General features: G+C 72.4%; 39 protein-coding genes and 1 tRNA gene. 6 read left to right on the top strand and 34 right to left on the bottom strand.

Going from position 1 to position 44,403, the window contains the following annotated elements:
- Window positions 1-101: 101 nt before the first annotated feature.
- The 11 genes from atpD to ABZ806_RS33035 form a co-directional block, all read right to left on the bottom strand.
- Window positions 102-1,532 (bottom strand): F0F1 ATP synthase subunit beta, encoded by a 1,431-nt coding sequence (gene atpD / locus ABZ806_RS32985; protein WP_500221364.1) that lies wholly within the window; start codon window positions 1,530-1,532, stop codon window positions 102-104.
- Window positions 1,533-1,534: 2 nt separating this feature from the next.
- Window positions 1,535-2,440: a F0F1 ATP synthase subunit gamma gene (locus ABZ806_RS32990; protein ID WP_500221365.1), complete on the bottom strand. Its 906-nt coding sequence runs from the start codon at window positions 2,438-2,440 to the stop codon at window positions 1,535-1,537.
- Window positions 2,441-2,445: 5 nt separating this feature from the next.
- A complete protein-coding gene (atpA, locus tag ABZ806_RS32995; RefSeq protein ID WP_500221366.1) occupies window positions 2,446-4,080 on the bottom strand; it encodes a F0F1 ATP synthase subunit alpha in 1,635 nt (544 codons plus the stop codon).
- A 68-nt stretch (window positions 4,081-4,148) separates the two neighbouring features.
- Window positions 4,149-4,970, bottom strand: coding sequence for a F0F1 ATP synthase subunit delta (locus ABZ806_RS33000; RefSeq protein ID WP_500221367.1), 822 nt, complete (start codon window positions 4,968-4,970; stop codon window positions 4,149-4,151).
- Window positions 4,967-5,524 (bottom strand): F0F1 ATP synthase subunit B, encoded by a 558-nt coding sequence (locus ABZ806_RS33005; RefSeq protein WP_171068786.1) that lies wholly within the window; start codon window positions 5,522-5,524, stop codon window positions 4,967-4,969. Before ABZ806_RS33005 ends, ABZ806_RS33000 begins: the two co-directional genes overlap by 4 nt.
- Before the next feature lie 31 nt (window positions 5,525-5,555).
- A complete protein-coding gene (gene atpE, locus ABZ806_RS33010; protein ID WP_089330861.1) occupies window positions 5,556-5,792 on the bottom strand; it encodes an ATP synthase F0 subunit C in 237 nt (78 codons plus the stop codon).
- Window positions 5,793-5,893: 101 nt separating this feature from the next.
- Entirely contained in the window at window positions 5,894-6,688 is a 795-nt protein-coding gene (gene atpB / locus ABZ806_RS33015) for a F0F1 ATP synthase subunit A (RefSeq protein WP_500221368.1), read from the bottom strand.
- Window positions 6,689-6,761: 73 nt separating this feature from the next.
- A complete protein-coding gene (locus ABZ806_RS33020) occupies window positions 6,762-6,986 on the bottom strand; it encodes an AtpZ/AtpI family protein (RefSeq protein WP_500221369.1) in 225 nt (74 codons plus the stop codon).
- A gap of 84 nt (window positions 6,987-7,070) precedes the next feature.
- Window positions 7,071-7,487 carry a Cg1360 family ATP-synthase-associated protein gene (locus tag ABZ806_RS33025; RefSeq protein ID WP_500221370.1) on the bottom strand — a complete coding sequence of 139 codons (417 nt, stop codon included), beginning with the start codon at window positions 7,485-7,487 and terminating at the stop codon, window positions 7,071-7,073.
- A 224-nt stretch (window positions 7,488-7,711) separates the two neighbouring features.
- Complete coding sequence (locus tag ABZ806_RS33030) at window positions 7,712-8,866, bottom strand: MraY family glycosyltransferase (protein ID WP_500221371.1); 1,155 nt, start codon at window positions 8,864-8,866, stop codon at window positions 7,712-7,714.
- Window positions 8,867-9,028: 162 nt separating this feature from the next.
- Entirely contained in the window at window positions 9,029-10,051 is a 1,023-nt protein-coding gene (locus ABZ806_RS33035) for a DUF2207 domain-containing protein (protein WP_500221372.1), read from the bottom strand.
- Between the two features lie 227 nt (window positions 10,052-10,278).
- Here ABZ806_RS33035 and ABZ806_RS33040 point away from each other — a divergent pair, with 227 nt between their 5' ends.
- Entirely contained in the window at window positions 10,279-10,710 is a 432-nt protein-coding gene (locus ABZ806_RS33040) for a hypothetical protein (protein WP_500221373.1), read from the top strand.
- A 153-nt stretch (window positions 10,711-10,863) separates the two neighbouring features.
- Here the strand turns inward: ABZ806_RS33040 and ABZ806_RS33045 are convergent, their stop codons facing one another.
- The 13 genes from ABZ806_RS33045 to ABZ806_RS33105 all read right to left on the bottom strand — a co-directional run bounded on the left by ABZ806_RS33045 (window position 10,864) and on the right by ABZ806_RS33105 (window position 25,125).
- Window positions 10,864-11,739, bottom strand: a complete 876-nt coding sequence (locus tag ABZ806_RS33045) for an L-threonylcarbamoyladenylate synthase (RefSeq protein WP_500221374.1) — start codon at window positions 11,737-11,739, stop codon at window positions 10,864-10,866.
- Between the two features lie 61 nt (window positions 11,740-11,800).
- Window positions 11,801-12,661, bottom strand: coding sequence for a peptide chain release factor N(5)-glutamine methyltransferase (prmC, locus tag ABZ806_RS33050; protein WP_500221375.1), 861 nt, complete (start codon window positions 12,659-12,661; stop codon window positions 11,801-11,803).
- 115 nt (window positions 12,662-12,776) lie between these two features.
- Window positions 12,777-13,841, bottom strand: a complete 1,065-nt coding sequence (gene prfA / locus ABZ806_RS33055; protein ID WP_500221376.1) for a peptide chain release factor 1 — start codon at window positions 13,839-13,841, stop codon at window positions 12,777-12,779.
- Window positions 13,842-13,967: 126 nt separating this feature from the next.
- Window positions 13,968-14,186, bottom strand: coding sequence for a 50S ribosomal protein L31 (gene rpmE, locus ABZ806_RS33060; protein WP_163054148.1), 219 nt, complete (start codon window positions 14,184-14,186; stop codon window positions 13,968-13,970).
- A 176-nt stretch (window positions 14,187-14,362) separates the two neighbouring features.
- The gene (locus ABZ806_RS33065; RefSeq protein ID WP_500221377.1) at window positions 14,363-15,016 is read right to left on the bottom strand and encodes a response regulator transcription factor; all 654 of its coding nucleotides are present in this window, start codon (window positions 15,014-15,016) and stop codon (window positions 14,363-14,365) included.
- 32 nt (window positions 15,017-15,048) lie between these two features.
- Window positions 15,049-16,428 (bottom strand): sensor histidine kinase, encoded by a 1,380-nt coding sequence (locus ABZ806_RS33070; RefSeq protein WP_500221378.1) that lies wholly within the window; start codon window positions 16,426-16,428, stop codon window positions 15,049-15,051.
- Between the two features lie 176 nt (window positions 16,429-16,604).
- Window positions 16,605-18,734 (bottom strand): transcription termination factor Rho, encoded by a 2,130-nt coding sequence (gene rho, locus ABZ806_RS33075; RefSeq protein ID WP_500221379.1) that lies wholly within the window; start codon window positions 18,732-18,734, stop codon window positions 16,605-16,607.
- A gap of 456 nt (window positions 18,735-19,190) precedes the next feature.
- Complete coding sequence (gene thrB, locus ABZ806_RS33080) at window positions 19,191-20,207, bottom strand: homoserine kinase (protein ID WP_500221398.1); 1,017 nt, start codon at window positions 20,205-20,207, stop codon at window positions 19,191-19,193.
- Window positions 20,204-21,271, bottom strand: a complete 1,068-nt coding sequence (thrC, locus tag ABZ806_RS33085) for a threonine synthase (protein WP_500221380.1) — start codon at window positions 21,269-21,271, stop codon at window positions 20,204-20,206. The genes thrB and thrC overlap by 4 nt, the downstream gene beginning before the upstream one ends.
- Before the next feature lie 103 nt (window positions 21,272-21,374).
- A complete protein-coding gene (locus ABZ806_RS33090; protein ID WP_500221381.1) occupies window positions 21,375-22,679 on the bottom strand; it encodes a homoserine dehydrogenase in 1,305 nt (434 codons plus the stop codon).
- Complete coding sequence (gene lysA / locus ABZ806_RS33095) at window positions 22,676-24,067, bottom strand: diaminopimelate decarboxylase (protein ID WP_500221382.1); 1,392 nt, start codon at window positions 24,065-24,067, stop codon at window positions 22,676-22,678. Before lysA ends, ABZ806_RS33090 begins: the two co-directional genes overlap by 4 nt.
- A complete protein-coding gene (locus tag ABZ806_RS33100) occupies window positions 24,064-24,741 on the bottom strand; it encodes a DALR anticodon-binding domain-containing protein (RefSeq protein WP_500221383.1) in 678 nt (225 codons plus the stop codon). The genes lysA and ABZ806_RS33100 overlap by 4 nt, the downstream gene beginning before the upstream one ends.
- Before the next feature lie 21 nt (window positions 24,742-24,762).
- Window positions 24,763-25,125: a response regulator transcription factor gene (locus ABZ806_RS33105; protein ID WP_500221399.1), complete on the bottom strand. Its 363-nt coding sequence runs from the start codon at window positions 25,123-25,125 to the stop codon at window positions 24,763-24,765.
- A 128-nt stretch (window positions 25,126-25,253) separates the two neighbouring features.
- On the opposite strand from ABZ806_RS33105, the gene ABZ806_RS33110 reads away from it, so the two are divergent.
- Window positions 25,254-25,325, top strand: a tRNA-Arg gene (locus ABZ806_RS33110).
- A gap of 633 nt (window positions 25,326-25,958) precedes the next feature.
- Here the strand turns inward: ABZ806_RS33110 and ABZ806_RS33115 are convergent.
- Both ABZ806_RS33115 and ABZ806_RS33120 read right to left on the bottom strand, forming a co-directional pair.
- Window positions 25,959-26,522 (bottom strand): dihydrofolate reductase family protein, encoded by a 564-nt coding sequence (locus tag ABZ806_RS33115; RefSeq protein ID WP_500221384.1) that lies wholly within the window; start codon window positions 26,520-26,522, stop codon window positions 25,959-25,961.
- Between the two features lie 76 nt (window positions 26,523-26,598).
- On the bottom strand, window positions 26,599-27,111 hold the full coding sequence (locus ABZ806_RS33120; protein WP_500221385.1) for a signal peptidase II: 513 nt from the start codon (window positions 27,109-27,111) through the stop codon (window positions 26,599-26,601).
- 96 nt (window positions 27,112-27,207) lie between these two features.
- Between ABZ806_RS33120 and ABZ806_RS33125 the strand changes: the two genes are divergently transcribed.
- Window positions 27,208-28,068, top strand: coding sequence for an HTD2 family dehydratase (locus ABZ806_RS33125; RefSeq protein ID WP_500221386.1), 861 nt, complete (start codon window positions 27,208-27,210; stop codon window positions 28,066-28,068).
- 4 nt (window positions 28,069-28,072) lie between these two features.
- Here the strand turns inward: ABZ806_RS33125 and ABZ806_RS33130 are convergent, their stop codons facing one another.
- The 5 genes from ABZ806_RS33130 to ABZ806_RS33150 form a co-directional block, all read right to left on the bottom strand.
- Complete coding sequence (locus ABZ806_RS33130) at window positions 28,073-29,029, bottom strand: asparaginase domain-containing protein (protein ID WP_500221387.1); 957 nt, start codon at window positions 29,027-29,029, stop codon at window positions 28,073-28,075.
- Window positions 29,026-29,976: a TauD/TfdA family dioxygenase gene (locus ABZ806_RS33135; protein ID WP_500221388.1), complete on the bottom strand. Its 951-nt coding sequence runs from the start codon at window positions 29,974-29,976 to the stop codon at window positions 29,026-29,028. The genes ABZ806_RS33130 and ABZ806_RS33135 overlap by 4 nt, the downstream gene beginning before the upstream one ends.
- A gap of 52 nt (window positions 29,977-30,028) precedes the next feature.
- A complete protein-coding gene (locus tag ABZ806_RS33140) occupies window positions 30,029-30,970 on the bottom strand; it encodes a TauD/TfdA family dioxygenase (protein WP_500221389.1) in 942 nt (313 codons plus the stop codon).
- Window positions 30,971-31,098: 128 nt separating this feature from the next.
- Window positions 31,099-33,573, bottom strand: a complete 2,475-nt coding sequence (locus ABZ806_RS33145; protein ID WP_500221390.1) for an FtsX-like permease family protein — start codon at window positions 33,571-33,573, stop codon at window positions 31,099-31,101.
- Window positions 33,567-34,340 (bottom strand): ABC transporter ATP-binding protein, encoded by a 774-nt coding sequence (locus ABZ806_RS33150; protein ID WP_500221391.1) that lies wholly within the window; start codon window positions 34,338-34,340, stop codon window positions 33,567-33,569. Before ABZ806_RS33150 ends, ABZ806_RS33145 begins: the two co-directional genes overlap by 7 nt.
- A gap of 146 nt (window positions 34,341-34,486) precedes the next feature.
- Between ABZ806_RS33150 and ABZ806_RS33155 the strand changes: the two genes are divergently transcribed.
- From ABZ806_RS33155 to ABZ806_RS33165, 3 genes are all read left to right on the top strand, one after another.
- On the top strand, window positions 34,487-35,764 hold the full coding sequence (locus ABZ806_RS33155) for a sensor histidine kinase (RefSeq protein WP_500221392.1): 1,278 nt from the start codon (window positions 34,487-34,489) through the stop codon (window positions 35,762-35,764).
- Window positions 35,737-36,396, top strand: coding sequence for a LuxR C-terminal-related transcriptional regulator (locus ABZ806_RS33160; RefSeq protein WP_500221393.1), 660 nt, complete (start codon window positions 35,737-35,739; stop codon window positions 36,394-36,396). Before ABZ806_RS33155 ends, ABZ806_RS33160 begins: the two co-directional genes overlap by 28 nt.
- 322 nt (window positions 36,397-36,718) lie before the next feature.
- Window positions 36,719-38,557 carry an AfsR/SARP family transcriptional regulator gene (locus ABZ806_RS33165; protein ID WP_500221394.1) on the top strand — a complete coding sequence of 613 codons (1,839 nt, stop codon included), beginning with the start codon at window positions 36,719-36,721 and terminating at the stop codon, window positions 38,555-38,557.
- Between the two features lie 94 nt (window positions 38,558-38,651).
- On the opposite strand, the gene ABZ806_RS33170 is transcribed toward ABZ806_RS33165, so the two are convergent.
- From ABZ806_RS33170 to ABZ806_RS33180, 3 genes are all read right to left on the bottom strand, one after another.
- Window positions 38,652-39,965, bottom strand: a complete 1,314-nt coding sequence (locus tag ABZ806_RS33170) for an MFS transporter (protein ID WP_500221395.1) — start codon at window positions 39,963-39,965, stop codon at window positions 38,652-38,654.
- Between the two features lie 22 nt (window positions 39,966-39,987).
- On the bottom strand, window positions 39,988-40,947 hold the full coding sequence (locus ABZ806_RS33175; protein ID WP_500221396.1) for an ornithine carbamoyltransferase: 960 nt from the start codon (window positions 40,945-40,947) through the stop codon (window positions 39,988-39,990).
- A gap of 46 nt (window positions 40,948-40,993) precedes the next feature.
- The coding region (locus ABZ806_RS33180) for a serine hydrolase domain-containing protein (protein WP_500221397.1) at window positions 40,994-44,403 on the bottom strand (3,410 nt) is incomplete at its 5' end.

Genomic DNA, 44,403 nt, shown 5'->3' on the forward strand with positions numbered 1-44,403 from the left:
CCCGCGGGGGGCCCCACCGCCCCCCCCCCCCCCCCCCGGCGCGCGCGCGGGGCGGCCCCCCCCCGGCGGCGCCCGCCGCGCCCCCCCCCCGCCGGTGCGGACTACTTCTCCAGCTCCCTGGCCTTCTTCTCGACGTCCTCGATGCCGCCGCACATGAAGAACGCCTGCTCGGGCAGGTGGTCGTACTTGCCCTCGGCGATCGCCTTGAAGGAGGCGACCGTCTCGTCCTTCGGCACGGTGACGCCGGGCTGGCCGGTGAACTGCTCGGCCACGTACATCGGGTGCGACAGGAAGCGCTCGATGCGCCGCGCCCGCTGGACGGTGACCTTGTCCTCCTCCGACAGCTCGTCGATACCGAGGATCGCGATGATGTCCTGCAGCTCCTTGTACTTCTGCAGGATCCGCACGACCTCCTGGGCGACCTCGTAGTGCTCGTTCCCCAGGATCTGCGGGTCCATGATCCGCGAGGTGGAGTCGAGCGGGTCGACCGCCGGGAAGATGCCCTTCTCGGAGATGCTCCGGGAGAGCGTCGTGGTGGCGTCCAGGTGCGCGAACGTGGTGTGCGGCGCCGGGTCGGTGATGTCGTCGGCGGGCACGTAGATCGCCTGCATCGAGGTGATCGAGTGGCCGCGCGTCGAGGTGATCCGCTCCTGCAGCACACCCATCTCGTCGGCCAGCGTCGGCTGGTACCCCACCGCGGACGGCATGCGCCCGAGCAGCGTGGACACCTCCGAGCCGGCCTGGGTGAACCGGAAGATGTTGTCGATGAACAGCAGCACGTCCTGGCCCTGGACGTCGCGGAAGTACTCCGCCATCGTCAGGGCGCCCAGCGCCACCCGCAGCCGGGTGCCCGGCGGCTCGTCCATCTGGCCGAACACGAGGGCGGTGTCCTTGAGGACGTCCGCCTCGTCCATCTCCACCCAGAGGTCGTTGCCCTCACGGGTGCGCTCGCCGACGCCGGCGAACACCGAGGTGCCGCCGAAGTTGCGGGCGACACGGCGGATCATCTCCTGGATGAGGACCGTCTTGCCCACACCGGCGCCGCCGAACAGGCCGATCTTCCCGCCCTTGACGTACGGGGCGAGCAGGTCGATGACCTTGATGCCGGTCTCCAGCATCTCCGTCCGGGACTCCAGCTGGTCGAACGCCGGGGCCTTGCGGTGGATGCCCCACCGCTCGTTGATCTCCAGCGATGCGGTCGGCGCGTCCAGCGCCTCGCCCAGCGCGTTCCACACGTGGCCCTTGGTGATGTCACCGACCGGGACCGCGATGGACTCGCCGCTGTCGAACACCGGCGCGCCGCGGACGAGGCCGTCCGTCGGCTGCATCGAGATGGCCCGGATCATGTTGTCGCCCAGGTGCTGGGCGACCTCGAAGGTCAGGGTCTTCTCCTCGCCGCCCAGGGTGACCTGGACGTTGAGCGCGTTGTAGATGTCCGGGAGGGCGTCGGCGGGGAACTCCACGTCGACGACCGGGCCGATGACGCGTGCGACGCGCCCGGTCGCGGTCGCCGTCTCTACCTGTGCAGTCATTATCACTCCCCGCCAGACTCGGCGAGCGCGTCAGCGCCACCGACGATCTCGCTGATTTCCTGGGTGATCGCGGCCTGCCGCGCCTGGTTCATCTGGCGCGTGTAGACCCCGAGCAGTTCGTTGGCATTGTCGGTCGCCGACTTCATCGCCCGCCGGACCGACGCCTGGAAGGACGCCGCCGACTGCAGCAGCATGTGGAAGATGCGGCTCTCGACGTAGTTGGGCAGCAGGAGGTCGAGCGCGGCCTGCGCGGACGGCTCGAACTCGTAGGCCGGCGGAACCTTGCCGCCCTCGCCGGCCTCGGCCTCCTCGATCTCCAGCGGCATCAGCCGCTTGACCTGGACGGCCTGCGTCAGCATCGAGACGAACTCGGTGTAGACGACGTGGATCTCCCCGACCCCGCCCTCGGCGTCGGTCTTGAGGAAGTCCTCGGTCAGCCGGCGGCCGATCTGCTCCGCGTTCGCGAAGCTCGGGCGGTCGCTGAACCCGTTCCAGGTCTGCGCGACCTCCCGGCCCCGGAAGCGGTACCAGGTGATCCCCTTGTTGCCCACCACGTACGGGACCGGCTCGCGGCCCTCGTCCCGCAGCGCCTTGATCAGCGACTCGGCCTCGCGGATGACGTTGGCGTTGTAGGCGCCGCAGAACCCGCGATCGCTCGTGACGATCAGGACCGCGCTGCGCGTGTCGGTCGGCTGCTCCTGCAGGATCGGATGGTCGATCCCGACATGGTGGCTGACCAGCGCGGACAGCGCCTGCGTGATCTGCGACGCGTACGGCTTGGACGCCGCCACCGCCTGCTGGGCCTTGACGATCCGCGAAGTGGCGATCATCTCCTGGGCACGCGTGATCTTGGCGGTCGACTTGACCGTCTTGATCTGCTGCCGGAGTTGACGTAGCTGTGCGGCCATGGCCGTCAGCCCTTCTTGACGCGGGTGATCGTCTCCTGCTCGACGTCCTCGTCGTCGATCGCCTCGACGGGCTCCTCGTTCAGCAGGTCGCCCTCGCTGGTCTGGAAGCCCTTCTTGAACTCCGTGATGGAGTTCTTGAGGCTGGTGAGGCCGTCGTCGGAGAGCTGGCCGGTCTCGCGGATGGCGGTCAGCAGGCCGCCCTCCTCGCGCTGGATGTAGTCGAGGAACTCGCGCTCGAAGCGGCGGATGTCGGCGACCGGGACGTCGTCCAGCTCGCCGGACGTGCCCGCCCACACCGACACGACCTCCTGCTCGGCCGGGAACGGCGCGCCCTGCGGCTGCTTCAGCAGCTCGACCAGGCGGGCACCGCGCTCCAGCTGGGCGCGGGAGGCCGCGTCCAGGTCGGACGCGAAGGCGGCGAACGCCTCCAGGTCGCGGAACTGCGACAGCGCGAGGCGCAGCGTGCCGGCGACCTTGCGCATCGCCTTGATCTGCGCGGAGCCGCCGACCCGGGACACCGAGATGCCGACGTTGATCGCCGGCCGGACGCCCTGGTTGAACAGGTCCGTCTCCAGGAAGCACTGGCCGTCGGTGATCGAGATGACGTTCGTCGGGATGTAGGCCGACACGTCGTTGCCCTTGGTCTCGATGATCGGCAGACCCGTCATCGAACCGGCGCCGAGGTCGTCCGACAGCTTCGCGCAGCGCTCCAGCAGCCGGGAGTGCAGGTAGAAGACGTCGCCGGGGTAGGCCTCGCGGCCCGGCGGGCGGCGCAGCAGCAGCGACACCGCGCGGTACGCCTCGGCCTGCTTCGACAGGTCGTCGAACACGATCAGGACGTGCTTGCCCTGGTACATCCAGTGCTGCCCGATCGCGGACCCGGTGTAGGGGGCGATGTACTTGTAGCCCGCCGGGTCGGACGCCGGAGCCGCCACGATCGTGGTGTACTCCAGCGCGCCGGCCTCCTCCAGGGAGCGGCGGACGTTCGCGATCGTGGAGCCCTTCTGGCCGACCGCGACGTAGATGCAGCGCACCTGCTTGCTCGGGTCGCCGGACTCCCAGGCGTCCTTCTGGTTGATGATGGTGTCCACGCAGACCGTGGTCTTGCCGGTCTGCCGGTCACCGATGATCAGCTGCCGCTGGCCGCGGCCGATCGGCGTCATCGCGTCGATGGCCTTGATGCCGGTCTGCAGCGGCTCCTTCACCGACTGCCGCTGCACGACCGTCGGGGCCTGCAGTTCCAGCGCGCGGCGCTCGGTCGTCTCGACCGGGCCGAGGCCGTCCAGCGGGTTGCCCAGCGCGTCCACGACGCGACCGAGGAAGGCGTCGCCGACCGGCGCCGACAGGACCTCGCCGGTCCGCCGGACCTTCTGGCCCTCCTCGATCTTGCTGAAGTCACCCAGGACAACAGCGCCGATCTCACGCACGTCCAGGTTCAGAGCCAGGCCACGGGTACCGTCCTCGAACTCAAGGAGTTCGTTCGCCATCGCGGAGGGCAGTCCCTCGACGTGGGCGATACCGTCGCCGGAATCGACGACGGTGCCGACCTCTTCGCGCGCGGCGGCCTCGGGCTCGTACGACTGGACGAAGCGCTCCAGCGCGTTCCGGATCTCGTCCGGACGGATCGTCAGCTCCGCCATGATTCCTCTCTTGCTCCCTTAAGGGTCAGCTCTGCCGGCACTCGGCAACGCAGCCGGATCTACCGGCCTCAGCCGGCGCCGAGCCGCCGGCGGACGTCGTCCAGCCGTCCGGCGATCGTGCCGTCGATGATCTCGTCCCCGATCTCGATCGACAGTCCGCCGATCGTGTCCGGGTCGATCTCGATGTTCAGGTGTACTTCGTGCCCGTAGGCGGCGGCGAGCACCGCGCCCAGGCGCGTCCGCTGCTGCGCCGACAGGTCGGTCGGCGTCCGCACGAGCGCGACGAGCCGCTGCCGGCGCTGGGCGACGAGCTTGCCGTACTCGGCCAGCCCGCCTTCCAGGCTACGTCCTCTCGGCCGCAGCACCAGCTCGGTGACCAGCGTCAGCGTCGCGGGAGTGACCTTGCCCTCCAGCAGCGCGTCGACCAGGCCGAGCTTGCGGTCGTCCGGCAGCCCCGGGCCGGCCAGCGCACTGCGCAGCGCGACCTCGCCCTCGACGACCCGGCCGAACCGGAACAGCTCGTCCTCCAGGTCGTCGATCCGGCCGTCGGCCTCGGCGCGGGCGGCCTCGGCGGTGACCGCGAGGGTCTCCACCGCGTCCGCCAGCTCCGAGGGCTTCGACCAGCGCAGCCGGACGACGTCGGCGACCAGCCCGAGAGCGGCCGGCGACACCTTGCCCTCCAGCAGGATCTGGACGAGCTGCGCCTTGTCGGCACCGTCCCGCGCCGGGTCGGACACCGCCCGGCGCAGCCCGTGCTCGCGGTCGATCAGGTGCAGCACCGCGAACAGGTCGCCGCCGAGCCCCGCCAGGTCGGAGGAGGGCATGACAGCCTCCAGCCGCTCCTTGGCCTCGGCCAGCGACGCCCTGCTCACCGCTCCCGTGATGGTCATGATGTGATCTGCTCCTGCGTGCGAGCGCGGCTCTCCAGCTCCTCGAGGAACCGGTCCACCACCCGGCTCTGCCGCGCGCTGTCCTCAAGGGACTCGCCCACGACACGGCCGGCGAGGTCGACCGACATGGCGCCGATCTCGGCCCGCAGCGACTGCAGCGCCTGCTGCCGCTCCGCCTCGATCTGCTTCTTGGCGTCCTCGACGATCTTGCGAGCCTCCGCCTGGGCCTTCTCCTTGGCCTCGGCGATGATCTGCGCGCCCTGCTCCTCGGCCTTGCGCCGCTCGTTGGACGCCTCGACCGCGGCCGCCTTCTGCTGGGACTTGTACTGATCGAGGACCTGCTGGGCCTCTTTCTGCGCCTGCTCTGCCCGCTCGAGACCGCCCTCGATCGCCTGGGTCCGCTCCTCCAGCGTCTTCTGCAGACGCGGTACGAGGATGCGCCCCAGGACGATCATGACGACGAGGAACGAGAAGATGCCGACGACCAGCTCGTACGGGTGCGGGACGAGAGGGTTGTTCTCCTCCGCCGCTAGGACGGAAGCTGCTGTGATCATGTCTGCAGCCCTTCCTCAGATGGACCCGCGGTCAGATGCCCTGGAAGATGAACGGCGCGACCAGGCCGATGAGGGCCAGCGCCTCGGTGAGGACGAAGCCCAGCAGCATGTTGGTGCGGATCACGCCGGTCAGCTCCGGCTGGCGGGCGATGGCGTTCACGCCCTGACCGAAGATGATGCCGATGCCGATACCCGGGCCGATGGCCGCGAGGCCGTAGCCGATCGAGGTGACGTTGCCTTCGACTGCGGCGAGGACGGCTCCCGTCATGGGTTCATTCCTTTTCTGTCGGCCGGCGGAGGCTCCGCCGGTCTGGCTGACGAATTGTCGGAGCGGGGCCGGCGCAGGGGGCGCCGGGATCCCGGGGGGGCTTAGTGGTCTGCTTCGAGGCCGCTCTGGATGTACATCGCGGCGAGCATCGCGAACAGGAACGCCTGCAGGAACTGGATCAGCAGTTCGAGCGCGGTCAGCAGGATCGTGACGATCACGCCGACGATGCCGACGCCGAAGCCGAGCGCGGTGGGCTTCTCGAAGAGGAACCAGAAGCCGACGAGGCTGAAGAAGGCCAGGATCGTGTGGCCGGCGAACATGTTGGCGAAGAGCCGCACCGCGTGGGTGAAGGGCGCCAGGATGAACGTCGAGAGGTACTCGATCGGCACCAGCAGGAAGTAGACCGGCAGCGGCAGGCCCTTGGGGATCATGTTGGTGAAGTACTTCACCGGGCCCTGGTGCTTGAAGCCCAGGTAGACCTTGACGATGTAGACGAACACCGCCAGCACGATCGGGAACGCGATGTGCGACGCCACCGGGAACTGGATGATCGGGATGACCGCGAAGATGTTCCAGAACCAGATCAGGAAGAACAGCGACATCAGCATCGGCATCCACCGGTCGGTGTTCTTGCCGAGGAACGGGCGGGCGATCTCGTCCCGCACGAACATGTAGCCGATCTCTCCGACGTTCTGCATGCCGCGCGGCACGAGCTTCGGCTTGGCGAACGCCATCCAGAAGACCGCGCAGGTCAGCAGCGAGCCGACGACCGCGAAGAGGACGGGTTTGGTCAGCCACTCCGGGCCGCCGGCGAACAGGGGCGGAAAGTCGAACAGCTCCGGGCCCGGGGCTTTGAACTCATCTCCCCCGGAGGCGAGGACCGTCAGCGCGTTCACGCGGCGTTCCCTTCATCAATGTGGTGATGTTTCACGAAGACTTCCTCGGCGACTTCCTCGGCGGCGGGGCCGCTCAGGAGGAGTTGCGGCCGTACTTCAGGTAGACCAGGTAGACGGCGAGACCCGCACCGATGATCAGGCCGATGGGAATCAGCCAGGTCTGGTGCGTCAGCTCCGACATCAGCCACCCGATGCCGCCCCAGATGAGCATCCCGGAGAGGAGGTAGCTGGGTACGGACCAGGCGACGTCGGCGAATTCCCGTTGGCCGTCCTCCGGCCGGGGCTTCTGCTCGCTCATCGCGCTCCGGACGATAGCAGGCCACCCGTGCGGTGGTCATATTGGAGTAGTCCGTAGGGGCAGGCGCCGTCCACGGGGCCTGCATCACGGACTCCGGTCCAGGACGTTCTCGGGCTCGTCAATGTAGGGCCTCCGCTGCAGGACGACGCGGAACTCGGCGGCGATCCAGATCAGCGCGAGGCCGATGACCGTCCAGCCGAACACCGTCGTGTTCCAGATCGAGACGCGGTCCATCGTGGTGACCAGCACCATCACCGCGAGGATCTTCACCATGTAGCTGGCCAGCGCGGCGAGCATCATCGTCTGCGCGGAGTACTTGGCGGCCCAGGAGACCACCAGCGCGCTGACCGAGAAGAAGGCGATCACCACGATGGAGGCGAGCCCCGCCGCCAGGGCGCCCTTGGCGCCGGCGGTCAGCAGGCCGATCAGGACGGCGGCCACTCCGACGATCGTGGTCGGAATCGCGGCGCCGCGGAGCATCCGAGCGTCGGAGGTGTGCATGAGGGCTCCGGCTGGTCACGGTCAGTGGTCGTCTCTTGTTCGTGAAAGGTATCACAAGCGTCCGGTATGTCCACAATTACCCTAGAGGTAATGCGCATCCGGGTCCGGGGAGGCTACCTCCGGTGACGCTCGCACCTGGACTTTAGCCCAGCTCAGGGCCTGCTTCGGACGCTTCTCGGGACACCGTTCCGGGCGCTGTCCGGGACAATGCGCGGGACGCCGGGTCAGACGCGCATCGTGGGGCGTTGCGCAGGGTGGTCGCCGGTGCCCGGGTCCGTGGCCGGTTTCCGGCGGCGCGGTTTGCGGAGCATCAGCAGGACACCGGCCGTCGCGATCAGCAGGGTGATCCCGAGGGTGATCCACGCGGCGTCGAACAGCGCCAGCCCGACCAGGCCGGACGCCAGCAGCCCGACCCAGAAGTACATGATCAGCACGGCCCGGCGGGTGGAGTGGCCGAGCTGCAGCAGCCGGTGGTGCAGGTGCTGCTTGTCCGGGGAGAACGGCGAGCGGCCCTGGCTCGTGCGGCGCAGCACCGCGAGCAGCATGTCCATGAACGGGACCGCGGCCACCGCCGGGATCAGCAGCACCGGGACGAAGAACGGGAACAGCCCGTTGGCGAGGATGGCCGGGTCGAACTGCCCGGTCAGCATGATCGTGGACGCGCTGAGCAGCAGCCCGATCAGCATCGAGCCGGTGTCGCCCATGAAGATCTTGGCCGGGCTGAAGTTGTGCGGCAGGAAGCCCGCGCACATCCCGAACAGGACCGCGGCGATGAGCGTCGCGCCGGTCAGCGTGGTCAGCCCGTTCGTCCGCGACAGCAGGTAGGCGTAGGAGAACAGCGCCAGCGCGGCGATGCCGACGACGCCCGCGGCCAGGCCGTCCAGGCCGTCGATGAAGTTCACCGCGTTGATCGTCGCGACCACGACCAGGACGGTCAGCGGCACCCCGTAGGCGGGCGGCAGCGACAGCGACTCGCCCGTCGGCAGCGGGATCACGTAGATCTGGATGCCCTGCATGATGAAGATCCCGGCGGCCGCGACCTGCCCGGCGAACTTGGTGAGCGCGTCCACCTCCCACCGGTCGTCGGCGATGCCGATCAGCACGATGAGGCCGCCCGACAGCAGCAGCGCCTTCGCGACGCTGATGTCGCCGTCGTCCAGGACCTTGCGCATCTCCGGTAGCCCGGTCGCCACGACCAGCGCGGCCGCCATCCCGCCGAACATCGCGAGGCCGCCCAGCCGGGGCGTCGGGATGACGTGCACGTCGCGCTCGCGCGGGACGGCCTGCGCCCCGAACCAGACGGCGAACCGCCGCACCGACGGGGTCAGCAGGTAGGCGACCAGGGCGGCGACAAGGATCGTGAGCAGGTATTCGCGCACTCCCCCGCGCCTCCTCTCACCGATCGCCGTTGCCGTGCTGCCCCGTCCCGCGCACCCGGTCGACCGGGCGGGTCTCCTCCGTTGGACGTCCGGACGGGGCGATGTGTTCGCATCGAGACCGACCAACTGTAGACCCACCCGGCGGGCACTCGCTGCCGATCATCATCCCGCCCGGTCCATCCCCCGGGGACGGCCGCCTACGCGCCCCGGCACGGCGGGGGCGCGGTGCGCGCAGACGATCCCGGCGCCGACGATCAGCAGCGCCAGGCCGGCCAGGCCGCGGTCGCCCACCGAGAACGCCCACGTGCCGCGGGCCGCGACCTCCTCCCCCGCGTCGGCGACGATCAGCAGCAGGCCGGCTGCGAGCAGGCCCGTGCCGGCCCGCCGGCGCCGCACCGGGTACCGCCCGACCAGCACCACCGCGCCGAGGGCCAGGGCGAGCAGCGCGGTGCCCGGCCAGCCGCCCGTCCAGCGCGGCGCGGCATAGCGCGGCGGGGCGACCGCGATCGCGTGCTCGGGCAGCCGCACCCGGATCCGCATGCCCTCGTGCGGGGCGAGCAGGGTCTGGATGAAGTCCACGGCGTAGGGGCCGTCGCGGTCGCGCAGGCACCTGGTCGTCGCGCCCGGGGCGCCCGCCCGGCAGCTCACGTGCCGCAGCGGGACCGGTGCCTCGACCCGCACCGCCGCGTTCCCGATCGGGACGCGCCAGCCCGTCCCGATCGCGTCCCAGACCAGCTCGACGCGGCCGGCGCGCGGGGTGAACGCCCGCCCGACCTCGTACTCGATCACGTACGCCTGGCGCCCGCGGACCTCGCGGTGCCGGTCGCCGACGCTGATCCGCACGTCGTGCAGGAACCGCGTGGTCCGGACGCGCGCCGGGGCGCCGGTGGAGGAGCTGCTGCCGATGTTCCGCACGTCGTAGACCCGGTCGCCGACGCGGAACGGCACGCTCCGGACGATCCCGTGCTCGCCGGACCGGTCGAAGTCGTAGGTGATCGTCTCCCGGACGTACAGCACCCCGTCGGCACCGATCCTCAGCACCACGTCATAGGTCGGGATGCGCTCGCCGCCGGCCGCGGCGGCGCGGGCGGGCGGCAGGAGCCCGAGGGGCAGCAGCGGGAGGGTCAGCAGCAGGAGGCCCGCGAAGATCGCCGGCCCCCGGACACGGCCACGCACGTCCGGCATGGTTCCACTGTTGCCGTGATCGTGCCGGGGTAACGCCGCCGATGCCGTGCGCGGCGGGGCGCGGAGCGCTTCCCGGACGGTTGGACGCGCCGCGCCGCCGATCGGTTCGCGGCCCCGCCGAATTCGTCCTGCCCTGGTCAGCACATAAGACGGCGATAAAAATGACCGGGCGGACACTGCTAAGTTATCGGTCGCTAACCCCCCCAAAGAATGAGCCTGGAGGATCCATGCGGCGATTCGCTGCAGTAGCCTTGGCCGCCGGCACCGTGCTGGCCGGCATGGCCGTCGCGGGCGCCCCCGCCGAGGCGGCGGCCGCCAAGAGCTGGAAGCCCTACAACTCCTACAGCCACGTCGCGGCCTGGGGTACCTACACCCGCAAGAACGGCAAGACGTACGTCAAGGGCTACCTGGCCGACGACAAGAAGAACGGCTGGACCTCCTGCGTCCGGTTCCTGTTCACCGAGGGCAACAACCGGTACTACTCGCGCTTCAAGATCATCGGCGTGAAGTCCAACGGGACGAAGTACAACTTCGACGGCAAGGCGACCGTCAAGATCAGCGTGAGCCACAGCTACAGCAGCCACCTGTGGGTGCAGGAGTGCGGCCGGAACAAGAAGACCGGCAAGTACCTGTACGGCAAGGGCAAGAAGCTCTTCTGACCCCGCCGCCGTGCCGCCCGACGGCGCAGCCCGTGTGACAGCACGGCTCGCCTGACGGCACAGCCCGTCGCACAGCACAGGCCCCGCCCGGCCCGGCGGGGCCTTCGCGCTCTCCGCGGCGCTCTCCGCAGCGTCCTCGCGCGGCGCCCCGGCTCAGCCGTCCTCGGGGTCCTTCTTCGTCAGCGACGGCCCCGCCACGGGCTCGGCGGCCGGGGCGACGGGCTCAGGGGTGTCCGCGGGGCCCTCAGTGGTGTCCGCGGGGCCCTCAGCGGCTTCTCCCTGCGCCTGCGCGGCCTCGCCCTTGATCAGGGAGGGCTTGGCCGGTTCCGGCTCCGCACCGGCCTCTGCGGGCTCCCGCACATCGTCCGCGGGCTCCCGCAGATCGTCGTCGGTAAGGAGAACGCCCACCACGGCGCGGATCTTGTCGACAGGGACGGCACCGGTGCGCAGGACGCGCGGGACGGGCCCGGTGAGGTCCAGGATGGTCGACGGATCGGCGCGGCCCGACAGCCCGCCGTCCAGGTAGACCGAGACCGAGTCGCCGAGCATCTTCTCGGCCTCGTCGGCGCTGCGGGCCGCCGGCCGCCCGCTCAGGTTGGCGCTGCTCACGGCCAGCGGGCCGGTCTCCTTCAGCACCTCCACGGCCAGCTCGTGCATCGGCATCCGGACGGCGACGGTGCCCTTGGTCTCGCCGAGGTCCCACATGAGGTTCGGGTTGGCCCGGCACACCAGCGTCAGCGCGCCCGGCCAGAACTCGTCGATGAGGTCCTGCCCGTAGGTGCCGAGGTCCTCCACCAGGGCCGTCGCGGCCCGCACGGACCCGACCAGCACCGGCGGCGGCATCTCCCGCCCGCGCCCCTTGGCCTCCAGCAGCGCCGTCACGGCGGGCGCCACGAACGCGTCCGCGCCCACCCCGTACACGGTGTCGGTCGGCAGCACGATCAGCTCGCCGCGCCGCACGGCCGACACCGCCTCGGCGATCCCGCGGGTGCGCTCCATCGGCTCGGAGCAGTCATAACGTCGACTCACGATCGCCCGTCTTCCCCTCTGCGCGGCGCTCTTCGAAACGGCACCGACCAGGATAGCGGTGCTAGTCGGTCGCCAGGCGGGCCGTCACGAAGCGGTCCCGGTTGGTGAGGTCGCGGCGGTTGCGGACGTCGCGCCAGCCGTTCTCCTCGGCGAAGATCCAGTAGACGCCGTTGCCCTGCAGGTCGCTGTGCTCGACGGCGACGTGGCCGCCGGGGCGGAGCAGGCGGCGGGCGGTGCGCTCGACGACGCGGATCGCGTCCAGGCCGTCCTCGCCGCCGCCCCACAGCGCGTCGGCCGGGTCGTGGTCGCGGACGTCCGGCGGGACGTACTCCCACTCGCTCATCGGGATGTAGGGCGGATTGCTGATGACGAGGTCGACGGTGCCGTTCAGCTCGGGAAGAGCGGCGGCGAAGTCGTCCAGGTGCAGGCGGACGCGGCCCCGCTCGTCCAGCTCCTCGATGTTGCGGGTCGCGTGCACGAAGGCGGTCGGGTCCTTCTCCACCGCGTGCACGCGCGCGCGAGGGGCCTCCAGCGCGATGGACAGGGCGATCGCGGCGGAGCCCGTGCCGAGGTCGACCACGAGGGGGTCGCGGACGTCCATGTCGCGGAGCGTCTCCAGCGCCCAGCCGACCATCACCTCGGTCTCGGGACGCGGGACGAACACGCCCGGCCCGACCTTCAGCTCCAGGTAGCGGAAGTAGGCGCGGCCGGTGATGTGCTGCAGCGGCTCGCCCGCCTCGCGCCGGGCGACGTACTCCCAGAAGCGGGCGTCGAACGCGCTGTCGGGGACGCCGTGCAGCTCCGAGCGCCGCACCTCGTGCACGGCCGCCGCCAGCTCCTCGGCGTCGGCGCGGGGCGAGGCCGCACCCGCGTCGGCGAGGCGGGCGGTGGCCCTGGCGATCTCGTCGAGCAGCAGATTCATGACCCTGCCCTTCGAGGGGGGACCCCCTCGAAGCCCCACACCCCCCGGTTCGCTGCGCTCACGGCCTCTGCTGTTCGTGGAGGGTCGACCCCCCACACCCCCGGTTCTGCTGCGCTCATGTTCTCTGTGCTTCGGCCAGCCGGCGTTCCATGTCGTCGTCGACCAGGGCCTGCGTGACGTTGTGGAGGTCCCCGTCCAGCACCTGGTCGAGGTTGTAGGCCTTGTAGCCGACCCGGTGGTCGGAGATCCGGTTCTCCGGATAGTTGTACGTCCGGACGCGCTCGGAGCGGTCCACCGTGCGGACCTGGCTCCTGCGCTCGGCCGACGCGGCCGCGTCCGCCTCCTCCTGCGCCATCGCAAGCAGCCGCGACCGCAGGATGCGCAGCGCCTGCTCCTTGTTCTGGAGCTGGCTCTTCTCGTTCTGGCACGAGACGACCACGCCGGTCGGCTGGTGCGTGATGCGGACCGCCGAGTCGGTCGTGTTGACGCTCTGCCCGCCCGGCCCGGACGAGCGGTACACGTCGATGCGCAGGTCGTTCGGGTCGATCTGGACGTCGACGTCCTCGGCCTCGGGCGTCACCAGGACGCCGACCGCGCTCGTGTGGATGCGGCCCTGCGACTCGGTCGCGGGCACCCGCTGCACGCGGTGCACGCCGCCCTCGTACTTCAGCCGGGTCCAGACCCCGTCCTCGGCGCCGCCCTTGGCCTTCACGGCGACCGTGACGTCCTTGTACCCGCCGAGGTCGGACGGGTGCGCGTCGATGATCTCGGTCTTCCAGCCGATGCGCTCGGCGTACCGCAGGTACATGCGCAGCAGGTCGCCGGCGAACAGCGCCGACTCCTCGCCGCCCTCCCCGGCCTTCACCTGGAGGATGACGTCCTTGGAGTCGCTCGGGTCGCGCGGGACCAGCAGGCGGCGGAGCCGCTCCTCCAGTTCCTCGCGGCGCCGGTCGAGGTCGTCGGCCTCGACGGCGAACGCCGCGTCCTCACCGGCCAGCTCGCGGGCCGCGGCGAGGTCGTCGCGGGTGGCGGCCAGCTCCCGGTGCGTCTCGACGATGGGCCGCAGCTCGGCGTAGCGCTTGCCGAGCTTGCGGGCCAGGGACTGGTCGCCGTGGACGGACGGGTCCGCGAGCCGTTCCTCGATGCCCGCGTACTCACTGATCAGTTCGTCGAGATTCACGCTGTGTCCTGACCCGTTCCGGCCGTCCCGGCCCGGAGGCGGCGGCGGTCCCCGGTTGCCGGCTTCGAAAGGCCCGGGGACCTCAGGTGCCCCCGGGCCGTTCCTGATATGTGTGCGGCGCTCGCCCTACTTGCCGGCCTTCTTCTTGCCGAAGCGCTGCTCGAAGCGCGCGACCCGGCCACCGGTGTCGAGGATCTTCTGCTTGCCCGTGTAGAACGGGTGGCAGTCCGAGCAGACGTCCGCGCGGATCACGCCGTTCTCGGCGGTGCTGCGGGTCTCGAAGGTGTTGCCGCACGTACACGTCACGGTCGTGACGACGTAGTTCGGGTGAATGTCGGGCTTCATGGTTCTCCTCGCCTCAGGCGGTCGCCGGGCGCTCCCCGCGCAGCCCATGGGCGGACCCAGGGGAGATGTGGGAAGCGTGAACCGGTACCGCAGCGGTTGCACCTCAAGTGTGCCAGATACCTGAACGTGGCGAGGTCACCGGGCATTCCCGATCTTGGACGGCGGCCGGGACGCCGTCACCCGCCGGGGCGCCCGAGGTAGGCCAGGACCGCCATCACCCTGCGGTGCCCGCCCTGCGCGGGCTGCAGGCCGAGCTTCATGAAGATGTTGGAGATGTGCTTCTCCACGGCGCCCTCGGTGACGACGAGGTCCCCGGCGATCGCGCCGTTGGAGCGGCCCTGCGCCATCAGCCCGAGCACCTCGCGCTCGCGCGGCGTCAGCGACTCCAGCGGGTCGCCGGTGCGGCGGCGGCCGAGCAGCTGGCCGATCACCTCGGGGTCGATGACCGTCCCGCCGGCCGCGATGCGGCGGACCGCGTCGATGAACTCGGCGATGTCCGACACCCGCTCCTTCAGCAGGTAGCCGACGCCCTCGGCGCCGCCGCCGATCAGGTCCGTCGCGTACCGCTCCTCCACGTACTGCGACAGGACCAGGATCGGCGTGCCCGGCCTGCGCTCCCGGACCGCCAGCGCGGCGCGCAGGCCCTCGTCGGTGAAGGACGGCGGCATCCGGACGTCCACGATCGCGAGGTCGGGGCCGTGCTCCTCGACGATGCCGAGCAGGCCCGGCCCGTCCCCCACGGTCGCCACCGTGTCGATCCCGGCGTCGTCGAGCAACCGGACGAGCCCTTCCCTGAGCAGCACCGAGTCCTCGGCGATCACAACCCGCATCCACCCATTATGTGGCGGGTCGGAGGCTGCTCTCACCAGGTGCAGGGCAGGTCCGCGCGGATGATGGTGGGGCCGCCGGGCGGGCTGTCCACGATCAGCATCCCGTCGATCGTCGCGGCCCGGTCGGCGAGGCCGGCCAGGCCGCCCCCGGGCCTGGCGACCGCGCCGCCGGCACCGTTGTCGATCACCTCGACGACGACCCAGCGGTCCTCGCGGGCCACCCGGACCGACACCCGGGTCGCGCGGGCGTACTTCGCGACGTTCGCCAGCGACTCGGCGACGATGAAGTAGGCGATGCTCTCCACCGCCGCCGGGGGACGCTCCGGCAGGTCGACGTTCACCTCGACGGGGACGGGGGCGCGTCCGGCGAGGCCCGACAGCGCCGGGTCCAGGCCGCGGTCGGTGAGGATCGCCGGGTAGATCCCGCGGGCAAGGTCGCGCAGCTCGGAGATCGCCTCCCTGGTGCCGGCGTGGGCCTGCTCGATCAGCGCTCGCGCGCCCTCCGGGTCGTCGTCGAGCTTGGCACGGGCGCGGCCGATGTCCATCGCCACGGCCAGCAGCCGCTGCTGCGCGCCGTCGTGCAGGTCGCGCTCGATGCGGCGCCGCTCGAACTCGGCGGCGTCCACCCCGCGGGCGCGGCTGGCCCGCAGGTGCTCGGTGCGCTTGCGCAGCTCGACGTTCTCGGTCTGCGCGGGGCTCGGGCCGAGCAGCAGCGCGGCGAGCAGGGAATGGCCGATCGCCATCGCCCGGGTCGCGTACATCGCGAGGCCGAGGAACAGCAGCCCGAGGGGCATCGCCGCGACGGCCTCCAGCGGGTTGCCGGCCCAGTACGAGGCGACCCCGACGTTGATCTCGGCGCCGCCGGCCACCGCCACGACCACGGGGAAGAACAGCGTCATGGCCGTCGCGCCCCACACCGCCGCGGAGACGACGAACTCGGCCATCGTGAGGGGGAACAGGACCGCGAGGTAGAGCAGGTCCTTCCAGGTGGCCGGGTCGCCCGCCATGCCCCTGAGCTTGGACAGCGGGTTGCGGCCGGCGGGCAGCCGCCGGTACGGGTCTGGGACGCGGACGCCGAACCCGGCCCGGACCAGCCGCCGCTCCAGCATCGCCCCGAACCGCCACGCGATCATCATCAGCGCCAGCAGCGGCAGCCCCACCCAGATGATCAGCAGTGCGACCGACAGCGTCAGCCCCACGGCCAGCGCGACGAACCAGCCCAGCCCGAACGCCATGCTGACGCCCAGGTAGAGCGCGGACCGCCAGGTCACCGACGACCGCGCCATCGCCACCGGGTGCCAGGACCCGTTCAGGACGGACGGGGCGTCCCCGCCGCCGCGCGTCGCCGCGGCCCATCGCGCCGCGGCCCATCCCACGGCGCCGCCGCCGGACTCTCTGCTCAGCTCGCCCACATCGTCCTCCGTGCCCCGTTCCCGACCTACGATCCCCAGACTGCCGGGGCGAGGGCGGACCGACCATGACGCGCACCGCCGAATCCGGGGTGGGGCTAACCCCACCATGGACGCGAGAAGCCCCCGTCCGGTGGCCCGGGCGGGGGCTTCTCGCGTGCCTCGGTGCTTCAGTGCTCTCAGCGGTCGTCGGAGACCGTGGTCTTCTGCACCTGGAGGAGGAACTCGGCGTTGGACTTGGTCTCCTTCATCTTCTCGATGAGGAGTTCCAGCGCCTGCTGCGTGTCGAGCGCGTGCAGCACCCGGCGCAGCTGCCAGACGACCCGCAGCTCCTCCGGAGCCATGAGGATCTCCTCCTTGCGGGTGGACGACTGGTCGACGTCCACCGCCGGGAAGATCCGCTTGTCGGCGAGGCTCCGGTTGAGCTTCAGCTCCATGTTGCCGGTGCCCTTGAACTCCTCGAAGATGACCTCGTCCATGCGGGACCCGGTCTCCACCAGCGCGGTGGCGAGGATCGTCAGCGAGCCGCCGTTCTCGATGTTGCGCGCCGCGCCGAAGAACCGCTTCGGCGGGTACAGCGCGGTCGAGTCGACACCACCGGACAGGATCCGGCCGGACGCCGGCGCCGCCAGGTTGTAGGCCCGGCCCAGGCGGGTGATCGAGTCGAGCAGCACGACGACGTCGTGGCCCAGCTCGACGAGCCGCTTGGCCCGCTCGATCGCCAGCTCGGCGACCGTGGTGTGGTCCTCGGCGGGACGGTCGAAGGTCGAGTGGATGACCTCGCCCTTCACCGTCCGCTGCATGTCGGTGACCTCTTCCGGACGCTCGTCCACCAGGACGACCATCAGGTGGCACTCCGGGTTGTTCTTGGTGATCGCGTTCGCGATCGCCTGGAGCACCATGGTCTTGCCGGCCTTCGGCGGCGACACGATCAGGCCGCGCTGGCCCTTGCCGATCGGCGACACCAGGTCGATGATCCGCGTGGTCAGGACGCCCGGGTCGGACTCCAGCCGCAGCCGCTCCTGCGGGTACAGCGGGGTCAGCTTGCTGAAGTCGACGCGGTTCTTGGCCTGCTCAGGCTCCATCCCGTTGACGGTGTCGAGGCGGACCAGCGCGTTGAACTTCTCGCGCCGCTCGCCCTCGCGCGCCTGCCGGACGGCGCCGGTGATGACGTCGCCCTTGCGGAGGCCGTTCTTGCGGACCTGCGCCAGCGACACGTACACGTCGTTCGGGCCGGGCAGGTAGCCGGTCGTCCGGACGAACGCGTAGTTGTCGAGGATGTCGAGGATGCCCGCGACCGGGATGAGGACGTCGTCCTCGGTGACCACCGGCTCCTCGAAGCGCTCGCGGCCGCGGCCGCGGTTGCGCTCGCGGAACCGGCGCCCGCGCCGGCCCCGGCCGCTGCCGTCGTCATCGTCGTGCTGGCCGCCGCCGCCCTGGCTCTGGCCGCGCTGCCGGTCGCCCCGGTCACCGCGGTCGTTCCGGTCGCCCCGGTCGTTCCTGTCACCGCGGTCGCCGCGGTCGTTCCGGTCGTTGCGGTCGCCCCGGTCGCGGCCCTCGCCGCGCTCGCGGCCACCGCGCTGCCGCTGGCGTCCGCCGCCCTCACGGCCCTCGCGGCCCTGGTCGCGGCCCTGGTCGCGGCCGTTGTCGCGGCCGTTGTCGCGGCCGTTGTCGCGGCCGCCGTGGGACTCGCCGTCCTCGGCGTTCTGGTCGCGGCCCTGCTCCCGGCCCTGGTCGCGGCCGTGCCGCTCGCCGCGTCCCTCGCCGGCCCCCCGGTCCTGCCTGTCGCCGCGCTGACGGCCGCCCTGCCGGTCCGCCCGCTCGGCCCGCTCCGGCCGGTCGGTCCGCTCCGCCTTCTCGGCGCCCGCGTCCGTGCTCTCGGCCGGCTTGTCGGCCTGCTTGTCGGCCGGGCCCTCGGCCTGCTTCGGGGCCTGCTCGGCGGCGGGCGCGGCGTCGGCGATGGTGACCTGGTCGTCGGCGGCCTCGCGCTTGGCGGCCGCGGTGCGGGTCCGCCGGGGACGCTCGGTCTTGGCCGGGGCAGCGGCTCCCTGCTCGCCCCCCGCCGAGCCCTGCTCCTTGCCGCCGCCCTGCTTCTCCTGGATGGCGGCGATGAGCTGGCTCTTGCGCATCCCGGTCACGCCGGTGATGCCGAGGCTGGACGCGAGCGCCTTGAGCTCGGGCAGCACCATGGCCGACAGGCCGGTGCCCGACCGGCGGCGCCGGGGGGTCGCGGGCTCCGCGCCGGCCTGCGCGGCGTCGGCGGGTCCCGTGCTGGGTGCGTCCGTAAGGAGTTCGCTGGATTCGCTCACTAAGGGTCCTTCCCAGGGAGCGGGCGTTGGCCGGCGTTCGGCCAGTCGACCCGGTGGTGCGGCCCGGCGGGGGCGCCGGGACGGGCTCCGCTGATCACGATGGAACCGGGATCTGCGTGTTCTGGGCACAGCCAGATGGTGGACGGGACGTTCCGCTCGTGCGTGTCCCCGGTACCGCCACGTCCGAAGTTGTTGCGCTGGTATGCCTGACAACGGGATGTCACGGTGTCGGGGAGCCTAGTACGCGGGACCGACACGACCGGAGGGTCGGACAGGCGACGCGCGGCTGACGAGCACGCTGCCCCGAACGGGGCATCTGGTGCGGCATTCAGCCTAACATCACCAGGGCACACTGCTATTCCCCAGAGGTCGATGTCTTCGCATTTTACCTGGCGCGACCGGGCCGGAACCGGCACCGGTCGGTGCACCGCGCGGACCCGGCCCACGGTGCCGCGATCAAGCCCGGACCTCGGGTTCTCCGGTCATGACGCGTGCGCCGCGGGTCGCGACGTCCAACGGGTGTATGTGCCACCCTTTACCCACTTCGGGGACTACTGAATCAACTCGTGATGCGTTTGTGAAGGCCAGGACAGTCGGGCCGGCCCCGGAAATCACGGCCGGCACGCCCGCCGCCCGCAGCCTCTTGACCAGCGCCGCGGACTCGGGCATGGCGGGCGCGCGGTAGTCCTGGTGGAGCCGGTCCTCGGTCGCGTCCAGCAGGACGTCCGCGGGCAGGCCCCCGGTGAGCGCCGCGATGAGCAGCGCGGCGCGCCCGGCGTTGGCGGCGGCCTCGCCGTGCGGGACGGTCGCGGGCAGCAGGCTGCGCGCCCGCTCGGTCGCCAGCCGCTGCTCGGGGACCACCGCGACGACCTGCGTGACCTGCGATTCCAGCCGGACGAGCCGCGCGCCGCCCGGTGCCGTCCAGGCGACGGTCAGCCCGCCGGCCAGGCACGGCGCGACGTTGTCGGGATGCCCCTCGATCTCGGTGGCCAGGCGCAGCGCGGCGTCGTCGCCGAGCAGCTTCCCGGCGGGGTGCAGCGCGCGGGCCGCGACGATGCCGGCGACGATCGCCGCCGACGACGAGCCGAGGCCGCGGCTGTGCGGGATCCGGTTGCGGCAGCGCAGCCGGATCCCCGGCGGCCGGGAGGGGCCGGATCCGGCCAGGTCATCGAGGACGTCGAAGGTCCGGCGCAGCACCTTGACGATGAGGTGCCGCTCGCCCCGGTCGGCGACCTCGGCGCCCTCGCCGTCCACCTCGATGGACACCGCGTCGCCGACGGACACCGCGTCCCCGGCGGACACCGCGTCCCCAGCGGGCGCCGCGTCGCCGGTCAGCTCGACCTCGACGTCGTCGTACAGGGTCAGCGCGAGGCCGAGGGAGTCGAAGCCGGGGCCCAGGTTGGCGCTGGTCGCGGGGGTCCGCACCAGCACCGGGCCTTCGGTCCAGGCGGTTCTCGTGGGCGCCACGCTCAGGTCAGGCCGAGTTCGGAGGCCGCGGAGTGCGCGTCCACCTTGATGGTGGTCGGCGCGGGCGCGCCGGAGATGGCCCAGTCGGGGTCCTTGAGGCCGTTGCCGGTCACCGTGCAGACGATCCGCGAGCCGCGCGGGACGGCGCCCTGCTCGCTCGCCTGCAGGAGGCCGGCGACGCTCGCCGCGGAGGCGGGCTCGACGAAGACGCCCTCCTCGCGGGCGAGGAGGCGGTAGGCGGCGAGGATCTGCCGGTCGGTGACGGAGTCGATCGCGCCGCCCGACTCGTCCCGCGCCGCGACGGCCAGGTCCCAGGACGCGGGGTTGCCGATGCGGATCGCGGTCGCGATCGTCTGCGGCTTCAGGACGGGCTCGCCCTTCACGAACGGCGCCGCGCCACTGGCCTGGAAGCCCAGCATGCGCGGGGTCTTCGACGCCTCCTTGTCGGCGGCGTACTCCTTGTAGCCCATCCAGTACGCGGAGATGTTGCCGGCGTTCCCGACGGGCAGGCAGTGGATGTCGGGGGCGTCGCCGAGCGCGTCCACGATCTCGAACGCCGCCGTCTTCTGCCCCTGCAGCCGGTACTTGTTGACGGAGTTGACCAGCGCCACCGGGTAGTCGACCGACAGCTTGCGGGCCAGTTCCAGGCAGTCGTCGAAGTTGCCGTCCACCTGGAGCAGCCGCGCGCCGTGCACCAGCGCCTGCGCCAGCTTGCCCATCGCGATCTTGCCCTGCGGGACGAGGACCGCGCAGGTCATCCCGGCCCGCACCGCGTAGGCGGCGGCGGACGCGGAGGTGTTGCCGGTGGACGCGCAGATCACCGCCTTCGCGCCGTCCTCGGCGGCCTTGCTGATCGCCATCGTCATGCCGCGGTCCTTGAACGAACCGGTCGGGTTGGCGCCCTCGACCTTGAGGGACACCTCGCAGCCGGTCAGCTGGGAAACGCGGTGGGCGGGCACCAGCGGGGTACCGCCCTCGAGCAGCGTGACGACTGGTGTCTTGTCCGTCACCGGAAGCCGGTCGCGGTACTCCTCGATGAGGCCACGCCACGCGCGGGCGTTCGGGTTCACGTCGGTCTCCTGGAATGACCTGGGATGTTGCCCGGAGTCTACCGGGGCGGCATTTGTCGTCCCGATCCTCGGTGGGCCTTGCGGCGGGGGGCTCGGGTGCGGCTTACTCCTCGCCCTCGACACGCATCACGCTCGTCACCGCCCGGACGATCTCCAGCCCGCGCAGGCCCTCGACCGTCGCGGTGAGCGCCGCGTCCGGTGCCCGGTGCGTGACGACGACGAGTTGCGCCTCCTCGCCCAGCCCGACCTGCCGGACGGCCTGGATGGACACGCCGTGCCTAGCGAACTCCTCCGCGACCGTGGCGAGGACACCGGCCTCGTCCGTCACGTCCACCTGGATGTAGTAGCGCGTGACCGTCTCGCCCATCGGCAGGACGGGGAGCTTCGCGTACGTGACCTCGACAGGGCCCGGCGTACCGCCGGCCACGTTCCGGGCCACCGCGACCAGGTCGCCGAGGATCGCCGACGCCGTCGGAGCACCACCGGCACCCGCGCCGTAGAACATCAGCGACCCGGCGGACTCGGCCTCCACGAACACCGCGTTGTACGCCTCGCGGACGCTCGCCAGTGGGTGCGACCTGGGAATCATCGCCGGATACACGCGGACGGACACGCCGCGGCCGTTCCGTCCGTCCTTGGAGGGAATGCGCTCGCAGATGGCCAGGAGCTTGACGACGCAGTCCATTCCCTTGGCGCCCGCCACATCGGCGGGGCTCACCTCGGTGATGCCCTCACGATGGACGTCCGCGGCCGTGACAGGCGTGTGGAAGGCGAGCTGCGCCAGGATCGCCGCCTTGGCCGCCGCGTCGAACCCCTCCACGTCGGCCGTCGGGTCGGCCTCCGCGTAGCCGAGCGCCTGCGCCTCCTCCAGCGCGTCGTTGAAACCGGCGCCGTAGGTGTCCATCTGGTCGAGGATGTAGTTCGTGGTGCCGTTCACGATGCCGAGGACCCGGTGCACGTGGTCGCCGACCAGCGAGTCGCGCAGGGGCCGCAGCAGCGGGATCGCGCCCGCGACGGACGCCTCGTAGTACAGGTCGGCGCCGTACTCCCGGGCCGCCGCGAACAGCGTCGCGCCGTCCTCGGCCAGCAGCGCCTTGTTCGCCGTGATGACCGACTTGCCGGACTTCATCGCCTCCAGCATCAGCGTCCGGGCCGGCTCGATACCGCCGATGACCTCGATGACGATGTCGACGTCGTCCCTGGTCACCAGGGCCTGCGCGTCCGTCGTCAGCAGCTCCTCGGGGACCCCCGCGCGCACCCGGTCCGGCCTGCGGACCGCGATCCCGGCCAGCTCCAGCGGGGCCCCGACGCGCGCGGCCAGATCATCGGCCTGCCCGATCAGCAGCCGGACGACCTCCGTGCCGACCACGCCGCATCCGAGCAGCGCCACGCGCAGTGCGGGTTTCACGCTTCGACCTCCGCATCGAGCCGCAGCAGATCCGCCGCGCTCTCCCGCCGGACGATCACGCGCGACCTGCCGTTCCTCACCGCCACCACGGCCGGCTTCGGGACGAAGTTGTAGTTGCTGGCCATCGACCGACAGTACGCACCGGTCGCCGCCACCGCCACCAGGTCCCCCGCCGCAAGATCTTCGGGGAACCACAGGTCCCGCACCACAATGTCGCCGCTTTCGCAGTGCTTGCCGACAAGCCTACTGAGCATGGGCGGAGCATCGGACGACCTGCTCGCCAGCGCGCCGGTGTACTCGGCGCCGTACAGCGCCGTGCGCAGGTTGTCGCTCATGCCGCCGTCCACCGAGACGTAGGTGCGCAGGCCCTCGACGTCCTTGACCGTGCCGACCTCGTACAGCGTGACGCCGCCCGGCCCGATGATCGCCCGTCCCGGCTCCACGGTCAGCCGCGGCATCGCCAGGTCGTACGCCCTGCACTCGCGGGCGACGATGTCCCTGAGCCCGTCCGCGATGGACTTGGGGTCGTGCGGCTCCTCGCCCGGCACGTAGGCGATCCCGTAGCCGCCGCCGAGGTCCAGCTCGGGAAGCTCGACGCCGTGCTCGTCCCGGATCGCCACCAGCAGCTCCGCCAGCCGGTGCGCAGCGACCTCGAACCCGTCCACCTCGAAGATCTGCGACCCGATATGGCTGTGCAGCCCGACCAGCTCCAGCTGCTTCAGCTCCAGGACCCGGCGCACCGCCTCCAGCGCGGCCCCGGAACTGCGCGAGAACCCGAACTTCTGGTCATCGTGCGCGGTCGCGATGAACTCGTGGGTGTGCGCCTCCACACCCGTGGTGACGCGCACCATCACCTTGGCCCGGACGCCCCTCTCCTGGGCGATGTAGGCCACCCGCGCGATCTCCTCGAACGAATCGAGCACGATCCGTCCGACCCCGACCTCAAGGGCCTTCTCGATCTCCCAGGGGGCCTTGTTGCTCCCGTGCAGGGTGATGCGCTCGGTAGGGAAGTCGGCCGCCAGGGCAACAGCGAGCTCACCCCCGCTGCACACGTCGAGCCCGAGCCCTTCCTCCTTGAGCCACTTGGCGACGGCCGTACACAGGAACGCCTTGCCCGCGTAGTGGACGTTCCCGTCATGGAACGCCGCCGCGTACTCCCTGGCCCGGCTCCGGACGTCCTCCTCGTCATAGACGTACAGAGGCGTCCCGTACTCCTTGGCCAGATCCCGCACATCGACGCCGCCGACGGTCAGGACTCCGTCCTCCCGCCGGGCGCCGCGCGGCCACACCGCGGGCTCCAGGGCGTTCAGATCCTCCGCCGGCCCGGCGGGGTGGTCCTCCGGCAGCACATCGGCATGCCGCGGCCCAGCAGGGTGTACTCGACTCATATCCGCTCTCTAGGGGTTTCACCGATCATGTTCAGCCCGTTGCCGAGGACGACCCGCACCGCCCGCGCCAGCCCCGCCCGCCCCGGAACGGGCTCCGCATCGCCCTTCGGGACGACGGGACAGCGCTCGTGGACGTCGTGGTACGCCCCGGCCACCTTCTCCAAACACAACATCAGCGGCCTGGCATCCCGTTCCCGCTCCGCCTGCTCGGCCCGCGCCGGCACGTCCCCCATGGCCCACACGAGCTCGGACTCCAGCCCGCCGGCCCTGAGTGGTGCGTCCCCGACCCCGAGCTCACGCGCCCACCGCCCCGCCCAGCAGGCCCGCGCATAGGCATAACGCACCGAGAACCCGGGATTGCCGAACGTCCGGGGCCACTCGTCCCACGTCTTCTCCGGCACCCGCGCGATCCCGTAACGAGGATCACGCAGAATTCCGTCCACCACGTCCCCGACCCCGAGCACGACCCGGACGAACCCGACACCCGCGACAACGCCCCCGACCCGCCGCGCGATCACCTCGGGCTCGATCCCGAGCCGCAACGCCACCGGACTCTCGAAGACTCCCCGCCCGCGCCCGAAGACGACCACGCTCTCCGGCACCGCGACATCGATCTCGCCCTCGGCCACGGCGTTTCGCACCGCGCGCACGAGCGCATCGCCGACTGGAGTCACCCTGGTGAGACTATCTGACCACTATCTGGACACCGCAGCGAGTTTCCGCACCGTCTGGATCAGCTGGTTCGGGTCGAACGGCTTGGTCACGTAGGCGTCGACACCGATCTCGTGCCCCCGCCGCACATCATGCTCCTGCGCCCGCGCGGTGATCATCACCACTCGGATGTGCGCGGTCCCCGGATCCTCCCGCAGCCGCACCGCGGTGACCCACCCGTCCAGCCGCGGCATCATCACGTCCAGCGTGATGACGTCCGGCCGGGCCTCGCCCACCTTCTCGAGGCAGTCCTGACCGTCCACCGCGGTCTCCACCTCGAACCCCTCCAGTTGCAGGTTCACGGCGATGAGCTGGCGGATCACCTCGTCATCATCGACGACCAGCACGCGTCCCAGTGGCTCGGTCACGGCTCGAAGTTAGCCCACTCCACCCCCCGCACGCACGACGAAAAGCCAGGTGCGCGTCACCCCGCCAACCCTGCTAACCTTCTACCGCACCCTTCCAAGGGCGCAGGGCCCCCTTAGCTCAGGGGATAGAGCAACGGCCTCCGGAGCCGTGTGCGCAGGTTCGAATCCTGCAGGGGGCACCTCAAATGATCTCGAACAACCCCGGTTGACCAGGCACTTAGCCAGGCACCGGGGTTTGTTGCGTATGCGGGGGCCCAGTCAGCGGCGTAGCGCCGCGTCCAGGACCCGCCACAGCGCCGAGGGTTGATACACGCCATCCTTGTAAGTGCGGAACAGTCGGCCGTCCGGCCCGGTGCCGTACTCGTCGAAAGCTGTTTCTCGCGGACGGCGTATTTGAGCGCACCGTAGAAGCCGCGCCGGCGACGCCGGTAGTACTCCGGTTTGGAGGGCTCGCCGTTCAGGTTCGTTGCGCAGGCGTCCAATGCTTTCGTGATCAGCCGGGATTCTTCCAGCGCCCGCCGCATCACAGCCGGGCCGGGCATCCCGCGCGTGTTCTTGACCAATACGGAGGTCACCGCGGTGAGGCCCGCTACGGGCGAGACGCGCCCCTTGGCCGCGGCGATCACGATGAGGCCGCCGGTCGGCGACGGCCGAAAAGAGACCGGACCGGTTGGTACCGGTCTCGTTTTCAGGATGGTTCTGGGGTTCGGCGGCGTAGCCGTCCAATGGGTCAACCCCTCCGGGGTCAGAGGGGCTTCTGTGTTGATCAGGTACGCGGTTTTCGGAGCGCGGGTGGAGTTGGGGGCAGGGGCTCAGCGTTTGGTTTCGTATCTGGTCAGGAGTATGCCTTCGGGGAACGTTCGGGTCTCCGTCAAGGTCAGGTTCACCCAGTTGTCCAGGGCCGTGAAGAACGGCGTGCCGCCGCCCACCAGGACCGGTGCGGTGACCAGGATGTACTCGTCGATCAGGCCGGCCCGCATCGCCGTCGCGGCGAGTGTGGCGCCGCTGATGTCGATGGGGCCGCCGTCTCCGGCCTTGAGCCGGGTGATCTCGGTGACCGCGTCGCCGGTGACCAGGCGGGTGTTCCAGTCGACCTTGCCGGTCGTCGAGGAGAACACCACCTTCGGCATGTCCCGCCAGCGGCGGGCGAACTCGATCTCCGCCGGTGTGGCGCCGGGCTGCTGGTCGGCGGTCGGCCAGTGGGAGCTCATCGTCTCCCACAGTCTGCGTCCGTACAGCGACAGGGCGGTCGACCCCACCCGGTCGGACCACCACTGGAACAGCTCGTCGCTCGGTACGCTCCAGCCGAGGTCGTCGCCGGGCGCGGCGATGTAGCCGTCCAGGCTCACGTTCATGGCGTAGGTCAGTTTCCGCATGGCGTCAGCTCCTTCAAGTCGGTACTCGGCGTACAGACCGGCGGGGTGCGGAAAAATCATCGGGGCGAGTGGGCCGCTAAGCGGATTCTTCGCTCGGTGTCTTGGCGAGGTGGATGCCGCGCAGGTTGAGGAGTACCAGGGCGGCGCAGCCGCAGACGAGGGCGATGTCGGCGACGTTGCCCACGAACGGGCCGTAGTCGATGAAGTCCACGACGTGGCCGCGGGCGGGGCCGGGCTCGCGGAAGAGGCGGTCGCCCAGGTGGGAAACCGCACCGCCGAGCAGTGCGCCCAGCGCGAGCGCCCAGGATGCGGAGTTCAGCCGGCGTGCGGTGTAGAGGATGCCCGCCACCGCCGCTGCCGCCGTCAGGGTGAACACCCACGTCGCTCCGGTGCCTATGGAGAACGCGGCACCGGGGTTGTACAGCAGGCGAAAGTGGATCAGTGGTGGGACCACGGCGATGCGCTCGCTGTCGGAGAGCGCGGACACCGCCCACAGCTTGCTGAGCTGGTCGACGAGCAGGACCACCGCCGCCAGTAGGAGCATCACGCCGTACAGGCGGCTTGCGTCTCTCTTCTTCTGCGTCTCCATGCGACCGGATCCCCCGCGATGTCGTGTTCGGGCCGGGGCAATTCCATCACGGGTGACCTCCCATGATGGGATCGCATCGGACTCCAAGGACGGAACATGACTTCTTCGCCGCACTCGCTCAGTTCGTACGTCGACTCCTGGGCTCCCGAGCCCGTCACGGTTCTCGACTCCCTGCAGGCCGGCCCTGCCGCGGCGCTTTCGGCGGTGCTCGACCTGCCGGACGCGGCCGCGGCGGACGGTCTGCTTCCGCCGCTGTGGCACTGGCTCTACTTCCTCGCCTGGCCGCCACGGCAGGCCCTCGGTGCGGACGGGCATCCGCGGGAGGGGCGTTTCATGCCGCCCCTCCCCGACCGGCAGCGCATGTGGGCCGGTGGGCGGTGCGAGATCGTCAGTCCGCTCCGGCTCGGGGAGGACGCCGAACGTGTCAGCAGCCTCGGGGCCGTCAGCGTGAAGGAGGAGCGCGGGATGCTCTTCGTCACCGAGCGGCACGAGTTCCGGCAGCGTGGACGCGTCTGCGTCGTCGAGGAGCAGGACATCGTCTACCGGTCGGGACGTACTGCCGGGCGGCATCCGTCGTCCCTTGACCACGGCGCCGTTCCGCAGGCTGCCGATCCGTGGCGGCTCGCGGTGCAGACGGACCCGGTTCTGCTGTTCCGGTTCAGCGCTCTCACGGCCAACGCCCACCGGATCCACTACGACGCCCCTTACGCCCGGGAGGAGGAGGGATACCCCGGACTCCTCGTCCACGGGCCGCTGCTCGCGTTGCTCATGCTCGAACTGCCTCGCCGCCAGGCCCCGCAGTCCCGGGTGCGGTCCCTGTCCTACCGGCTCCGGCGGCCGGTGTTCGCGGGCGAGCACCTCGCGATCTGCGGCACTCCGTCCGGCTCTCAGGCCGACCTGCGCGTCGCCACCCACCGGGAGGGACGGCACGCCACGGCGGAGGTGACCTTCGCGTGAGCGGCTACGGAGACTCGGCCCAGCGGGATTCGCAGGTGAAGATGTCCCGCACTTCGCCCGGGTTCTGCGCCCGCGTCAGCGCGAGCATCAGGAGGATTCGCGCCTTGGGCGGGTGGAGGTCGCTCCCTATCGCCGCTTCGTCACGGGGGTAGGCCGCCCCGGACTGGGTGTGGGGTGCGGCCACGAAGGTGAGGCCCCTGCCGGCCAGGGTCCGCGCGGCCCGCTTCTGCGCGGCGGACAGCGGGCCGGTCAGGACGATCCCGGCGGCTCCCGCCTCGGCGACGGCGACGAGGGCCTCGGGGCCGGCGTCGAGGTAGCCGGGCACAATCTCCACCTTGGGGATCCGGACGCCGGTCAGGTCGAACGGCGCGGACGTGCCCGGCCGGGCGGTGACGCGCCGGAGCCTGATCCGGGTGCCGTCGATCGTGCCGAGCCGGCCGAGTCCGGGCGACTGGAAGGCGTGGATGCGCTGGCTGTCGCTCTTGACGGCGTCCCGGGCCGCCAGGATCTCGTCGTTCAGCATGACGACCGCGCCGAAGCGGCGGGTGCGGCCGCTCGCCGCCAGGACGATCGCGTTGTAGAGGTTCGCCGGGCCGTCCGAGCCGATGACGGTCCAGGGGCGCAGAGCGCCGGTGACCACCACCGGTCTGGTGCGTTCCAGCGTCAGGTCGAGCCAGTACGCCAGCTCCCCCAGCTCGTTCGTGCCGGTCGTCACCACGACCGCGTCGGACGCGGCCAGTTCCCGCTCCACCGTGCGGGTGAGGGCGCACAGGCCGGAGGCGGTGCGGTGGTCGCCCGCGAAGTCGGCCGCCGTGACCTCGGCGACGTCGTCCAGTTCCGGGTGGAGCGCGCCGACCATCTCGGCGACGGGCAGCCGCCCCGACTCGTACCGCTGGAAGCTCACCCTGCTCTCGGCGACCCCGGCGATCGTGCCGCGCGCGCCGACCACGGCGACCCTCACGCGGAGGGCTCCGCCATCGCGACGGCGATCTTGCGGGGGCCGGTGAAGGGCTCGCGGCCGTGCGCCGCCAGCATGTTGTCGACCACCAGCACGTCGTCCCGCCGCCAGTCGTACCGGACGGACGCCGCCCGATAGCAGTCGCGCAGGTGCGCCACGACCTCGTCGGGGATGCGGCCGCCGTCGCCGTAGTAGGTGTTGGAGGGCAATCCGTCCTCGCCGAAGACTTCGAGGAGGCCCTCGGCGACGTCGGCGTCGCGGGTGGTGATGTGGAAGAACGTGGCGTGGTTGAACCAGACCCGTTCGCCGGACACCGGGTGGACGTGCACGGCGTCGCGGACGGCGCGGGTGCGCAGGCCGTCCGCGCCGCGCCATTCGACGTCGATGCCGCGGTCCCGGCAGTAGGCGGCCACGGCGTCCCGGTCGCCGGTGCCGAACGCGTCGCGCCAGGACGCGCCGAAGTCATCGTGGAAGTTGCGGACGACCATCCAGCGGCGCCGCTCGAACTCCTCGCGCACGGACGGGTCGATGCGGCGGTACACGCCGCGGATGTCGGCCAGCGGCGTCGCGCCCTGCCCGGTGGGCGGCTCGACGCAGTAGAAGTACAGCGTCAGCGGCCAGGCCGACTGGTAGGAGTTCTCGTTGTGCAGGAAGATCTCCTCGTCCGCCGGGTAGTCGGTCGAGGTGTAGACCCGGCCCTTGATCGTGCTGCGCGGGGACGACCGCTCCGCGTAGGCCAGCGGCGGTGCGCCCGACAGGGTCCGGACGACCCGGTCGAACCCGTCGACGCCGCCGACCGCGAAGCCGCGCAGCAGCACCGCCCCGTCGGCCGCGAGCCGGCGCCGGATCTCCGCGCGGTCCCGCTCCAGCAGGCCGAACAGGTCCGGGCCGGGGTCGCCGCACTCGATCACGCGGGGCAGCACGCGGCCCGCCTGCGCCGCACTCGTCATGTTCCCTCCGCCGCTCGTTCGGTTGCGCCACTCGTTCACCTGCGCCGCCCGGTCAGCCGGTCATCGCGACCAGGACGCGCCGGGAGCCGGTGAACGGGCGGCGGCCGTGCCCGACCAGCACGTTGTCGATGAGCAGGACGTCGCCGGGGGCCCAGTCGACGTCGACCGCCTCCGCCAGCCCGCGGTCGCGGACCTGGACGACGTGGTCGGCGGGGATGGGGCGGCCGTCGGCGTAGGCGACCGACTGCGGCAGGTCCTCCGCCGGCACGACGGCGGCCAGCGCCGCCGCGGTCTCGTCGCCGAGGGCGGCCGGGTGCCACTGGTCGGACTGGTTGAACCAGACCTCCTCCCCGGTCACCGGGTGCCGGACGGTGGCCGGACGGATCTGGCTCACCCGCAGCCCGCCGTCGGGACGCCATTCCCAGGCGGCGTCCATGTCCGCGAGGTACGCCTCGACGCGGTCGCGGTCACCGGTCTCGAAGGTGTCCTGCCAGCTCTTGCCGAGCCCGTAGCCGTCGTGCAGGTTCTGGGTGTAGCGGACTCCGCCGGCGAAGGCGGCCCGCACCTCGTCGTCGAGGACGTCCAGCCACCGCGCGCCGTCGACGACCGGGGTGGCCCCGCCGCTGTCGGCGGCGACCTCGCAGTAGAACATCAGCCGCGACGGCCACCGCGAGGAGTACGACAACTCGTTGTGCATGGAGATCGTCATCTCGGCGGGGTACTCGGTGGAGGTGTAGACGTTGTCCCCGACCTTGGTCCGCGGCGAGTTCCCGTGCACGTAGGCCAGCCGGTCGGGCAGGACGGCGTCCATGACCGCTTCGAGCCGGTCGCGGGGGACGCCGAAACCGCGGAAGACCAGGGCCTTCTCCTTGACCAGCAGGTCGCCGACCAGGTCCCCGTCGGCGAGGTATGCCAGGAGTCCGTCGACGTCCGCCGGTGCCCCGGCGTCGCCGGGCCGAATGTCCAGTGGCGTCCAGCCGTGCTCGTCGTCCATGCCCTCACCCTGGGGCGGCGGTCTATACAGTTTCTGTACGCCGGCTTGCTTCCGCACGCCGGGCGCGCCGGCCGTCGCACCGGCCGTCGCGCCGGCCGTCGCGCCGGCCGTCGCGCCGGCCGCGAAGCTCATTCGCGGGTGCCGAGCGCCTCGACGGCGCGCGCCCGCATCGCCGCCCGCGCGGGCAGCACCGAGGCCAGCAGCGCGATGACCGCGCACGCGGCGACCACCCCGCCGACCGGTGACCACGGCACCACGACCGTGAGCCGTCCGGACAGGCCGAGCAGCCCGGCCACCACCCCGCCCATGCTCAGCGCCGACACCAGCACGGCGAGCACCGCGCCGATGCCGACGACCAGCAGGGACTCGGCGGCGACCACGCGCAGCACCTGCCCGCGGGTCGCCCCGGACAGGCGCAGCACGGCCTGGTCGCGGACCCGGTCGGCGGTCGCCATCACCAGCGTGTTCGCGATCGCGATGGCGCAGTAGAGCAGCGCGACGCCGAGGACGACGAACATGCCGAGCCGGCTCTGCCGCCCGCTCTCGGACGTGGCCGCGCCGATCCAGTCCCGGGCGGGGACGGGCCGCGCCCCGAGCCGGTCGGTGGCGGCGCGCAGGGCGGCGAGCGCGGCGCCGCGGCCGGTGCCGGGGCGCAGCTTCACATCGATCGACTCCGGCATGCCGGGGCCGGCGTTGCGCGGGGTGACGAACACGCTGCCGTCGCCGGTGCCGGTCTTGAGCACCGCGGCGACCACCAGGGACGTCTTCGTCCCGTCGGCGAGCCACACGTCGATCCGGTCGCCGGGTTCCCGGTTCCATTCCCGCGAGACGATGATCGTGCCGTCGGTGAGGCGGGCCGGGTCGCCCGCCACGACGGGCAGGTCGGCGACGCGGGCGAGCGCCTGCGGTGTCACCGCCTGCGCCGGGTACTTCACCAGGGCGTCGCCGTCCTCCAGGGCGTACAGGGTGGTCGGCGTCCGGACGACGGTGTCCACGCCGGGGACGGCCGCGACCCGGTCGACCACGGCCCGGTTGAGTCCGGGCGTCCCGGCGGGCGTCACGATGAAGTCCGCGTGGTGCTGGGCCCGCAGTTCGGCGTGCCGGGCGCCGTCGATGCTGGCGGTGGCGCCGAGCAGGGAGAGCGCCAGGCCGACGGTGACGAGCACCGGCGCGGCGGTCGCGGCGGTGCGGCGGGCGGCGGTCAGGGCGTTCTCCCGGACGACCATCGCCCCGGCGCCCGGCAGCCGGCCGAGCGGCCAGGCGACCAGCCGGGCCAGCGGCGGGACGACGACCGGGGCGAGCATCGCGACACCGGTGATCAGCAGCATCGTGACCGGGATGTACTGCTTGCGGCCGGTGGCGGTGCCGGGGTCGCCGAGCACCGACGCCGTCATCCACAGGCCCGCGGCGGTGGCGCCGATGCCCAGCACCCAGCGGCCGGTCGTCATGAGGCGGGTCTCCAGGGCCGCGTCGCGCAGCGCCTCGGCCGGGCGGATCCGGCCGGCCCGCCGGGACGCCGCCCAGACCCCGAGCAGCGAGACCGTGAGGCCGGTCGCGAACGCCGCGGCCAGTGGCCACACCGCCACCGGCACGGTGTAGGACGGGGGCGCCAGCCGCCGGTCGACCAGCCAGCCGCCGAGCGCGGGTGCGCACAGCGGCCCGAGGACGCAGCCGAGCGCCGAGGCGATCGTCCCGACCGCGAACGCCTCGGCGAACAGCATCCGCCGCACCTGGCGGGGCGTCGCGCCGACGGCCCGCAGCAGCGCCAGTTCCCGGCGCCGCTGGGCGACCGCGAGGGCGAAGGTGGACGCGACGACGAAGACGGCGACGAATCCGCAGATCCCGCCGGCCGTGCCCAGCATGATCTTGGTGCCGTCGAGGGTGTCGTCGCGGGCCCCGGAGGCTCCGGCGGTCCGGGCGCGGTCGCCCGTGCGGACCTCGGCGGAGCCGCCGGCGGCGGCGCGCAGCTCCGCGGCGGGCGCGCGGCTGATCACGGCGTCGACGCGCGGGGAGAGCCGGGCGGCCTCGGCGTCGGCGAACAGGACCGCCGGTTCGGCCTCGCCCGGGTCGACCACCCCCACCACCCGGTACGTCGCGGGGCCCCGGGCGGTGAGGACGGGGACCGCCGCGCCCGGACGGGACCCGCCCGCGGGCAGGGCCACTTCGCCGGGCGCGGCGGGGGCTCGTCCGGCGACCAGCCGGTACGGCGCGTACGGGGCGACCGACCAGGGCCGGCCGATGGTGACCCGGGGCCCGCCGGCGGTCGCCGGCTGGGCGTAGAAGACGCGGTCCTCGACGGCGCCGCCGAGCGCGGTGATCCTCGCCGCGACGGCGGGGTCCAGCCCGCGCGGGGCCTTGAGCTCGCGGCTCTTCGTCTTGTCCCCGATGCGGACGTGCAGGCTGCCGGGGGCCTGGACGACGGCGGGCGCCGCCCCGTACCGGACGGCCCCGTCCTCACCTGCGGGCGTCGCCTGGGTGCCGAAGGCGGCCGCCAGGGCGAGCCCCATGGTGGCCACCAGGCCGACACCCAGGGTGAGGGCGATGAACGAGCCGGCGAACGCGATCCAGCGGGCGCGGACGGTCAGCAATGCGATCCTCAGCACGGCGCCGACTCCAGGTGGGTCATCTGGGCCGCGACGGCCTCGGCGGTCGGCCGGTCCATCTGGCCCACCAGGCGTCCGTCGGCCAGGAACACCACGCGGTCGGCGTAGGAGGCGGCGACCGGGTCGTGCGTCACCATGACGATCGTCTGGCCGCGCTGGTCGACCAGGCTGCGCAGCATGGTCAGGACGTCGCGTGAGGTGGAGCTGTCCAGGGCCCCGGTCGGCTCGTCGGCGAACAGGACGGCGGGCCGGGTCACCAGCGCCCGCGCGATCGCGACCCGCTGCTGCTGGCCGCCCGACAGCTGGCTGGGCCGGTGCCCGGCCCGGTCGGCGAGGCCCACGTCCTGGAGGACGGCGGCGATCTCCGCCTTCTTGGGCCGCCGCCCCGCCAGGTGCAGCGGGAGCCCCACGTTCTGCTCGGCGGTGAGGGACGGCATCAGGTTGAACGACTGGAAGACGAACCCGATCCGGTCGCGGCGCAGCAGCGTGAGCCGCGTCTCGCCGAGGCCGGTCAGGTCGGTGCCCGCCACCGCGATCCGCCCCTCGTCGGGCTCGTCGAGCCCGGCGGCGCACTGCAGCAGCGTCGACTTGCCCGAGCCGGACGGCCCCATGACCGCCGTGAAGGTGCCGGCCGCCAGTTCCAGCGTCACCCCCGCGAGTGCCGTCACCGCACCGTCGCCGGACCCGTAGGTCCTGGTCACGGCGGTCAGCCGCACCGCGGCCTCGGGCGCCGGTACCGCCTCGTCGTCCATGCCCGCGCTGTCCATCCCCGCACTGTCCATGCCGCCAGCCAACCGTCCGGAACCGGCGGGCGCACTGGCGCTGGTTCGAGTCTTCGGGGTAGCACTGGTTCTACCCCGGAGGTGGTCCTGCCGTCATGGGCCGCGGCGGGCCGGGCGAGTACGGTCGTGCCATGCGATCACGCACGGCCTGGCAGGCGCTGACCGACCGGGGGTTCCTGGTCACCGGCTGGCCGTGGCGTGCGGCGGCGTACCTGGTCACCGGGGTGCTGGCGGGCGCGCTGGAACTGGTCCTGCTGAGCGTGGCGCTGACCCTGGGGATCGTGTCGGCGGTCTTCGTCGTGGGCGTCCCGCTGCTGCTCGGTCTCGGGCTCTGCGGGCTGCCGGTCGCGGCGCTGGAGCGGCGCCGGCTGCGGCTGGTCGACCGGGAGCGCGCGGCCGATCCGCACCGCGATCCCGAGCGCCCCGGCTTCTGGCCCTGGCTGCGGACCCGCTACCGCGAGCAGGCCACCTGGCGCGACCTGGCGTTCGCGCTGCTGTCGGCGACCGTGCTGTGGCCGCTGGAGCTCGCGGCGCTGGTCGCCGGGCTGGCGGTCCCGGCGGCGCTGCTGGCCACCCCGTTCCTGGCCGCGGACGGCGAGGTGCGGCTCCTCAAGACGTGGACGCTCACCGGCGCCTGGCAGCCGTGGGCCGTCCTGCCGATCGGGGCCGTCTCCCTGCTGGTCGGCGCGTACCTGGTGGCGGTGGTCGCGGCCGCGCGCGCCGCGCTCACCCGGCTGCTGCTGGTCGCGCCGCGCGAGCCCGAGCTGACCGAGCGGGTGGACGAGCTGACCCGGTCGCGGGCGCGGCTGGTGGACGCCTTCGAGGCCGAGCGGCGCCGGATCGAGCGGGACCTGCACGACGGCGCCCAGCAGCGCCTGGTCGCGCTGACCATGACCCTCGGCCTCGCCCGCACGACCGACGGGCCGGAGACCGGCGAGCTGGTCGCCAAGGCCCACGCCGAGGCGCGGCTCGCCCTGGGCGAGCTGCGCGAGCTGATCCACGGCATCCATCCCAAGCTGCTCACCGACCGGGGGCTGCCCGCCGCCGTCGACGAGCTGGCCGGCCGCTCCCCCGTCCCCGTCAAGGCCGACCTCGACCTGCCGGAACGCCTCCCCGACCCGGTGGAGAGCGCGCTGTACTTCGCGGTCAGCGAGGCGCTGGCGAACGTGGCCAAGCACAGCTCCGCGACCGGTGCCTGGGTGACCGCCGCGCGGCGCGGCGACCGGGTGACGGTGGAGGTCGGGGACGACGGGGTCGGCGGCGCGGCGGTCGTGCGGGGCACCGGGCTGGCGGGCCTGGTCGACCGGATCTCCGTGGTCGGCGGCACCCTCGACCTGTCCAGCCCGCCCGGCGGGCCCACCCTCGTCCGGCTGGAGGTGCCGTGCGGCCCGATCGACCGCTCCGGGTAGTCGTCGCCGAGGACGGCGTCCTGCTGCGCGAGGGGCTCGCCGGCCTGCTCGCCAGGTTCGGCCACGAGGTGGTGGCCGCCGTCGGCGACGCGGACGGCCTGGTCGCTGCGGTGACCGAGCACGAGCCCGACCTGGTGCTGACCGACGTGCGGATGCCGCCCGGGTTCTCCGACGAGGGCCTGCGCGCCGCCGTGGAGCTGCGGTCGGCCCGTCCCGGGCTGGCGGTGCTGGTGCTCAGCCAGTACGTCCAGCACACCTACGCGGCCGAGCTGTTCGACTCGGTCGGCGGCCGGGGCGTCGGCTACCTGCTGAAGGACCGGGTCGGCGACATCGGCGAGTTCCGCGCCGCGCTGGCGCAGGTGGCCGCGGGCGGAACGGTCGTCGACCCGGAGGTCGTCTCGAACCTGCTGCGCCGCCGCCGCGACCCGCTCGCCCCGCTGACCGGACGGGAACGGGAGGTGCTGGCGCTGATGGCGGAGGGACGCACCAACGCGGGCATCGCGCGGGCTCTCACGGTGAGCGAGGCGGCGGTGGCCAAGCACATCGGGAACATCCTCGCCAAGCTGGACCTGCCCCGCTCGGAGGACGGCCACCGCCGGGTGCTCGCGGTGCTCGCCTACCTGCGCCGCTGAGGCGCCGCTGGCCGTATCCGGCCAGCGGGGGCCGGGGGGCGGCGACCGGTGCTGACAGGCTGTATCCCTCCTGGTCAAGGGATTGTTGTTGAGGTTCCTATACGCGGGCTATATCCGCTGCACGAGACCGCCCCGGACTATCCGAATCACAACCGATCTCGATCATTTTCAGAGTTGCCCACTCGGTTGACATTCGCCGCAGCGCGGCGCAGCATGATCAAGGATCAACCGAGATCGCATCGGGATGGCGCGCATTCGATACGACGGGGAAAATTGAACATAGATTCCAGCGTCTCTTGCTCAACGGGGAAAGCGCAGGCACATGGAAATCTTTATTCTCGGGTCGATCGAGGCTCGCCGGCTAGGCGAGCCCATTTCCTTGGACGGGGCCAAGCAGAAGACGGTGCTCGCCGCACTGCTGCTGTCCCGCGACCATATCCTCCCGGACGACAGGCTGAGCAGCCTGTTGTGGGGGGAGGATCCGCCCACCACCTCCAGTTCGCAGATCTACACCTATGTTTCCCGGCTGCGCAAATACCTGGGAGACGAGGTCAGCATCGTGCGCAGACCACCGGGCTACATGATGAGCATCGGCCGCGCGGCACTCGACCACGAGAAATTCCAGCGACTGTCGAGAATCGGCCAGCAGGATCTGCGGAACCGACAGTTCCGCAGCGCCAGCGAGCATTTCCGGCGGGCGCTGGAACTGTGGCGCGGCCCGGCTCTGGCCAATGTCACCGAATTCCTCGCCGAGGCGGAGCTGCCGCGGCTGGAGGAGGCCCGGATGACCGTCCTGGAGGACCGGGTGGAGGCGCAGCTGGCGCTCGGCGAGCATTTCCAGGTGATTCCCGAGCTGACCGGCCTGGTCGCCGAGCATCCGCTGCGCGAGCGGCTGCGCGCGCAGCTCATGGTCGCGCTGTACCGGGCGAGCCGGCAGGCCGACGCGCTCGCGGTCTTCCACGCGGGCCGCCGGCTGCTGGCCGAGGAACTCGGCGTCGACCCGGGCGCGACGCTGACCGAGACGCACCTGGCCATCCTCGCCAACGCCCCCGCGCTCGACCGCGTCCCGCGGACCGAGCCGGTCGAGGGGGTCGAGCGGCACGCGCTGCGGCCCCGGCTGCTGCCGCCCAACGTCATCGACTTCGCCGGCCGGTGCGCCGAGCTGTCCCGGGTCGTCGGGGCGCTGACCGCGCGCGACGCCGCCGCCCCGGCGGTGGTCGGGATCTCCGGGATGCCCGGGATCGGCAAGGGCGCGCTGGCGCTGCGCGCCGCGCACGCCGCCAAGGACCACTTCCCGGACGGGCAGCTGTACGCCGACCTGGCCGCCGCCGACGGCACGCCGCTCTCCCCGGACACCGTGGTCGCGTCGTTCCTGCGCGCTCTCGGGATGACCGACCGGGAGATCCCCGCCGAGTTCGGCGAACGCGTCCGGTTGTACCGTTCCCTGACCGCCGACCGCCGGATGCTCGTCGTCCTCGACCACGCGGAGAGCGAGCGGCAGATCTGCTCGCTGCTGCCGAACGGCCAGGACTGCCGGACCCTCTTCACCGCCCGCCGGGACGTGGGACCCCGCGTCGGCGCCCGCATCGTCCGGCTGGAGAGCCTGGGCGACGAGGCATCGCTGGCCGTGCTGACGAGAATCGTGGGCGAGGAGCGGGTCGCCGCGGAGCCCGCGTCCGCGCGGCGGATCGCGCACCTGTGCGGCGGCCTGCCGCTGGCGCTGCGCGTCGTCGGCACGCGGCTGTGCGCGAAGCCGCACTGGCCCCTGGAGGTCATGGTCCGGCGGCTGGAATGGACCTGCTCCCGGCTGGACGAGCTGCGCCACGGCTCGCTCGACGTCCGCACCCGGATCGAGAGCGGCTACCGGGATCTCGACCCGCGCACCCGCGACACGTTCGCGCTGCTGGGCCTGCTCGACGTCCCGGACTTCACGGCGCCGACGGCGGCGCGGGCGCTGTCCCTCTCGGAGACCGAGAGCGAGGAGATCCTTGAGTCGCTCCTGGACGCGCGCCTCCTCCAGGTGAGCACCTGCCCGAAGACGGGCTACTTCCGCTACCGGTTCCACGAGCTGGTCCGGCTGTTCGCCCGCGAGCAGGCCACCGGCCGCACCCTGGACGGCATCATCGGCACCGACGGCGAATCCCTCACCGCCCCCTGCTGACCCGCCCTCCGCTCCCGCCTCCCCCCGCCTTGGCTCCCGCCCGACCACCGCGTCCGCGTTCGCGTCCGTCTCGGCGTCCGGTTCGGTCGTCGGCTCAGTGCGCGGTCTCGCGGCCGCCGGGGGCGTCCTCGGTGGCGAGGGGGATCTCGCCGACCTTGTGCGGGACCGAGCGGATGGCGGGGCTGGCCGCGGTGGCCAGGGCCAGGCAGATCATGGCGGTGCCCAGGCCGAGCACCGTGGCGCGCGCACCCCAGGCGTCGAGCGCGAACCCGGTGACCAGGGGGCCGAGGGCGCTCAGCCCGGAGCCGAGCAGGTCCATGACGCTGCCCGCGCGGCCCTGCATGCGGTCCGGGGTGGTGCGGACGAGGTAGACGCCGCCGACCACGTTGAACGTGCCGGCGACGACGGAGATCGCGATGAAGATCGCGCCCAGCGCGATCGGGTCCCGCACCACCGCGATCAGCGGCATCAGCACGGCCCAGGCGATGTTGCCCCAGATGACGATGGCCCGCATGGTCAGCCACCGCATCCACAGCGGCCCGGTCGCGGCGCCGAGGACGCCGCCGGCGCCGCGGGCGGCCAGGATCACCGCGAAGGCGGCCTTGCTCAGCTCGCCGTCGTGCTCGACCAGGTAGGCGAGGGCGAGGCTGATGCCCTGGAACAGCAGGTTGCTGCCGGCGATGACCACCATCACGGTGCGCAGGAACCGCTGCCCCCACACCCAGGCGATCCCCTGCCGGATCGGCCCGAGGATCCCCTTGGGGCGGGTCCGGGCCGGGCGCTGGAGGTCCTTGCGGATGAACAGCAGCCCGCACATGCCGAACACGTGGCTGAGGGCGGTGAACGTGGTCGGCGACCAGTGCGCGAGCCCGTAGATCGCGGTCCCGAGGGGCTGCCCCAGCAGTCCGGCCGCGCGGCCGCGCGCCTCGTTCTGCGCGAGCGCCGCCGACAGCTGGGACGGCGGGACGAGGTTGCGCACCGCGCCGCGTTCGGCCTGCTTGTAGAAGATGGTCAGGGACGATTCGACGAACGCCGCGACGACCAGGTGCGGCAGCCACAGCCGGCCGAAGGCCAGCGCGACCGCGACGCTTCCGACGGCGAGGGCGGCGCCGCCGTTGCAGGCGGTCATCAGCCGCTTGCGGTCCCAGCGGTCCGCGAGCGCCCCGGCGGGCAGCTGCACGAGGAGGTTCGGCAGCAGCGCGGCGAAGCCGACCACGCCGGCCGCCGCGCCCGACCCGGTGAGGAACACCACCAGCAGCGGGTAGCTGATCGCGCTGACCCGGGTGCCGAGCAGCGAGGCCGCGGCGCCGCTCCACAGCAGCAGGAAGTCGCGGTTGCGGCGCAGCGGCGGCGGGGACGGCTCCCCGGCGGGGCCGGCGGTCGCCGGGAGCCGCCGCACGGGGCTCATGGCGGGGGCCCGCCGTGCGGTCTCATCGGCCTGGCGGGGCGTCGCCGGACTCGGTGCCGAACGGCCCGTACCGGCACCATTCGAGCGCCGCCATCGCGCTGTGCATCTTGTTCTCGGCCTGGTCGAAGGCGATGCTCATCGGCCCGTCCAGGACGTCGGCGGTGACCTCGTCGCCGCGGTGCGCGGGCAGGTCGTGCATGAAGACGGCCTTGGGGCTGCCGTCCCACAGCGCGGCGGTGACGCGGAACGGGGCGAAGCGCGCCCGCCAGTCCGGGTCGGGTTTGGTCGTCCCGGTCGTCTCCCACCGGGTGGTGTAGACGACGTCGGCGTCGCCGGGCAGGTCGTCCATGTGGTGGTGTTCGGCGACCGCCGCGCCGCTGCGCGCGGCCTGCCGGGCGGCGCGGTCCAGGATCGCGGGGGCCAGCCCGTAGCCGGGCGGAGTGCGCAGTTCCAGCCGGGTGCCCTCGAACCGGCTGAGCGCCAGTGCGAGCGCGGCGGCGGTGTTGTTGCCCTCGCCGACGTAGAGGACCGTCAGCCCCTCAACGCGGCCGAAGCGGGCGCGCAGCGTCACGAGGTCGGCGAGCGCCTGGGTGGGGTGCTCGTCGGCGCTCATCGCGTTCACCACGGCCATCCGCTCCTGCCCGCGCGCCCAGTCCCGCATCTCCGCCGGGTCGCCGGCGGTCCGGGCGACCAGCACGTCGAGCATCCGGGCGAAGACGCGGCCGGTGTCGGTCGCCGTCTCGCCGGTGTTCGTCTGCAGGTCGGACGGCCCGAACGCGATGATCTGCGCACCGAGGCGGAGCGCGCCGCTGGAGAACGCGGTGCGGGTGCGGGTGGAGGTCTTGCGGAAGTAGATCCCCACGACCTGGTCGGCGAGGGTGCGGGCGGGGGCGTGCTCGCGGGCGGCGAACCGGACCCCGCGCGCGACGATCGAGCGCAGGTCGGCGTCGGTGAGGTCGTCGATCGAGATGAGGTGTCGCACGGCTCCTGTCTCCTCTGCTGGTCGCGGGTCGGGCCGAATCCGCGGGTCAGGCCGGATCCGCGGGACCGGGCGGGTCGCCGGGACCGGGCGGCGTGGCGGTGCGTCCGGCCCGCCAGTCGCCGGCGAGCCGGCCCCGGCCGAAGCCGGCGTCGCGGCGGCCGAGCGCGGCCACCAGCAGCCGGACGACGGCGCCGCCGGACTCGCCGTTGGTGAGCGCGACGAAGCCGGTGCCGCCGGCGACGCGGCTGATCGACATGTTCCAGTAGCCGATCGGCTCGCCGCCGTGGCCGAACTCCAGGTCGGCGCCGGTGTCGTCGACGATGGAGCCGAGCCCGTAGAAGGCGCCCGGACGCGGCACCAGCATCTGGCGCGCCGTCCCGGCCCCGATCAGGGCGGACTCCTCGCCCCGGTGCGCCCGGCGGATCTCCCGGGCGACCCTGGTCAGGTCCTCGGCGGTGGTCCACAGACCGGCCGCCGCCACCTCCAGCCGGACCCGCCAGCCGCCCTCGACCGGCGTCCCGTCGGGCGCGTGGCCCACCGCCACCGATCTGCCGGACGTCTCGGGGAACCGCTGGTGGTAGCTGCTGGCGTCCATCCCGAGCGGGCCGAGCACGAGGTCGTCCATCAGCTCGGTGAACGGCAGGCCGGTGACGTCCTCCATCACCTGCTGCAGCACCGACCAGTTGACGTTGGCCTTGCGGTAAACGGCGCCCGGCGCGCCCGCCGCGCGGACCGGCCGCGTCGCCACGGGCGGGCGCCCGCACAGCAGGTCCAGCAGTGACGGGACGGGCTCGTCGCGCCGGTAGCCCTTGTTGGGGGCGAGGCTCAGCCCCGAGGTGTTGCCCAGCAGGTGCCGCACGGTGATCACCGGTGGCGGGGCATCGTCCCGGGGGCCGGGGATCTGCCAGGACGTCAGGTAGCGGTTGACGTCCTCGTCGAGGTCGAGGCGGCCCTGCTCGACCAGGGTGAGGGCGCCGAGCGCGGTCACGTGCTTGCTGATGGAGCCGGCCTGGAAGAGCGTGTCGGGGGTGACCGGGTCGGTTCCGCCTGCGGCGAGGACGCCGTGCGCGTGCAGTCCGGCCGGTTCGCCGTCTCGGAGGACGGCGATGCTGACGCCCGGGACGTGCTCGTCCGCCATGGTGGCGAGCAGGCCGGGGATCGGCTCGGCCGGGGCGGTCCGCCGCCGGGCCGCGGCTCGGGGTGCGGGACGTTCGATGAGTCCGGCGACCTCGGCGAGGTGTTCCACGGCCAGCCGGGTGACCTCGACCTCGTCCCGCTCGGCGGCCGGATAGGTCCAGCGGACCCGCAGCCGCCCGGAGCGGACGCCCGCGTCGATCTCCAGCGGGCGCGGGCGGGCGGCGGCGCCGTGCACCGGCCGGGTGCCGCCGGTGACGAGGCGCAGGCCGGCCCGGGGCTCGGGCGGGCTCGCCGGGTCCGCGTCGATGCCGTCCCCGGGGTCGGGGCGGTCGCCGGAGTCGGGGCCGTCGCCGGAGTCGGGGCCGAGCAGGTCCCGGACGGCCCCGAGCACCGAGGCGGGGTCGCGTCGCGGCGGCAGTCGGAACTCCACCGGGCGGCGACGGGCGAAGAGGCCCACGGTGCGGCCGACCCCGGTCCGGCCGTCGTCCTCCACCTCGATCGGCGCTCCGTCGTCGCCCGTCCAGCGGGTGAGGACGAGGCCGAGCGCGGCCGGCAGGACCTCGGCCGCGCGGCCGCCGGCGAGCGCGGCGGTGAGGTCGGGGGGCAGTTCGACCGTGACCGTGCGGCGTTCGCCGGATCCGGCCCACACGGTCTCGGTGGGGCGGTCGGGCCGGTGCTGCCGCCGCGCCCATTCGGCGAAGGACCCGGCGGCGGGCAGTTCGGGCGCCTTCCCGGCGGACAGCGCCCGATAGGCGGTCTCCAGGTCGTCCGCGAGGATCGCGACGGACGCCTCGTCGGCCAGCACCGGATCGACGCGCAGGACGATCCGCTCCCGGTCGGCCGTGGCGGTCAGCACGGCGCCGTCCACCGCCTCCTCGACGGAGCCGACGCGGGCCGTGCCGGCGTCGGCGTCCACGCGGAGGCGGAGCGCGTCGTGGTGTCCGGCCAGCGCGCGCAGGGCCCGGTCGAGGATCGCGGGGTCCGCGGTGCCGTCCAGGGTGATGTGCGCCTCGTGGGCGTGGACGTGGGCGGGTGGGCGGCCGAGCAGGGTCCGCTGGAGCGGGGTGAGCGGGACGTCCGGCGCCGGTTCCGCCGGGGCCGCGTCCTGGTCGATGGCGGCGGCCAGGTCCGCCAGGGTCTCGTGCTGGTACATCCGCCACACCGACACGGCGAGCCCCGCGCGGCGGGCCGCCGCGAGCACCTGGATCATCAGGATCGAGTGCCCGCCGAGGTCGAGGAAGCGGTCGTGCACGCCGACCTGCCCGACGTTCAGCACCCCGGCCCAGATGTCGGCGAGGATCCGCTCGGTCTTGGTGCGCGGCGCGACGAACGCGTGCCCGGCCCCGAGCGCCGACCGGTCCGGGTCGGGCAGCGCGGTGCGGTCGAGCTTGCCGTTGGCGTTGAGCGGGATCTCCTCCAGCCGGACGAAGGCGGCCGGGACCATGTACTCCGGCAGCCGTTCCGCGCAGTGGGCGGTGAGCCCGTCGAGCGGTTCGTCGGCGACGTAGTAGCCCACCAGGAGCGTGTTGTCCGGGGTGGGGCGGAAGGTCGCCACGGCGGCGTCCTGGACGGCCTCGTGCTCGGCCAGCACGGCGCGGACCTCGCCCGGCTCGACCCGGTACCCGCGGATCTTGACCTGGTCATCGACCCGCCCGACGAACTCCACATTCCCGTCCGGCGCCCGGCGCACCAGATCACCCGTGCGGTACAGGCGCGCCCCGGGCGGGCCGAACGGGTCGGGGACGAACCGGTCGGCGGTCAGATCCGGGCGCCCCGCATACCCGCGCGCCACACCCGCACCACCGACGTACAGCTCACCGACCACACCCAGCGGGGCAGGGCGCATGGTCGCGTCCAGCACGTACATGGTCATGTTCGGCAGCGGCAACCCGATCGGCGCGACGTCCCAGGCACCGGGGCCGTCGATCGGGAACACGCAGGTGCCCACGGTCGCCTCGGTCGGCCCGTACTCGTTGATCAGGCGGCCGGGGCCGAGGATCTCGGCGGCGTCGCCCGCCGCCTCCCCCGCGAACGCCTCGCCCGCGACCAGCACCACCTCGGCCAGCCGCGCGGCCTGCTCGGTGTTCAGCTGCTGTGCCAGGACCCGCAGGTGCCCGGGTGTGAGCTTGATGAAGCTGAACGGGCCCGCCTGGGCCAGCGCGGGGCCGAGGTCGGCGAGGTCGAGGTCGTGCGGGAAGATCCGGACCGGCTGACCGCAGATGAGCGGCGCCCACAGGTTCGGCACCGGCAGATCGAACGCCACCGACGAGAACAACGCCCCGCCGCCCGTCCCGCGCGAGACCAGCTCATCGGCCGCCC

It is taken from the genome of Spirillospora sp. NPDC047418, assembly GCF_040643275.1.
In the GTDB taxonomy this organism is placed as follows: Bacteria; Actinomycetota; Actinomycetes; order Streptosporangiales; family Streptosporangiaceae; genus Spirillospora.

What these genes read in the sequence shown, in the direction of transcription:
- atpA (WP_500221366.1), bottom strand. Translation starts at nt 4,080, where the DNA reads ATGGCGGAGCTGACGATCCGTCCGGACGAGATCCGGAACGCGCTGGAG.
- ABZ806_RS33065 (WP_500221377.1), bottom strand. Translation starts at nt 15,016, where the DNA reads ATGCGGGTTGTGATCGCCGAGGACTCGGTGCTGCTCAGGGAAGGGCTC.
- ABZ806_RS33165 (WP_500221394.1), top strand. Translation starts at nt 36,719, where the DNA reads ATGGAAATCTTTATTCTCGGGTCGATCGAGGCTCGCCGGCTAGGCGAG.
- atpD (WP_500221364.1), bottom strand. Translation starts at nt 1,532, where the DNA reads ATGACTGCACAGGTAGAGACGGCGACCGCGACCGGGCGCGTCGCACGC.
- ABZ806_RS33025 (WP_500221370.1), bottom strand. Translation starts at nt 7,487, where the DNA reads ATGCACACCTCCGACGCTCGGATGCTCCGCGGCGCCGCGATTCCGACC.
- ABZ806_RS33020 (WP_500221369.1), bottom strand. Translation starts at nt 6,986, where the DNA reads ATGAGCGAGCAGAAGCCCCGGCCGGAGGACGGCCAACGGGAATTCGCC.
- ABZ806_RS33035 (WP_500221372.1), bottom strand. Translation starts at nt 10,051, where the DNA reads ATGCCGGACGTGCGTGGCCGTGTCCGGGGGCCGGCGATCTTCGCGGGC.
- atpE (WP_089330861.1), bottom strand. Translation starts at nt 5,792, where the DNA reads ATGACGGGAGCCGTCCTCGCCGCAGTCGAAGGCAACGTCACCTCGATC.
- ABZ806_RS33120 (WP_500221385.1), bottom strand. Translation starts at nt 27,111, where the DNA reads ATGGAGACGCAGAAGAAGAGAGACGCAAGCCGCCTGTACGGCGTGATG.
- ABZ806_RS33135 (WP_500221388.1), bottom strand. Translation starts at nt 29,976, where the DNA reads ATGACGAGTGCGGCGCAGGCGGGCCGCGTGCTGCCCCGCGTGATCGAG.
- ABZ806_RS32990 (WP_500221365.1), bottom strand. Translation starts at nt 2,440, where the DNA reads ATGGCCGCACAGCTACGTCAACTCCGGCAGCAGATCAAGACGGTCAAG.
- ABZ806_RS33005 (WP_171068786.1), bottom strand. Translation starts at nt 5,524, where the DNA reads ATGATCACAGCAGCTTCCGTCCTAGCGGCGGAGGAGAACAACCCTCTC.
- ABZ806_RS33170 (WP_500221395.1), bottom strand. Translation starts at nt 39,965, where the DNA reads ATGAGCCCCGTGCGGCGGCTCCCGGCGACCGCCGGCCCCGCCGGGGAG.
- rpmE (WP_163054148.1), bottom strand. Translation starts at nt 14,186, where the DNA reads ATGAAGCCCGACATTCACCCGAACTACGTCGTCACGACCGTGACGTGT.
- ABZ806_RS33040 (WP_500221373.1), top strand. Translation starts at nt 10,279, where the DNA reads ATGCGGCGATTCGCTGCAGTAGCCTTGGCCGCCGGCACCGTGCTGGCC.
- ABZ806_RS33155 (WP_500221392.1), top strand. Translation starts at nt 34,487, where the DNA reads ATGCGATCACGCACGGCCTGGCAGGCGCTGACCGACCGGGGGTTCCTG.
- prmC (WP_500221375.1), bottom strand. Translation starts at nt 12,661, where the DNA reads ATGAATCTGCTGCTCGACGAGATCGCCAGGGCCACCGCCCGCCTCGCC.
- ABZ806_RS33115 (WP_500221384.1), bottom strand. Translation starts at nt 26,522, where the DNA reads ATGCGGAAACTGACCTACGCCATGAACGTGAGCCTGGACGGCTACATC.
- ABZ806_RS33140 (WP_500221389.1), bottom strand. Translation starts at nt 30,970, where the DNA reads ATGGACGACGAGCACGGCTGGACGCCACTGGACATTCGGCCCGGCGAC.
- lysA (WP_500221382.1), bottom strand. Translation starts at nt 24,067, where the DNA reads ATGAGTCGAGTACACCCTGCTGGGCCGCGGCATGCCGATGTGCTGCCG.
- ABZ806_RS33000 (WP_500221367.1), bottom strand. Translation starts at nt 4,970, where the DNA reads ATGACCATCACGGGAGCGGTGAGCAGGGCGTCGCTGGCCGAGGCCAAG.
- ABZ806_RS33125 (WP_500221386.1), top strand. Translation starts at nt 27,208, where the DNA reads ATGACTTCTTCGCCGCACTCGCTCAGTTCGTACGTCGACTCCTGGGCT.
- ABZ806_RS33150 (WP_500221391.1), bottom strand. Translation starts at nt 34,340, where the DNA reads ATGGACAGCGCGGGCATGGACGACGAGGCGGTACCGGCGCCCGAGGCC.